Origin of the sequence: Streptomyces sp. NPDC006551, assembly GCF_040611675.1 — a bacterium.
Taxonomy (GTDB): domain Bacteria; phylum Actinomycetota; class Actinomycetes; order Streptomycetales; family Streptomycetaceae; genus Streptomyces.
In genome coordinates, this window is record NZ_JBEXOT010000021.1 from 57,672 (window position 1) to 114,240 (window position 56,569).

Sequence of the window (56,569 nt, forward strand, 5' to 3'; positions counted from 1 at the left end):
CACCTGGACCCGGGCGCGCAGCGCGGCGGCCGTCCGGGCGTCGAAGCCGGGCAGGAAGGCCGTCGCGATGATGTCGGCGACCTCGGTGAACTCCTCGGCCCCGAAGCCGCGGGCGGCCAGTGCGGGGGTGCCGATGCGGACACCGGAGCTGACCATCGGCGGGCGCGGGTCGAAGGGGACGGCATTGCGGTTGACGGTGATGCCGATCTGGTGCAACCGGTCCTCTGCCTGCCGGCCGTCGAGTTCGGAGTGGCGCAGGTCCACCAGGACCAGGTGCGTGTCCGTGCCTCCGGTCAGCACGCTGACTCCGGCGGCCTCGGTGTCCTCGGCGAGGAGACGCCGGGCGAGGATCGCGGCGCCTTCCAGGGTGCGGCGCTGACGGTCGGCGAACTCCGGCTGGGCCGCCATCCTGAAGGCCACGGCCTTCGCCGCGATGACGTGTTCGAGCGGGCCGCCCTGCTGGCCGGGGAAGACCGCGGAGTTGATCTTCTTGGCGAGTTCGGCGGTGGACAGGATCACACCGCCGCGGGGGCCGCCGAGCGTCTTGTGGGTCGTGGTGGTCACCACGTGCGCGTGGGGTACGGGCGAGGGGTGCAGACCGGCGGCGACCAGGCCCGCGAAGTGGGCCATGTCGACCATCAGGTACGCGCCGACCTCGTCCGCGACGCGGCGGAAGGCGGCGAAGTCCAGCCGGCGGGGGTAGGCCGACCAGCCGGCCACGATCAGCTTCGGCCGGTGCTCCTGGGCGAGTTTGCGGACCTGCTCCATGTCGATGCGGTGGTCGACTTCACTGACCTGGTAGGCCGCCACCTTGTACAGGCGCCCGGAGAAGTTGATCCGCATGCCGTGGGTGAGGTGGCCGCCGTGAGCCAGGTCGAGGCCCAGGATCGGGTCGCCGGGCTGCAGCAGGGCGGCCATGACGGCCGCGTTGGCCTGGGCGCCGGAGTGGGGCTGCACGTTGGCGGCTTCGGCTCCGAACAGCGCCTTGACGCGGTCGATGGCGAGCTGCTCGATCACGTCGACGTGCTCGCAGCCGCCGTAGTAGCGGCGTCCGGGGTAGCCCTCGGCGTACTTGTTGGTCAGCACCGAGCCCTGGGCCTGCATGACGGCGAGCGGTGCGAAGTTCTCGCTCGCGATCATCTCCAGGGTGCCGCGCTGCCGGGCCAGTTCCGCCTCGATCGCCGTGGCGATCTCGGGATCGAAGTCGTCGAGCTGAGCGCCGAGGACCGCGGAGCGGGCCGCTCGCTGGTCGGGGGTGTGGGCGGTCATGAGAACTCCCTCGGGAGCGACTAAAAGACGACTGATATATCAACTTCGGCTTGTGAGACACTAGGAGCGCGGATCGGGCGCGTCAAGGGAGGGTGCGGAGTGACTTCTTCGACCGTGGCCGGTGACGGCCGGGAGACGCTGGCCGACCAGGCCTACCGCTCCATCTCCGACCGTCTCGTGACCCTCCGGATCCGCCCCGGAGAGCCGATCAACGACGAGCGGATCGCCGCCGAACTCGGTTTCGGGCGCACTCCGGTCCGCGAAGCCCTCAAGCGCCTGGAGCACGAGCGCCTGATCGTCGCCTACCCGCGGCGCGGCACCTTCGCCACCGAGGTCCAGATCGCCGATCTCGGACACATCTCGGAGGTCCGCCAGCGACTCGAGCCACTCGCCGCCGCCCTGGCCGCCCGACGCGCCACCGAGAGCGATCGCGAGGGACTCGACCGGTTGCTGGCGCGGCTGGCGGACACGTCCGGCGGCGGCACGGACCTGATCCGGGTCGACATGACCCTGCACCGCGCCATCTACGCCGCGACCGGCAACCCGTACCTCGAGGACACCTTGGTCAGGTACGACAACCTGGCCACGCGGATCTGGTGTCTGTTCATCGACCGGCTGCCGGGCCTGGCGGGCCACGTCCACGAGCACGGGCCGCTGCTGCGCGCCATCATCGACCGCGACGCGGAGAAGGCGGCAGCCCTCGCCGCGGGCCACGTGGAAGGGTTCGAGGCGGCGATCCGCGGCGTCATCTGAGGGGCCGCGGCACCCGCGCTTGCACGTCGGCGTACCCGCCGCCGGCCTCCCCACGGCCGCGCGCCCGCTTCAGCGCAGGCTGGCGCCCTGTGAGCGGAGTACCCGCTGGACCTCGCTCGGCGGAACGTCCCGGGGCCGTTTGCCCTGGGCCGAGGCGAGGGCCGCGCAGACGCCGGCGGCCTGGCCGGTGGCCATCGAGATCGGCATGACGCGGTAGGAGGAGTGGGCCACGTGGTCACCGGAGATACAGCGTCCGGCGACCAGGACGCGGTCCACGTCGCGGGGGAAGAGACAGCGCAGGGGGATGTCGTAGGACTCCCCGCGCGGAAGCCGTTTGAGCGTGGTGCCGCGGCCGCTCGGGTTGTGGATGTCCACGGGGTAGGCGCCGCGGGCGATGGCGTCGTCGAAGGTGCGGGCGGTCAGCACGTCCTCGCCCGTGAGCTGGTACTCGCCCACGATCCGGCGCGTCTCCCGCACGCCGACCTGGACACCGCTCTGCACGACGTACGAGTCGGCGAAGCCCGGCACGCGGCCGCGCAGGAAGCGGGCGATCTGCGCCATCTGGCGGTGCGCGGTGAATTCGGCGCGGGTGAGGTCCCAGACGCTGGTGCCGACGACCTCGGTGACGCGGGTGGAGTTCACCGCCACCTCCCCCGTGTTCGGGGTGGCGAAGAAGAGCATGTCCTCACGGGGAAGGTCCAGTTCTCCGGCGTCGGTGGCGGCGCGGACGAGGTCCCACAGCCCGTGCACACCCTTCCACTGGTCCGGGTTGGCCCGGGCGTACGCGGCGAACTCCTCCTGGTCGAAGCGGACCATGCGGAACATCAGGGTCATGGGCTGCGTCCAGCCGTCCTCGGGCCGGCCGATCTCGTACGCGGCTCCGGCCGCGGCGGCGATGTCGCCGTCCCCCGTGCAGTCGACGATCACGTCCGCGTCGATGACGAGCGGCCCCGACTTGGTCTCGAACACCGCCCGTGCGCGGTCGGGCAGGGGGACGACCCCGGAGGCGAAGGCGTGCAGCAGCGTGCGGACCTCGTGCGTCTCCAGCAGCTCGTACACCACCAGTTTGAAGAGCTCCGCGTCGAACGGCACCGTGTAGCCGGTCTCGACCGACGGGCGGATCGCCGCTCCCGCGCGCACCAGCTGGTCGAGCAGAACCCACAGCACGCCGCCGACGACCGGTTCGCCCTCGCCGTGATCGGGCGGCAGCAGCCGGGCGGCATCGCCGGTGACGGCCTGCTTGACCTCGTTGTGGAAGCTCATCAACGGCATCACGAGCGCGGCGGTGGCATTGCCGCCGAGGAATCCGTACCGCTCCACGAGGGTGACCTGGGCGCCCGCGTTCGCGGCGCCGAGCGCCGCGCCGATCCCGGCCGGGCCGCCGCCGACGACGAGCACCTGGGTGGAGCCGGCGTGCAGAGCCTGGCGCGGCGGCAGCTCCACGCTCCGGGGGACGCGGGGCGGCATCAGGTAGGACACGGTCTCTCCCTCGGGGCCGGTGGCCGGCGGGTTCAGCCGGCCGGGGACGCGGACGTCGGCGCGGTGCGGAGTGCCAGGGGTCGGGGGGCGATGCGGTCCAGGTAGGCGAGGAGCAGGTCGGCGGTCTCGGCGGACCGCAGCCTCATCGACGCCGTGCGAGCGGCGGTGTGTGCCGCGCGGGCGGGCCGCTCGTCCCACAGGCGGTCCACTTCGGCCAGGAGCAGTCCCGCGTTCTCCCGGACCACACCGCGCAGGGCGGGCGCGCCGATCTGCTGGGCGAAGTCGAAGACCTTTCCGGCGTAGGGCAGGGGCAGCAGGGGGATATGTGCGAGCGCGGCGAAGATCAGGAAGTGCAGTCTCATGCCGATGGCCAGGTCCAACCGCTGGACGATGTCGATGACCTGCTGTGGGCGGTAGGTGCCGTGCAGGACCGTGCAGCGTCCGGCGTCGGCCATGTGGGACGCGACGGCGTGCGCGTGCCGGATGTCGTCGCGTTCCATGGGGACGAAGACGACATGGGCGTCCAGGCGGTTGACGAGGAAGTCGCCCACGTTGGCGAGGAGTTGGTGGTAGCCCTCCTCGTCGAGGTGTTCCGCCGCGCGGCCGGGCTCCCGCACGCTCATCCCGACGAGCCGCACTCCGCTCGGTACGGCCTCCGCCCGGAGCAGTTCGCCCCCGCCGTCGCCGGGCTGGAGGAGCAGCGCCGGGTCGGCGGTGACCGTGATGGGACGGTTCAGCCCGGCCTCTTCCAGGACCAGCTTCGACTCCTCGTCGCGGACCGTCACCTCGGCCGCCTCGGAGAGCGTCGTACGGACCCAGGTGCAGTCGACCTCGTCGGTGAGGGGGCCGGCGCCGACGGCATAGGTGAAGACGGGTACGCCGTGGTCCTGAGCGGTGCGCGCCAGTCGGAGGTACCGGCGCGCCTCGGTGTTGTAGAGAATTCCGCCTCCGCCGAGCACGAGCACGGTGAGGTCTCGCAGGTGCTCGCTGATCCGCTCCCTGTTCACGCCTTCCCACGCCACCACGTCGATGCCCGGATGGGCGACGCGGCTGTGGTCGGGATCGCGGGAGAACAGCACCACGCGGGCGTCCGGACGCCCTGCCCTGATGCGGTCCAGCATGGCGGTGAGGATCGCCTCGTCGCCCACGTTCCGCCCGCCGTAGGAACCCAGCACTCCTACGGTGACGCCGTTTCCGTCGCCCATGATCGGCCCCTCGTGTACCTGTTCGCGCACTCCCCCACCAGTTCACCCCATCGGGAGATTTACGCATCTCGAGATACGGCGCGGCCCGAAGCCTGACGAACGGAGTAACGCGTGGTGACCCCCACGCCGGGCCTGTCGTTCAGCCTCGAGCGGATCCGGAACGACGAAAGGTCATCCTGTGGACGGCGCGGAACGAAGGAACGAGGCGGACCGGAGCACGGGCCGGTGGGCGTACATCGGCTCGTTCACCTCGGGGGGCGGCAAGGGCATCACGGTCGCGGCAGTGGACGAGGCCAGCGGTGCGCTGACCCCGCGTACGACCGTCGGCACCGTGCCGAACCCCGCGTGTCTCGCGCTCGCGCCGGAGACCGGGGTCCTCTACGCGGTGAGCGACACGGAGGAGGGCGGAGTCGCTGCCTTGCGGCCGGAAGCCGGTGGGCTCACCGCTCTGGGCCCGGCGGTGGGGGTCGGCGGGGCCGGGACCACCCATCTCAGTGTGGTGGGGCGCCGGCTGCTGACCGCCAACTACGCCTCCGGCAGCGTCAGCAGCCTCCCGTTGGGTCCCGACGGCGGTGTCTCCGGTCCCCCCGTCGTTCTGGCGCACCGGGGCTCCGGTCCCGACCCGGAGAGGCAGCAGGGGCCTCACGCCCACCAGGTGCTCCCCGACCCCGGCGGTCGATGGGTGGTGAGCGTGGACCTGGGGAGCGACTCGGTGCGGGTCTGCGCGCTCGACCGGACCACCGGAGTGCTCAGGGCGCACACCGAGACGGTGCTCCGTGCCGGGTCGGGGCCGCGTCACCTCGCCTTCCATCCGGACGGCGAGGTGGTGTACGTGCTCCACGAGCTGGAGCCGCAGTTGACGGTCTGCCGTTGGGAGGCGGAGTCCGGGCGCCTGGAACCGCTGTCGGAGGTCGCCATCGACTCCGACGGTGTCCCCGAAGGGGAACGGGCCTACCCTTCCGTCGTCTCCGTCTCGCCCGACGGACGCTTCGCCCGGGCGGCGGTGCGGGGCAGCAACAGGATCCTGACGTTCTCCGTCGCCGAGAACGCCGAGAAACCACAGCTCGTGGACGGCGTCGACTGTGGTGGCAGCTGGCCGCGCGATCTGGTGACCGACCCGTCGGGGCGCCGGGTGTACGTCGCCAACGAGTGGTCCGGCGACATCACCTGGTTCGACGCGGACCCGCGGACCGGGCGACTTCGCCGTGCCGGCGCGGTGGAGGTACCGGCCGCCGCGTGCGTGGTCTTCTCCTGAGCCGCGTGGTGCACCGGTCCACGCTCCGGACCTGCTCGCCGGTCATGTACTCGTTCGGACGACGAACGAGATCCAGGTGTCGGGCGGCAGGTCCGGGCGGCCCGGTACCGCCCTGCGCTCCTCGGTCCACGTGTCACCGGCGATCTCGGTGGCGACGCGACGCCAGAAGTGGACCGCGGCGACGTTGACCTCCTGGAAGGCGACCTCCCACGGCCCCGGATGGCGGGCCACGACCGCCTGAGCGGCACGCAGGCCGATCCCCGTCCTGCGCGCGCCCCGCACCACGAAGAAGCTGTTCAGCACGCGGGTCGGTCCGGTCAGGCCGCGCACGAACGCGAGACCGGCCGGGCGCCCACCACTCCTGAGGAGATAGGGCGCCCAGCCGGGCTCCGTGAGGGCGGCGTGCAGCCGATCAGCGCGGAACGCTCCGTGGGGATCGGGCAGCACACCGTCGAACTCCGACATGTCGTGGCGGAACATCAGCCAGAGGCGCTCCAGCGTGGGGCGGTCGGAAGCGTCGGCGAGACGCGCGGTGACGTCGGGCATGGGTCTCCTTCGTGGTCGGCGGCCGGGGACGGGTTCCGGGGCATGAAAAAAGCCTCCCCGGCGGAGGCGATGCCCGGCCGGGAAGGCGTGACTGCTGCTCGACAAACTAGCAGGCTCCCGCGACCGGCCGTCCGCGTGCCAGCCCGGGGCGAGCGGGGGACCCTGGAGACATGCCACGAGCCAACGACCAGGTCGAGGCGCTGCTCCAGGAGTACGCCGACCTCATCGCGATCAGGGGTGGGGAGGCTTTCAAGGCGCGCGCCTACGAGAAGGCCGCCCGCGCCGTCGGGGGCCACCCGGAGGACGTGTCGAAGCTCGACGCCAAGGCGCTGCGCGAGATCCCGAACGTCGGCAGGTCGGTCGCCGACAAGGTCCTGGAGTATCTGCGCACCGGCCGCATGACCGTCGTCGAGGAGGCCAGGGCGTCCGTACCGGCCGGAGTGCGCGAGCTGATCGCGATTCCCGGGCTCGGGCCCCGTAAGGCCATGGTCCTGTACGAGGAGTTGGGCGTCAGCTCCGTCGACCAGCTGCTCGACGCCATCCACCGGGAACGGCTGCGCGATCTGAAGGGCTTCGGCGAGCGGACCGAGGACAACATCCTGCACGGCATCTCCGTACTGCAGAACGCCGGCAAGGGCCGGATCCTGGTCAACGCCGCCATGGACGTCGCCGAGCAGCTCGTGGCCGAGCTGTCGGACATCCGTGGCTGTGAGCGGTGCGCGTACGCGGGGTCATTGCGCCGTATGAGGGAGACCATCGGCGATGTGGACATCCTGGTGGCGGCGGACCGGTCGGGCCCGTTCATGGACGCCCTCACGGCGCTCCCGCACACGGCCGAGGTCATCGCGCACGGGCAGAAGAAGACCTCCGTCCGGACCACCACGGGCCTCCAGGTTGATCTGCGGGTCCTTCCCCCCGCCTCCTGGGGCGCGGGGCTGCAGTACTTCACCGGCTCCAAGGCGCACAACATCCGTACGCGCGAACTCGCCGTACGGCATGGTCTCAAGCTGTCCGAGTACGGGCTCTTCGACGTGGAGAGCGGCGAGAGCGTCACCTCCGAGACGGAGGAGGCGATCTACGCGAGGCTCGGACTGCCCTGGATACCCCCGACCCTGCGCGAGGACCGGGGCGAGATCGCGGCCGGGCTGCGAGGCGAACTCCCCGACCTGCTCACCGAGAAGGACATCCGCGGCGATCTGCACACCCACACCGACCTCACCGACGGGCTGGCCCCGCTGGAGGACATGATCGCGGCCGCCGCGGACCGGGGCTACGCGTACTACGCGGTGACCGATCACGCCCCGAACCTGTACATGCAGCGTATGACCAGCGAGAAGATCCTCGCCCAGCGCGAGCGGGTACGTGCCCTGGACGGCGCCCACCGCAGGATGCGGCTGCTGCACGGCACGGAACTCAACATCGGGCCGGACGGCGCCCTGGACTGGCCCGACGAGTTCCTCGCGGAGTTCGACATCTGCGTGGCCTCGGTCCACTCCCACTTCAACCAGAGCAGGCAGGAGCTCACCCGCCGTCTCGTCCGCGCCTGCGAGAACCCGCACGTCGCGGTCATCGGCCATCCCACCACGCGCCGGATCGGCAAACGCCCGGGCATCGACGCCGATTTCGACGCGGTCTTCGCCGCGTGTGCCCGGGCGGGCACCGCTCTGGAGATCAACGCGCATCCCGAGCGTCTCGACCTGTGTGACGAGGACATCCTGCGTGCGAAACGGTACGGGGTGAAGTTCGCCGTGAACTCCGACGCGCACACGACCACGCATCTGCCCTACATGCGGTACGGGGTGGCGACGGCGCAGCGCGGCTGGCTGACGACGGACGACGTCATCAACACCTGGCCGCTCGCGAAGCTGCGCCGGTTCCTGGCCAAGAAGGGCGGCTGAGGCGGCCGCCGCCCGGGCTGGGCGGTCGGCTCGGCGGCGCCCAGTCGCCCCGGAGAGACGGTGCGCGGGAACCGGAGCCACCGCGCCGGGAGAGGCGCCGCCCGGGGCCGGAGCCGCCGCGCGTGTGGCGGCGGGCGGGCCGAGTATCTCGTGCCTCGCTGGGTAGGCGCCGACCGGCTTCTCGTGGAGCGACAGGGAGGTGTTCCCATGACCACACCGAGCAACCCGGACCCGGATCCGCGTGCCACCCCAGGACTCGACGCAGGCGGCGGCGTCCCGCCCGGGGAGACCCCTCCGGCCGAATCCGGTACGGGCACCGGTACCGGCCCCTACCGGCCGCCGCGGCGCGGCTGGGGCCGAGGACCCCTGCTCATCGTGTGGGTCCTCGCCGCCGTGTGCGCGCTGTTCTTCCTCGCGTACGCGATCGTGCTGGCGACTCGGTGACCGACCGGCCACTGTCGCCGCGGCGGACTCCCGCCGCTCTTCCGACCGAGGCACGCGGAGCGCGCGCCGAAGGAGGTGGTTCACGATGACCCCGAGCACCGCACCCGCGCCAGTGCCGTCCGGCCGGCGCAGAGCGCGTCACGCCGTGCCCGGCGCCCTTCTCGCGGCGGCCGCGGGGCTGTTCGCCCTCGCCGGATGCGGGGGCGACGGTGACGGTTCGGGCGGCGACGGCAACCCCACTCAGGCGGTCTGCGCGGATCTGGCCGATCTCAAGTCGCAGACGGGCGAGATGGCCACCATGGAGCCCTCCGGGACCGTGACGGATCTGCAGGACATGCGGGCCGACCTGTCCGAGGACCTGGGTGACGTGGAGGACACGGCCGAGGGGACGGCCGTGAGGACCGACGGCCTGCGTGCGGCGTTCGACAGGCTGGACACGTCCATGGACCGCCTCGACAGGAACATGACCGGCACGGCGGCCGTGGACCAGATCAAGCCCGATCTGGACGCGCTGACGAAGGCCATCACCGACGCGGAGCGCTCGGCCGGGTGTGCAGGGGGCTGACCCGCCTCCCAGGCCTCATGGAACGGCGCCTCCGGACATTCCGGAGGCGCCGTTCCATGACACAGAACGACCACCTCCTCCGCAGGCTCCGCACCCGGAGCAAAAGGGGCAAGCAGGGGTGAAAGTGTGATTGCGGGGAGCAGCGCCGCTCGATGCGGGTAGCGGCGGGTCCGGACGCCGGGCCCACGCCCGAATCCGTTCGACGCCGCCTCGGCGGCATTTCACCCGGTCAGGCGGTTTCGCGTGGCGGAGCCGATCCGTGTGAAGCACGCTGGAGGCTCCGTAGAAGCTCCCCCGGACAGTGCCCCATCCCCGTCGGGCACGCGGGGGCGCCGCCGACTTTCGGCCGCTCGGGAGCTGCGGCTCGTCTCCCCTCACATCCGCCGGAGGAGATCACCATGGCAAGTTCATTCGCGTCCCGCTGGGAGCACGCGGTCGTCACGGGCGGCGCCGGCTTCGTCGGCTCGCACCTGTGCGCCGCACTGCTCGACGCGGGAACGGCGGTGACCTGTGTCGACGACTTCAGCACCGGGCGGCGGTCGAACATCTCCTCACTGCTCGACCGCCCGGACTTCACCCTGCTGGAGGCGAACGTCTCCGAGCCCTTCCAGCCCGACCGGCCGCCCGACCTCGTGCTCCACTTCGCTTCGCCCGCCTCCCCGGCGGACTATCTGCGCCTCCCCCTGCACACCCTGGAGGTCGGCAGCCTGGGTACGCGCAACGCCCTGGCCCTCGCCCGCGCCTCCGGTGCGCGGTTCGTCCTCGCCTCCACGTCGGAGGTGTACGGCGATCCGCAGGAGCATCCGCAGAGCGAGCGGTACTGGGGCAATGTGAACCCCGTCGGACCGCGCAGCGTGTACGACGAGGCCAAGCGTTTCGGCGAGGCGCTCACCACGGCCGAGGCGTCGGCGCACGGCACCGACACCGCCATCGTGCGGCTCTTCAACACCTACGGACCCCGGATGCGCGGATACGACGGACGCGCCGTGCCGACGTTCGTACGGCAGGCGCTGGCCGGCGCGCCCCTGACGGTCACCGGTGACGGGCTCCAGACCCGGTCGCTGTGCTACGTCGACGACACCGTCCGGGGCATCCTCGCGGCGGCCGCCCACGGGATGCGCGGCCCCGTCAACCTCGGCAACCCGGCCGAGATCACCATGCTGGACCTGGCCCGCTGGATCGTGGAACTCACGGGCTCCCGCTCTGAGATCCGGTTCATCGAGCGGCCCACCGACGATCCCGCCGTCCGCTGCCCGGACATCACGCTGGCCAGGGACAAGCTCCAGTGGGAGCCCACCGTCCAGGCGGAAGACGGGCTGCGCCGCACCATCGCCTGGTTCCGCGCCCATCAGGACGACTGAGGACCACCGACCAGCCCGCGTACCGCGCCGCCCTCTTCGAGCGGCCGTGTCCCCGCAGCGGAAAGGCCCCCGCCATCATGCGTGTTCTCGGAATCAACGCCCTCTTCCACGACCCCGCCGCCGCGCTCGTCATCGACGGGAGGACGGTCGCCGCCGCGGAGGAGGAACGCTTCTCACGGCGCAAACACGGCAAGCGCCCGGTGCCGTTCTCCGCCTGGGAGCTGCCCGAGCAGGCGGCCCGGTGGTGCCTGAAGCGCGCCGGACTGCGACCGCAGGACCTCGACGCCGTCGCGTACTCCTACGATCCCGCACTGGCCCTGCCGGCCGACGCCATGGGCCTCGACGACCCCTGGGACCACCTCCGGCAGACCTACGCGCGCGAGGTCCCCGGATTCCTGAAGACCTCGCTCCCCGGGCTCGACCCCGGCATCGTCCGCTTCGTGGGCCACCACATGGCACACGCCGCGTCGAGCGCCTTCGCAGCGGAGGACGCCGAGACCTCCTCGGTCCTCGTCCTCGACGGGCGGGGAGAGCGCAGCTCGCACCTGGCGGCGCGGCGGACCGGCGACCGCATCGAGCCGCTGTACGCGCAGGGTCTCCCGGAGTCCCTCGGTCTGGTGTACGAGGAGCTCACCGCGCATCTCGGATTCCTGCGCTCCTCCGACGAGTTCAAGGTGATGGCGCTCGCCTCGCACGGCTCTCCGCGCATGCTGGGCGAACTGCGCCGGTACGTCCATCCGACGGGCGACGGCGGTTTCCGCGCCGGCAGCGTGCCCTGGGACGACTTCTGTCCGCCCCGTGGGCCCGACGAGCCGTGGACCCAGGCCCACGCCGATGTCGCGGCGAGCGCGCAGGCCGTTCTGGAGGAGACGATGCTGGACCTGGTGCGCTGGCTGCACGGGCGCACGCACGACCGGGTCCTGACGCTGGCCGGCGGCGTCGCCCTCAACTGCGTGGCCAACTCGCGGATCGCGCGCGAGGGCCCGTTCGCACGGGTGTGGGTGCAGCCGGCCGCCGGCGACGCCGGAACGGCGCTCGGCGCCGCCCTGCTGCTGTCGGCGGAGGCCGGGGACGGCCCGGAGCCGATGCCCGGAGCGGCCCTGGGCCGGGACTGGTCGGACGCGGAACTCGGCGGCTGGCTGAAGACCGCGGCGGTGCCGTTCGAGCGTCCCCCGGACATCGCGGCCACCGTGGCCGAGGCGCTGGCCGAGAACGCCATCGTGGCCTGGTTCCAGGGGCGTTCGGAGTACGGTCCCCGGGCGCTCGGCCATCGCTCGCTGCTCGCCCATCCCGGTCACGCGGGCAATCTGGAGCGCCTCAACGACGTGAAGGGCCGCGAACAGTTCAGGCCGGTCGCGCCGATGGTGCTCGCCGACCGGGCCGCCGAGATCTTCGACGGGCCCCTGCCCAGCCCGTACATGCTCTTCGTCCACGACGTCGCGCCGGAGTGGCGGGAGCGTATCCCGGCGGTGGTGCACGTGGACGGCACGGCACGCATCCAGACCGTGGACCCCGGCCTGGAGCCGCTGGTGGCGCGCATGCTGGGCGAGTTCGAACGGCGGACCGGACTTCCGGTGGTCGTCAACACCAGCCTCAACACGGCGGGACGGCCCATGGTGGACGACCCGCGTGACGCGCTGGAGTGCTTCGGCTCCTCGCCGGTGGACCTGCTGGCCATCGGGCCGTACGCGGTCCGGCGCGGCGAGATGTTCCGGCCCGGGGCGAACGGGTGGTCGCGGTGAACGGCCCCCGCCCCGTGCCGTCGTACGCGGTCGTCGTACCGACCCTCGGCCGGCCGAGCCTCAACCGATGTCTGGCCGCGCTGGCCGCCTCCCCGGGGCCGGGGCCGGCGCGGGTGGTGATCGTCCACGACCGTCCCGGCGAGGACGGCACGGTGCCCGGTCTGGAGATCCCGGAGGTCCTGCGGCCGGTGACCGTCGTGGTGCCAGGGCGGGCGCGCGGTCCGGCGGCGGCCCGGAACACCGGTGCCGCGGCGGCCGGTCCGGTGCCGTGGATCGTCTTCCTCGACGACGACGTGGTGCCCTCGTCCACGTGGGGCGAGGACCTGGCCCGGGATCTCGCCACGGCGTCGTTCGACACGGGGGCCGTCACGGCCCGCATCGACGTACCCCTGCCGGTGGACCGCCGCCCCACCGACTGGGAACGCAATACGGCGGGTCTGGCAACCGCCCGCTGGATCACCGCGGACATGGCCTTCCGCCGGGAGGCGCTGGACGCGTCGGGAGGCTTCGACGAACGCTTCCGCCGCGCGTTCCGGGAGGACGCGGACCTGGCGCTGCGGCTGCTGGCCGGCGGCTGGATCCTGGCGGCGGGAACCCGCCGGACCACGCATCCGGTACGGCCGGCGGATCGCTGGATCTCGGTACGTCAGCAGGCCGGCAACGCCGACGACGTGCTGATGCGCCGGTTGCACGGGCCGGACTGGTGGTCCCGGGCGCATGCCCCGCGCGGCCGGATTCCCCGCCACCTCGCGGTGACCGCCGCGGGGGCCGGGGCCCTGTGCTGCGCCGCGTTCGGCAGGCGGACGGCCGCGGCCGTGTGCGCGGCGGCCTGGCTGGCCGGCACGGCCGAGTTCGCCTTCGCCCGCATCGCCCCCGGTCCCCGCACCCGGGAGGAGATCACCCGCATGATCCTGACGAGCGCGGTCATCCCGGCCGCCGCCACCTGGCACCGGCTGCGCGGTCATGTCGTCCACCGTGGCGCCCACCCCCTCGGCCCGGCCCGCCGGCCCTCCCTGAACCCGGCGCTGCCGGACGAGCCGCTGCGCGAGGAGGTCGGGTCATGAGCGCCCCCTCGCCGGCGCGGGCCCGCCCCGCCGACGCGAGCCGGCTCCAGGCCCGCTCCCGCGAGGACGTGCGCATGGCCGGCGCCGTCGACGGGGACGGCAGCGACGGCGGCCCGTGGGTGCTCGGTGGCGACGTGGCCGGCGCGCCGCTTCCGCCGAGGCCGGCGTGGGCCCGGGGACCGTACGCCCGGTTGCCGGAGGCGGTCCTGTTCGACCGTGACGGCACCCTGGTCGTCGACGTGCCGTACAACGGGGATCCGGACCGGGTGACGCTCATGCCGGGGGCGGCGGAAGCCGTCGCCGCCGTCCGCAGCCTCGGCATCCCGGTCGGCGTGGTGAGCAACCAGTCGGGCGTCGCCCGTGGCCTGATCACCCGTCAGGACGTCGAGGCGGTACGGCGCCGCGTGGACGAGCGCCTCGGTCCCTTCGCCGTCTGGGCGGTCTGCCCGCACGGCCCGGGTGACGGCTGCCCGTGCCGCAAGCCCGCGCCGGGTCTGGTCCTGGCCGCCTGCGCGCGGCTGGGGGTGCGGCCGTCCCGCACGGTGGTGATCGGCGACATCGGGGCCGACGTCGAGGCGGCGCGTGCCGCGGGCGCCCGGGGCATTCTCGTACCGACGGCCGTGACCCTGCCCGGCGAGATCGAGGCGGCCGCCGAGACGGCCGCCGACCTCCCGGCCACCGTCCGAATGATCCTGCTGGGCACCGGCTCCGCCGCCGGCGCGCGGCCGCGGGGCGGTGTCCGATGACCGCGCCCCGCACCCTCGTCGTACGCCTGGACAGTGCCGGAGACGTCCTGCTCGCGGGCCCGGCCGTCCGGGCGGTCGCGGCGGGCTCCTCGCGGACCGCGGTGCTGTGCGGCCCGCTGGGCGCCCCCGCCGCCGAGGTACTGCCCGGGGTGGACGACGTCCTCGTCCATGACGCGCCCTGGGTCGGTCTGGAGCCGCCTGCGGTGTCGCGCCAAGACTGCGCGGCGCTGATCGACACGGTCTCCGCCGGCCGGTTCGACCGCGCGCTGATCCTCGTCTCGTACCACCAGAGCCCCCTTCCGGCGGCGCTCCTGCTGAGGCTCGCCGGGGTGCAGTGGATCGCCGCGGACAGCGAGGACTATCCCGGCTCCCTGCTCGATCTGCGGCACCGCCGGCTGCCCGGCCGGCACGAGGCGGAGGCCGCGCTGGACCTGGCCCACGCGTGCGGCTTCGGGCTTCCGCCGGGCGACGACGGGGCGCTGCGCGTCACCGAGCGGCCCGACACCACGGAGCTCACCGGTCCGGAGCCGTACGTCGTGCTGCATCCGGGCGCGGCGGTGCCGGCTCGCGCGTGGAGCCCGGCACGGGCGGAGCGGGCCGCCGCCGCCCTGCACGAGGCGGGCCACCGGGTGGTGGTGACCGGCAGCCGCGCCGAGAAGGCGCTGACGGCACGGGTCGCGGGCCGGCACGGACTCGACCTCGGCGGGGCGACCCCCGGTCTGCGCACCCTCGCCGGAGTCCTCGGACGCGCGCGGTGCGTGGTGGCGGGCAACAGCGGTCCCGCGCATCTGGCGGCGGCCGTGGGCACGCCCGTGGTCTGTCTGTTCGCGCCGGTGGTCCCCGCCGAGCGCTGGCGCCCCTTCCGGGTGCCGCAGGTGCTGCTCGGCGACCAGAACGCCCCCTGCGCGCTCAGCAGGGCGCGAACGTGCCCGGTCGAGGGACATCCCTGCCTCGACGCGGTGAGCGATGCCGAGGTGATCGCGGCGGTGGCCGCGCTCCTCGGCCGACCGGCTCCCGGTGCTCCGGTCCGACCGGAGGACGCGTACGGGACGGAGCGAGGAGCGACCGTATGAACATCCTCCTGTGGCATGTGCACGGTTCCTGGACGACCGCGTTCGTCCAGGGCCCCCACACCTATCTGGTTCCGGTCACGCCGGACCGGGGAGCCGACGGGCGGGGCCGGGCCGAGACCTTCGCCTGGCCGTCGACCGTGCGCGAGGTCTCTCCGGAGCAGCTCGCGAACACGCCGGTGGATCTGGTCGTGCTCCAGCGGCCCCACGAGGAGGAACTGGCCACGCGATGGCTCGGCGGCCGTCGCCCCGGGAAGGACGTTCCGACGGTGTACCTGGAGCACAACGCCCCACGCGGCGACGTGCCCGACAGCCGCCATCCGATGGCCGACCGCGAGGACCTGACGCTGGTTCACGTCACCCACTTCAACCGACTGTTCTGGGACAACGGCTCCACCCGCACCGCCGTGATCGAGCACGGCATCGTCGACCCCGGCCACCGGTACACCGGCCGTCTGCCGAGGGCCGCGGTGGTCGTCAACGAGCCGGTCAGGCGCCGCCGTTACGTGGGTACGGACCTGCTGCCGCTGCTTGCCGAGGCGGCGCCGCTCGACGTCTTCGGCATGCGGACCGAGGGGCTCGCCGCTCATCTCGGACTGACCTCCGACCGGTGCCGCACGGCCGATCTCCCCCAGGAGCGCCTGCACGGCGCCATGGCCGAACGCCGTCTGTATCTGCACCCGGTGCGCTGGACCTCCCTCGGGCTCTCCCTCCTGGAGGCCATGCATCTGGGGATGCCGGTGGTGGCGCTCGCCACCACGGAGGCCGTCGAGGCCGTCCCCGCCGGCGCCGGGACGCTCTCCACCCGCCCGGAGATCCTCGCGCGGGCGGCCCGGCACTACCTCGCCGAACCGGAGGCGGCCGCCCAGGACGGTGCCCGCGCCCGGCAGGCGGCCCTCGAACGGTACGGCCTCAAACGCTTCCTGGACGACTGGGAGCGCCTCATCGCGGAGGTACGGTCATGACATCCTTCTCCTCGCTCGACGGCCGCCCCCTGGCCCTCGCTCTCGTCTCGGAGCACGCCAGCCCGCTCGCGACCCTCGGCGGAGTCGACGCCGGCGGGCAGAACGTGCACGTGGCCCATCTCGCCGGGGCGCTCGCCGACCGCGGCCACCATGTGACGGTGTACACCCGGCGCGACGATCCGGACCTGCCGGACCGTACGCCGCTGCGCCCGGGCGTCGAGGTGCACCATGTCCCCGCCGGGCCTCCGGAACAGATACCGAAGGACGAACTCCTTCCGTACATGCGCGAGTTCGCCCGTCATCTGGCCGGCCAGTGGCGGGCTCGCGCACCCGACGCGGTGCACTCGCACTTCTGGATGTCGGGTCTCGCCGCGCTGTGGGCGACGCGGGAGACCCGGATCCCGGTTGTGCACACGTACCACGCCCTCGGCACGGTCAAGCGGCGGAATCAGGGGCGTGCGGACACCAGCCCGCCCGCCCGCGTCGCCTGCGAGGCGGACGTCGGTACGGGGTGCGACCGGGTGATCGCCACCTGCCGGGACGAGGTCGACGAACTGGCCGCCATGGGCGTTCCGCGCGGCAAGGTCGACATCGTCCCCTGCGGCGTCGATCCCGAGGTGTTCCGCCCGGACGGTCCGGTCGCGCCGCGCGGCGCCTATCCGCACCGGCTCCTGCAGTTGGGGCGGCTCGTGCCGCGCAAGGGAGCCGCCGTGTCGATCGCGGCCCTGGCCCGGCTGCGGACGGCGGAGCTCCTGGTCGTCGGCGGCCCGCCCCCCGACCGGCTCGACGGCGACCCGGAGGTGCGACGGCTGCGCGCCCTCGCGGGGGAAGCGGGAGTGGCGGACCGGGTCCGCTTCCTGGGCGGAGTGCCGACCGCCGAGGTGCCCGCCCTGATGCGCAGCGCGGACGTGGTGCTCTGCCCGGCGGACTACGAACCGTTCGGCATCGTGCCGTTGGAGGCCATGGCCTGCGGGCGGCCGGTCGTCGCCAGCGCCGTGGGCGGCCAGCTGGACACCGTCGCCGACGGGGTCAACGGGCTGCTCGTGCCGCCGAAGGACCCCACGGCGCTCGCCGCCGCGGTGACCGTGATGCTCGCCGATCCCGCCCTGCGCACCGCCTACGGGAACGCCGGCCGTCGGCGCGTCCTCGACCGGTTCTCCTGGGCGCGGGTGGCGGCCGCCACGGAGGGGTCGTACCGCACGGCGCTCGCCGCGCGCGTCCCCGTCGCGGGAGCGCTCTGACCGCCCACGGCGGCCACCCGGCCTGGCGGCCGGACCGCCGTCGGAGTCACCAAGCCGGAAGGAGGTGCGGCAGGCGCTCGGCGAAGCGCCCGGCCGGCACACCATGAGCGAATCACACACGTACGAGACCGCCCAGCGCCACTGCCGGTCGCTCCAGGCCGCTGTGGAACGCCTGCGCCGCCAGGACCTCGGGCGTCTCGCGCGGTGGGGCGACCGTCTCGCCGAGACACTCCCTGCGGGCGGCCGACTGCTCGCGGCGGGCAACGGCGGCAGCGCCGCCCAGGCTCAGCACCTCACGGCCGAACTGGTCGGGCGCTACCGGGAGGAGCGGCCCGCCTACTCGGCGATCTCGCTGCACGCGGAGACGTCGAGTGTCACGGCCATCGGCAACGACTACGGATTCGAGCACGTCTTCGCCCGCCAGGTCGCCGCGCACGGCCGTACCGGTGACGTCCTGATGCTGCTGTCGACCTCCGGCCGCAGCGCGAACCTGCTCTCGGCCGCCATGACCGCCCGCTCGACCGGACTCCCCGTCTGGGCCCTCACCGGGCCGGCTCCCAACCCCCTGGCCGAGGTGGCCGACGAGGCGCTGTGCGTCGACGGGGCCACGACGGCGACCGTCCAGGAGGCGCATCTGGTGGCCGTCCATCTGCTCTGCGAGTTCTTCGACGCCGCGGTCGCGGCGGCGCGGGCGGCGGAGTCTCCCCGGGGCGAGTGGACGCCTCCCCCGGCCGCCGGGCCGTCGTCCCAGGCCGCCGGACCGTCCTCCCGGGTCGCCCACAACGGTGTGCCGCACGATCCCGGCGCGCCCACGGTCCCGATCCTCCGGAGGTCGCCGTGAACACGTCCGGACCCCTCGTCGTCGTCGGCGACCTCCTGCTCGACCAGGACATCGAGGGAGAGGCCACCCGGCTCGCCCCCGACGCCCCCGTGCCCGTCGTCGACGTCGCCGGGGAACGGTCCCGGCCCGGTGGTGCCGGGCTCGCCGCCGTGCTCGCGTCGCGGTACCGCGACGAAGTCGTCCTGATCGCGGCGCTCGGCCGGGACCCGGCCAGTGACACCGCGCGCCGCGCGCTGCGCGGCCGCGTCGCACTGGCGCGGATCCCGCTGGAGGGCACGTTGCCCGTGAAGACACGCGTCCTGGCCGGCGGCCGCCCCCTGGTCCGGATCGACCGCGGCGGCGGTACACCGGGCCGGCCGGGTGAGCGGGCGCTCGCCGCCCTCGCCTCCGCCCGCGCGATCCTGGTCGCGGACTACGGCCGCGGCACCGCGGACGTCCTCCGTACGGCGCTGGCCGCGGCGGCCCCGCGCGTCCCTCTGGTGTGGGATCCGCATCCCCGGGGCGGCCCGCCCGTGCCGGGGGCCCGTCTGGTCACCCCCAACGCGGCCGAGGCGGGCACGCTCAGCGCCCTGGCCGGCGCCTCCCTGCGCGCCCATGCCGACCGGGGCGCCGATCTCGCCGAGCGGTGGGCCGCGGGCTCCGTGGCCGTCACGCTCGGCGCGCGGGGAGCGCTCCTCGCCCGGCCCGGTGCGGCACCGGTGCTCGTTCCGGCGCCGTACCGCGCCGAGGGCGACCCGTGCGGAGCGGGCGACTGCTTCGCCGCGGCGGCCGCGGCCGCCCTGGCCGACGGCGCCCTGCCCGAGGAGGCGGTCGCCCGCGCGGTCGCCGAGGCGGCGGCGTTCGTGAACGCGGGCGGCGCGGGTGGTCGGGGGCTGTGGGAGCCGGCGTCCGCCCCCGAGGCCGAACGGCCGTTGCCCCGCGACGCGTTCGAGCTGGCCCGCCAGGTCCACGCGCGCGGCGGCACGGTCGTGGCCACCGGCGGGTGCTTCGACCTCCTGCACGCCGGGCACGTGGGGCTGCTCGAGAACGCGGCACGGATCGGGGACTGCCTGATCGTCTGCGTGAACTCGGACGCGTCGGTGGCCCGGCTCAAGGGCCCGGGGCGGCCGCTGAACCCGCTCGCCGACCGCGTCCGCGTGCTGAGCGCCCTGGGCAGCGTCGACGCGGTCGTCGCCTTCGAGGAGGACACGCCCGTACGGCTGCTGGAGTCACTGCGTCCCGAGGTGTGGGTCAAGGGCGGCGACTACGCGGCCGACGACCTTCCGGAGGCCGAGGTCCTGCGGAAATGGGACGGCCAGGCGGTCGTGCTGCCGTACCTCGACGGCCGCTCCACGACGTCCCTCGCCGACCGGGCCGCCCGGGCGGCGGCCGCCCCGCCGCCGGCCGCGCGATGACGGCCCGGGAGGAAGCGATGCCCCTCGACGGAACCGCCCGGCGCGCCGGCGCCCCGTACGAGGACGGCCCGTACGAGGACGGCGGCGCACCCCCGTACGAGCCCGACGGGCACCGGCCGGCGCTGCTGGTGCTGCGGGCGCTCGGTCTCGGCGACCTGCTGACCGCCGTGCCCGCGCTGCGGGCGCTGCGCCGGGGGTTCCCCCGGCACGAGATCGTCCTGGCCGCCCCGGGACGGCTCGCGGAGGTCGCACGGGCCACCGGCGCGGTGGACCGGCTGCTGCCGACGGACGCCCCGGGGCGCGAGGTCCCGGCCGCCCTGGCGTGGCAGGGCCCACCACCCGACGTGGCGGTCGATCTGCACGGCTGCGGCCCGCTCAGCCACCGGCTCCTCCAGCGGCTCGGCCCGGACAGGCTCTGGGCGTTCGGCCACGCGGAGCTGCCGGGCCTCGCGGGGCCGCGGTGGCGCCCGGACGAGCACGAACGGGAGCGCTGGTGCCGGCTGCTGCGCTGGTACGGCCTCGACGCCGACCCGGGCGAGCTGCGGATCCCGCCGCCGCCCGTCCCCTCGCCCGCGCCGGGCGCCGTGGTGATCCATCCGGGGGCGGACGCCCCGGCCCGCCGCTGGCCCGTCGACCGGTTCGCCGCCGTGGCGGCGAGTGCGCGGGAAGCGGGGCACCCGGTGGTGGTGACGGCGGGCCGGGGCGAGGGAGCGCAGGCCCGGGCCGTGGCGGAACGGGCCGGGCTGCCCGCCGCGTCGGTCATCGGGGGGCGGGACGACGTGCCCTTCCCGGAGCTGTGCGCGCTGGTCGCGCGGGCGCGGTGCGTGGTGGTGGGCGACACGGGCCTGGCCCATCTCGCCTCGGCGCTGTGCACCCCGTCCGTGGTGCTGTTCGGCCCGGTGGCGCCCCTGCTGTGGGGGCCACCGCCGGACGGCCCCCACCGGGCGCTGTGGCGTCCCTCCCCCGGCGACGACCCGCTGCGGCCGGGCGACGCGAACGGTCTCCTGCCGGACGCGCGACTGCTGCGCATCACGGTCGACGAGGTACGGGAGGCGGTACGGGACCTGACCGCCGACACCGGTCCCGAGGCCCGCGGGGCGCCCGCGAGGGCGCTGCCATGAGCGTCCGTACCGGACCCGGGACCGCCGCCCGCGGCCCCCGCTCGGCCGGCGGGGCCGCGAAGGGGCTCGTCGGTCCCGGTGCGGGAGTGCGCGGCGTGGCGCTGCCCGGGCCCCGGGCGGCCGCCCCGTCCCGTACGCGGGGACGGGCGGCGCGGCGTGCGTCAGACTGCTGTGCTCACCTCGGGGCGCGTGGTGGGCGCGTGGGACTTCGCCGTCAGGACCTCGGCGATCGGGGCGTCCACGACCGGGGCGATCCGCACAGGGGCGGTGCGGCGGCGCCGGGTGAGCAGAGCGGTGCCGACCGTGGCCGCGACGACCAGGCCGCCGGCCACGAGGGCTCCCCGTACCCCGAGCAGCTCCATCAGGAGCCCCAGGGTGGGGGGCGCCGCGAGACCCCAGAGCGTACGGATGCTGTTCCAGGCGCCGAGCACCCGGCCGCGCATGTGGGGCGGGGGGTCGGTCTGCAGGACGGTGTTCTGCGCGGTGTCCGCGACGGACTCGGCCACGGCCATGGGCAGGACGAGGACGAGCAGCACGGCCACCGACGGCGCCACGCCCGCGAAGATCTGGAGCAGCGCCCCGGCGAGCGTCAGGAGGGCGACGAGCCGCACTCCGGGCCGGTGCAGCCGGGCGCCGAGGACCGCGCCGACGATGCCGCCGACGGCCAGCACGGTGGCGACCGTGCTGAAGGTGCCGGCGTCCCCCGCGAGGGGGCCGGTGACGAGGACCACCAGGGTGAGCGAGTAGTTGCGGCCGAAGAGCGCGCTGACGGCGTTGAGCCCCGCGAGAGCGACCAGACGCGGGCGGCGGGCGAAGAAGGCCAGGCCCTCGCGCACACCCCCGGCGGGGGCGGAAGCGGGCGCGGTCAGAGTGGTGGCGGCCTTCTCGACCACTGCCGGCTCGTCGCGCCGTACGGGCTTGAGGAAGGGGATCACGCAGGCGACGAAAAGAAACGACAGCCCGTTGGCGACATAGGCGGCGGCCGTGCCGAGGACCCCGACCGTCACACCGGCGAGCGCGGCTCCGACGAGCCGCCCCCCGCTGTGGGCGAGCGAGCCGACCCCGATGGCCGAGGGCACGTCCTCGGTACGGACGAGGTCGTTGCCGAGCAGCGAACAGGCGGGCCCGTCGACGGTGGCGATGAGACCGGTGAGCGCCGCCAGGCCCAGGAGCACGGGCAGGTTCAGCTGGTCGAGCGCCACGAGCACGGCGGTGAGGGCGGCGACGGCGGCGAGCAGCGCCTGGCCGACCGCGGCCGTGAGCTTCCTGGGCCAGCGGTCGACGACGGCCCCGCCCAGCGGCCCGAGGAGCAGGCCGGGAGCGGCCTGGACGGACATGGAGAGCCCGGTCGCGGCGGCGGATCCGGTGATCTGGAGCACCAGCAGGTTCTGGACGGTGAGCTGCATCCAGGTACCGGCGTTGGAGACGAAGTTCGCGACGGCCCACCAGCGCATGCTGCGCCCGCGCAGCGAACGCCACGGCGAACGGTCGTTCTGAGCGTCTCGGGGCGCGGCGGCGGGAGAGGAGGCGGGGAGGGCGGCGGGAGCGACGCCGGGCGAGGGCGGCGTGACGGACGAGGGCGGCGTGGAGGAAGACACAGGAGTACCAGGGAGGCGCGCGGCGGCGCGGACGGGGGAGGCGGGAGGGACCCACCGTGCCTCCCCGTGTGCCGGAGCGACGTTCCGCGAGCGCTCGGCTCTGAGCGGCGGGGCGGTCCCGGCGACCATCGTGGCAGACGGTTCCCGAGAAGCGATCGGCCGATCGCGCGGGGCCGCGCCGCAGGAACCCCTGACAGCCCCAATGGGCCTGCGCCACAAGGGTTTCGGCGCTTCTGGTGGGCTTGCTCACACCGGCCGGAAACGGCTGTTCCCGACAGCCCGGCGAGACGCGCGAGACAGGCACCCGGGCCCCGTCCGGGGAACGGTGCCCGACGGCGGCGGTTGGGCCCGGCGGCGTAATCCGGCGCGCTCGGAAGCGCCCCACGTACGCAGAGTGAAGGAAGGCGAGAGCCGGTGACCCACCGGACACCGGCCGCGGAGAGCACACCGGAGGGAACGCGATGAACAGCGGGGTACAGGTCGAGCTGGACGGCAGGCAGGCACTCGTCACCGGCGGCGCACGGGGACTCGGTGCCGCGATCGTGCGGCGGCTCGCGCAGGCCGGGGCGTCGGTCCTGGTCGCGGACGTACGTCAGGATCTCGCGAAGGAGCTGTGCGAGAGCCTGATCGCCGAGGGGTGCCAGGCACGGCCGGTCATCCTGGACGTCCGGGACGCGGAGGCGGTGGCCGAGGTCTTCCGGGATCTGGACGACGCCGGCGAGGCGGTCGACATCCTGGTCAACAACGCCGCCGTCGACGTCACGAAGTCCGTGGAACAGCTGACGGCCGAGGAGATGACCCGGGTCATCACCACCAATCTGCTCGGCCCGATGTATCTGTGCCGGGAGGCTTACGGGCGCATGGTGGCGCGGGGCGGCGGACACATCGTCAACATCCTCTCGACGGCGGCGATCCGCACGTGGACCGAGGCGGGTCCGTACGCCGCAGGCAAGACCGGGCTGCGCACCTTCACGCACACCCTGTTCAAGGAGGCGCAGCGCGACTGCCCCGGCATCGGCATCACGGGGGTCGTCGCCGGCGGCATGGAGACCGCGTTCATCCTGGACCGCTTCCCGGACGCGGACGTGTCCCTGCTGCAGAGTCCCGAGATCGTGGCGGACACCGTGATGTACGCCCTGTCGGTGCCACCGGGGAGCGCGGTCGCCGAGGTCGTGGTCGTGCCGCGCCGCGAGCCCTCCTGGCCCTGACGTTCCGACCGTCCGACCGCTCCACACCCGACCCGCCCGATCGACGGAATCTCTCCTGGAGGAGGCGCCCTTCATGGCCGACACACTCGGATTCAGCCCGAGGACAGCGATCGTGACCGGTTCCGACTCCGGCATCGGCCGTGCCGTGGCGGTGCGGCTGGCCGAAGCCGGTATGGACATCGGGATCACCTGGCACACCGACGAGGCGGGCGCGGCGGCCACGGCCGACGAGGTGCGCGCGCAGGGGCGGCGGGCCGTGACCGCGCACCTGGACCTGGGGCGGCTGCCGGAGGCGGCCGACGTGGTCGACCTGCTGGCGGAGGAGCTCGGCGGGATCGACGTCCTGGTCAACAACGCCGGAACCGGTACGGCGACGCCCTTCCTCGATCTCGATCTCCCCACGGTCCGGCACGTCCTGGACGTGGATCTCGTCGGGCCTCTGCTCTGCGCGCAGCGCGCGGCGCGACGCATGATCGACCAGGGGGGAGGCGGCCGGATCGTCAACGTCACGTCCGTCCACGAACACCAGCCCCGGGTGGGCGCGGGCCCGTACTGCGCGGCCAAGGGCGGGCTCGGCCTGCTCACCCAGGTCATGGCGCTGGAGCTGGCGGAGCACGGCATCACGGTCAACTCGGTCGCTCCGGGCGAGATCGCCACACCGATGACCGGTCAGGAGGACGAGAACGTTCTCGCCGCGTCCCGGCCGGGCATCCCGCTCGGCCGGCCGGGGGACGCCCGCGAGGTCGCGGCCGTGGTGGCGCTGCTGGCGGGCCGGGAGTCCTCGTACGTGACGGGGGCGTCGTGGACGGTGGACGGCGGGATGCTGCGGATGGGGCCGATGGCCGGCTCGCACCTGGACAGCGACGACTGGCGCAGGCCCTGACACGCCTCGGTGTTCCGCCCCGCGCGAGACGGGGCGGAACACCGGGCTGGGACGGCGTCAGTCCGCCGCTTCCTTGTTGACCTCCGCCGGGGAGTCGTACTTCTTGTCCGGCAGCCTTTCGAGCGCGTCCTTGACCTCCCGATCGGCGTGGTTGCGGGCCGCCCTGTCGACGATGTCCTTCTTCGAGGCCGGGTAGTTCATCCCGGACAGGGCCTTCTGCATGGCGATGGGGTTCACGTTCATACCGGGCAGGTACCCATCGAGGGTCGGACAAACATGGATATCCTGGGCGACCTGCGAGGTTCTCGCCGCGCTCGACGAGGAGCCGGGAGACGTGCGGGGAGACGGCCGGCCGCCGGCACACAGCGGCGCTCAGTCCAGGGGACGGCCGTCGGCGTCGAGGTAACGGAAGCCGCAGCCTGGCGTACGTGCCGCCACCCCGGCCGGCCGGGATCGCTCGTCCTCAGTCGCGCCTCTCCACTGTGCCCGCTCTCGCCCCGTTCAGGCGCTTTCCGGCGCGGCGCCGGTCCCACGTCCGTCAGCAGGCGCGGGCCGACTCCAGCAGGTGGTCGCGTACGAGGGCGACATGGGGGTTGTCCCAGGAGCCGGGGCGTTGCGCGAGGAAGCTGGTGTTGATGGGCGGGTCGGCCGGGTCGTGGAGCAGCACCAGGTCGCCGGAGGCGAGTTCGTCGGCGCAGAGGTAGCGCGGCAGGACGCTGAAACCGCTGCCACCGACGACCGCCGCCTTGACGGCGCGCAGGTCGGGGACGGTGACGGCGGCGTGGGCGGACAGCCGGCGGCCGAAGACGTGCCGCCAGTAGCGGCGGACGATGGGGAGGTCCTCGGCGTACGAGATGAGCGGAACGCCGGACAGTGCCGCGGGGCCGTCGGCGGCGACCCGGGCCGGGCCGCCGATGCGCCGCGCCCAGGCGTCGGCGGCGACCAGGACGAACTCCTCGTCCGTGAGGGGGGTCGAGTCCAGGGAGCGGCCCCGGGGCCGGACGGTGGAGACCACCAGGTCGTGCCGGCCCGCACGCAGCTCCTCCAGCAGGTCGTCGGTCAGCCCGAAGGCGATCCGCACCTGGACCCCTCGCTCCGTCAGGGGCGCCAGTCGGGGGAGGACGCAGTACGAGAGGAACTCGGCGGGGCCCGCCAGGTGGACGGGTGCGACGGTCCGGCCACCGCCCGGCCCGCCGTCGCCCAGCGCCGCGCCGAGGGCGTCCATCGGCTCCGCGATCCGGGAGACCAGTTCGTCCGCGGTGGGCAGGGGCCGGACCCCGCGCGGCCGACGTTCGAAGAGCTCCCGGTTCAGCTGCCGTTCCAGGGCGCGGATCTGGGTCGTCACGGTGGGCTGGGAGAGACCGAGCAGCGGGGCGGCCGCGGTGAAGGACCCCGACCGGTACACCGCGAGGAAGGTACGCAGCAGATCGAGGTCGGGGGGCGCCGCACCGCCGGGCGGCGGCGTCCTCCCCCGCCCCTCGTCCTCGCTCGTCCTACGGCTCACCCCAGGAGCCTATCGGGGCGCCTGCCGGGGTGCCGATCGCGTCAGGCCAGCCGCTTGACCACCTCGGCCGCGAGGGGGGCGGAGGAGGCCGGGTTCTGGCCGGTGACGAGGTTGCGGTCGACGACCACGTGCGGGGCCCAGGGCTCGCCCACCTGGACGTCGACGCCGGCCTCGGTGAGGCGGGTCTCCAGCAGCCACTCGGCCCGGTCGGCGAGGCCGCCCTGCGTCTCCTCGTCATTGGTGAACGCGGCGGCCTTGTAGCCGGCGAAGGCGTTGGCCCCGTCCTCCGTGGTGGCGGCGAGGAACGCGGCGGAGCCGTGGCAGACGACGGCGAGCGGCTTGCCGGAGGCGAGGGCGTCGGTCAGGATCCGGCCGGAGGTCCGGTCGACGGCGAGGTCCTCCATGGGGCCGTGGCCGCCGGGGTAGAACACGGCCGCGTACTCGTCGAGGTTCACGTCCTCGAGGGCGATCGGCTCCTGCAGCTCGGTGATCGAGGCGAGCGCGCGGGCGACCCTGTCGGCGCCCTCCTGGCCGCCGTTGACCTCGGCCGCCAGGCTGCCCTTGTCCACGGTCGGGACGACGCCGCCGGGGGTGGCGACGACGATCCGGTGTCCGGCGGCCTTGAACGTCTCGTAGGGGGTGACGGCCTCTTCGGCCCAGAATCCGGTGGGGTGCTTGGTGCCGTCGGCGAGCGTCCAGTGGTCGGCGCCGGTCATCACGAAAAGGATCTTCGACATGAGGGGTTCTCCGAGAGTGGGGCGGGCCCGGTGGGGCCCGCGGGCGGAAGTCCGGATCGTCAGCGCTGCGATGCTCTCGACACTAGGACGCGCGGAGGCCGGATTCCAATGAAGAACCCGATGCCTGCCATGGGAAGGTCAATGGCTCCCTGGGGAGGAAGACGGGACGCCGCCGTCGTGGTCGTGGGGCGGCGGATCACGGCTGCTCGTCTGCGTCCGCCTCCGGCGCCGGTTCCTGCAGGGCGGACTGGGTCTGGACACGGCGGCCGACGACGGCCGCCGCTGCGAGGGCGCTGCCGATGAAGGCGGTGGCGACGACCCAGGGCCGGTCGAGAACGTGTCCGCTGGCGTGGTCGAGGGAGTAGCGGCCGGCGCCGGCGATGCCGATCGCGGCGGCGGTGAAGCCGAGGAACGCCGGGTATTCGTAGCCGCCGCCCTGGGCGAAGAAGCCCGCCGGGGCGTGGACGGAGACCGCGCCGGCCATGGCGCCCGCCGCGGCGGCGCCCGCGGCCGGGGTGGCGAGGCCGAGGGCGAGCAGGGCACCGCCGCCCGCCTCGCCGAGGCCCGCGGCGATCGCGCTCTCGCGTCCCGGCGAGAAGCCCATCGCCTCCATCGCCTGGGTGGTTCCTTCGATGCCGCCTCCGCCGAACCAGCCGAGGAGCTTCTGGGTGCCGTGGGCGGCGAGCACGGCGCCGGTGCCGACCCGCAGGACGAGCAGGCCGAGGTCGCGCCGGTTGAGGCTGGTCATAGGGGTCTCCCGGTCGTGAGTTCGAGGGCGCGCGGGGTGTACGACGTGCCCTCCGTCCTCCACTGTCGCCGCCCTGGGGGCCGGGGCCTCAGCGTTACTGCGCCACACGGGTCATGCTCCGCGGCGGTTGTCCGGTCACGCTCGGGTGAGAGGGCTTCTGCCGCCCGGGCATCCGATCGCCGTCACCGTCCCCACTCCATCGCCATCGCCGTCGCCGTCGCCGTCGCCGTCGCCATCACCGTCACCGTCACCGTCACCGTCGCCGTCGCCAGGAGGCTTCCGGCCGCCCGGCCGGGGCCCGTGAGCCATGCGCTACATTTTGCCGGTCCACGCCCCACGATCATTCGCGATCACTTCTGTTCGGAGCCGGCATCCCATGATCGACATCGTCAACGGCCTTGGCCGGGCCACCGCCTACGGCGCCCTCGGTGTCGTGCTGCTGATCCTCGGCATCGTCCTCGTGGACGTGCTGACGCCGGGGAAGCTCGGCCGGCAGATCTGGCAGGAGCGCAACCGCAACGCCGCGATCCTGCTGAGCTCGGCGCTGCTCGGCATCGGCGGGATCGTGTTCACCTCGATCTGGACGACCTACGACCACTTCGGCAAGGGTCTCGCCTCCACGGCGGCGTTCGGTCTGCTCGGCCTGGTGATGATGGCCGTGGCGTTCCTGGTGGTGGACCTGGTCACGCCCGGCAAGCTGGGCGCCACCCTGATCGACCCCGAACCGCACCCGGCGGTCTGGGTGACGGCCTCGTGCAACCTGGCGGTCTCCGCCATCGTCTCCGCCTCCATCGCCTGAGCCGTACGCCGCCCGCGCCGGGCCCGCCGGCCCCGGCGCGGGTGGCCCCGGCCCGGCGCGGGCGGGCTCGACTCCCCCGCTCCCCCTCCCCCGAGGCCGAGCGCCGGCCGCCCCAACGCCGGCAGGAGAACCGTCGTTTCAGCGCTCGGCCGGCTCGACCTCCAGGAACCGCCTGCCGCGCGGCCCCCGGTAGAGCAGCGCCTCCCAGCCGAGCCGTTCCAGAACGGGCACGAGCCCGGCGAGCGCGGCATCCTGTTCCCGGACCGCTCCGCTGCCCGGCGGCCCCAGCCACTCCACGACGACAACGCCGGGCCGCTCACCGGCCCCGACGCGATAGCCGGTCGCCACACGCGCGCCGGAGGCGTCGACGGCCGAGGGAGGGGTCTTCGCCGCCTCCAGGGCGAGCGCGATCGCCCGGACCGGCTGTCTTCGCTCCCACTCGGCCGGCGGCGTAGGCGGGTCGCCGCCGTGGCCGTGGGTCAGCCGCCTGATCTGGAGCAACCCCTCCCAGGCCGCTCGTACGTCCCGTGTACGCTGTTCGGCCTCCCCCGCCGGCGGCGGAGGGCCGTCCCCCGTCGCCGCCTCGAACGTCCCTCCGTTCACAGCAGCCGCCTGATGTCGCCGCGGACCCGGTAGAAGCCGCCCGAGGCGGCGTGCAGGGCGTCGACCACATACCGGGCCCCCGCCTCCCGGATCGCCCGCGGGAACTGCACGTTCCAGGACGGTTCGTAGCCCGCGGAGACCACGTGCACCCGGGTCCGGCCGCCCTCCTGGACGCACTCCACGATCACCGATCCGGCCGGCGCGGCGCTCACCGACGCCACGGCCGTCACCGTCGTCGCCGGCTCGTACGTCGGGAGGGCCGCGGCGAGCTTGATGTCCTTGGCGACCGGCACCGTGCCCTGCTGGGCCGCGGCGATCGCCGTCTCGCTCGCGTCCACGCACACCAGCGAGCCGTCCGTCGTCACCAGGTAGAGCCGCTCGTCGCGGTACTGCATGGAGAGCGCCGAACCCCCGCCCGTGCCCAGCTTCCAGAGCCGGGTGCCGTCCTCGGCGAAGCAGTACACCGAGGAGGCCGAGTCGGCGGCGAAGACGAACCGGCCCCCGGGGGAGGTCGCGCACGAGTACACCGGGCTGTCACAGGCGTACACGGCCTCCACCCGGCCGTCCTTCTTGGCGAGCCGCTGCACCTTCCGGTGCGTCGTGCCCGCGTACACGGCGGCGTCCTCCTGCCAGCCGAAGAGCACCCCGCCGGCCGTGGCCGTGTGCCACAGCTCGCCGCCGCCGTCCGGGGCGTAGGCCGTGACGCCCTTGCTGTGCCCGTGGTAGACGCCGTCGCCGTCCGCGCGGACCATCCAGGCGTGATCGCCCCGGCTGCCGCGGGACCACTGGTGCTCGTCCTCGTGATCGATGACGGTCAGCCGCCCCGCCCGGTCGGCGACGTTCAGCACGCCCTCGTGGATGTCCAGCCAGAAGATGTCCACATCGGCGGCGATGTCGTAGGCGGCGAAGGGCAGTTTCGACGACAGGTCGTACACCCGGCCGTCGTCACAGCCGGCGTAGATCCAGAAGTCGTCGGCGACCAGGCACTTGACCCCGTCCGGGAGGTTGAACCGGGCCAGGACCTCGCCCCCCTGGCTCAGCCTGTACACATCGCCGGACTGGTTGCCGACGTACACGTCGTCGTCGCCCACATGGATGCCGAAGGCCGCGGAGCCAGTCCGGAACCGCCACAGGACCGGGGCGACCGCGCGCGCCGTGGAGGGCGCGGAGACGACCTCGCGGCGGGTGACCGCGCGGGCCGCGCGCTGTCCCGGCACCGCCGGGGCGTACCCCTTGCGGACCTTCTCGCCTATCTTCTTCGCCGCCGCGGCGCGCGCCTTCTCGGCGGTGGGGAACGTCGAGGTCTGCGTCTGCCCGGCCGCGCCGATGCGTCCGTAACGGACCGACACCACCAGGCCGTCGACCGTCACTTCGTAGAACTTGTGCGCGCCGCCGCCGTCCTGCGACAGCTCCAGATAGGTCTTCGTCGTCATGTCGAGAACGGTAGGGTCAGCCACTGACAACGGCCCTCGACCCGGCTCAGCGCTGGCTGCGGCCGCTGGTCACCGCGTAGTACTGCAGGTCCTGCCGGTCGACCGGGCGGCGCACCGGGTAACGGCTCGCCACCGATGTCGTGGACCGCCCCTCCCGCACCACGGTGGCCTCGCTGTGTCCGGTGCGCAGCGGCAGGAGTCGCGCGTGCACGCCTGCCGGTGCCCGGTGGGCGCCTCGCGTATCCCCGACGACGGTATCCACCCGCGCCGGGGCCGTGAGGAAGCTCAGTACCTCCACCGTGTCCCGGGGCGTGGCCGTGCCCTCGCGCGGCTCTGTCACCTTCGGCTGGACGGAGGTGGACGGCGCGTCGGCCACGAACTGGACGCGGGAGGTCAGGTAGAGCGTGTCGCGGACGATCTTCGGCCACGTGCCGGTCTTGAAGCGGGTCAGGTAGTAGGAGGAGAGGTCGAGGTAGGCGTAACCGTTGTGGAGCGAGGGCGCGAAATGGGTCCCCTCGGAGTAGTCGTTCCAGGTGGTCAGCTGAACCCAGTCGGCCCCTGACGCGATGGCCGCGTCCCAGCTCGCCCGCAGTGTCTCGGTGTTGCCGGCCTCGTCGTAGACGCCCTGGTTGGGCCGGGCGTCCTGGACGGAGACCGGCTGCATCCAGATCTTGCCGAGCCGGTGGGCGCGCTGGGTGTCGGCGGTGGCGCCGGACTGCCGGTGGTGGGTGCGGCTGCCCCATTCGGAGAAGCCGTGGCTGATCGCGGCGTACTGCTCGCGTTCCGGTGTGAAGTCGAGGAAGAGCGGGACGAGTGCGGTACGGATGCCGTGCCGGGACCTCAGCTCGTTCATCGTCCGCTGCCACCAGGCGGGTTCCTTCTCCTCCGCCTTGAACGGGGAGACGACGAGCCGGCCGTCGGCGAGACGGTGGGCCGCCGGGTGGCGGGCGAGTCGCGCGAGCGAATCGGCGAGGGCGGCCGGGGTGGTGGACAGCGAGGTCATGTCCGGCATGAGCTGGACACGGAAGCCGGGGTCCTCCTCGGCGGCCGCGCGCATCAGCAGCTCGACGCGCTCCCAGTTGCGTCCGCTCTGGGCCAGGATGTCGACGGTGAAGCCGTCGAGCCCGGCGTCGCGCGCGGTACGGATCTCCTGGCGCAGATGGGCCAGTTCCCACTCCCCGGTCTCCGGCCGGACGGGGAGCGGGCGGTCGCGCAGCAGTCCTCCGTAGGCGCGGTGCTTGCCCTGCTCGCCGTCGGCGGTGAGGTAGTGGCGGGCGTAGTAGTCGTTCCGGGGCGGCTGGTTGTCCAGCGAAAGGGGGTACGGCGTGAAGTAGTGGGCGAAGACCAGCTTGCCGGAGGCGCGCAGTTCGCGGGGGTCGGGCAGGTCGAACGGGAGCGCCGTGCTGTACTGCTCCGGCGGCGCGGCGGCCTGCTCCGCCGGGGCGCCGAAGCGCAGCGCGTCCGCGGCGCCGATGCCGGCCAGGGAACCGACGAGCAGGACGCCCAGCGCGAGCCCCGGGAGGAGCCGCCGCCGGCCCGGTGCGCGGTGGGGCCGGGACGGCCGGCGCCTTCGGCCCGGGTGGGCGGGTGCTTCGGGAGTGGACGCCATGGCAGTCCTTCCGGCGGATCGGAGCGGCCGCGGTCCCGCGGACTGGCAGTAGTACAACGGATCCGGCACCCGGGGACAACAACCGTCGGAGCGTGGTGAACGGCCCTGGCCGACCCGGCCGGTACCGCTTACGCGTCCGTCGTGAGGCGTGACCGGTGACATGTCTCGCCTGGGGACGTTCCGCATCCCGTCCCCGCTCCGCCGGATTCTTTTCGCCTGGAAAGCGACTCCCCCCACTTCCCGCGTTCGGCTGCGAGGACGTGGTGCTTTTCGCCACAGTGGAGAGTGCCGCACTCTCCGCGCCCCCTTCCGGCCCGGCAAGGTGCGGCTGCCGCCGCGCCCTTCCTTTCGTGACGTCACCTGGGCCGACAGCCCTGCGGGGCGCTCCGGGCGGTCACCCCGCGCGGACGCGGGACGTCATGTCACGAGTTGAACGAGCCATCACCTTCTGAGGTCTTTCGCGTGAACAGCAGCGGACGTGCGCGTGTTTGTCGTACTGTTCCGCGTTGCGACACCTGTTTCATCGGTCAGGGGCCCGATGAACGGTGTGGTGAACGTCGACACGTGCCTGGGGGGGTACATGTGGCATGCCCGCACGACCGAGACCAATTCCGCACGTACGAAGGCGAGTTCACGACCGGCTCATTTGCACTCACGCGCCAAGGCGCGCTGGTATCCGGCCGCCGCGCTGGCGGTGGACGTCCTGGGGGCGGGACTGCCCACCGCGCTGATCCTGCGTGTCGAGCGGCAGCCGTACGCCTCCGCCGGCGCCGTCGTCGCCGCCCTCGCCTGGACCGGGTTACGCGCCCTGCGGCGCCGGTACGCGGCGCGTGAACTGGGTGAGTCCCGAGGAAGCCTGCCCGTCCTGCACGACTGGCTGATCCTCCTCGGTGTGCTCGCCGTCGTGCGCGCCGCCGCCGATCTGCACCACCCGCCGCTGCTCTGCCTCGCGGCCCTGCTCCCGTCGCCCGTACTCACCCTGATCTGCACCAAACTGACCTGGCATCACCTCGTCGCGGCGCGCCGCGAAGCACAGGTGGTCACCCGGGTCCTGGTCCTGGGCGAGCCCCACGCGGCCGATGACGTGGCCGAGCACCTGGCGGGCCGCACCGACCATCCGTACGTCGTGGTCGGTGTCGTCGCGATCGGGGACGGCCCGGTCCGTACGGGTGCCCCAGTGGCCGCCCGGCTCGGCGCGCTGATGCCGGAGGCCGCCGACGGGGACACCACTCCCGTGCTCGCCGCCGCCCGGCGTCTGGAGGCGGACGTCGTGCTGGTCGCGGCCGGCGCGCGCATGGCGGGCGAACGGCTGCGCCGGCTCTCCTGGGGGCTGCACGACGCGGGCACCGAACTCGCCCTCGCTCCCGGCCTGGTGGAGTGCGCGGTCAAGCGTCTGGAGACGACATCGGCGGCCGGGATGGCACTGCTCAGGGTGGCGCCTCCGGTGCGCGGCGGTGTGCAGCAGGTGCTGAAGTCCGTGATGGACCGGGCGGGCGCGGCCCTGGGTCTGCTCGTCCTGTCACCGCTCTTCCTCACGATCGGCGCGGCGGTCCGGCTGACCTCTCCCGGGCCCGTGTTCTACCGGCAGATACGGATCGGTCAGGGCCGGTCCCCGTTCGTGATGTGGAAGTTCCGCACCATGTACGTGGACGCCGACGCCCGCAAGGCGGCGCTGTCGCACGCCAATGAGCACGACGGTCTGATGTTCAAGATGCGCCGGGACCCTCGGGTGACCCGGGTGGGGCGGCTGCTGCGCCGCACCTCGCTGGACGAACTCCCGCAGCTGATCAACGTGTTGCTGGGTTCGATGTCGCTCGTGGGGCCGCGTCCGCCACTGCCGGAGGAGGTGGCGCGGTACGGCGACGTGGAGCTGCGCCGGCTCACCGTGCGGCCGGGGATGACCGGCCTGTGGCAGATCAGCGGCCGCTCGGACCTGTCCTGGGACGAGACGATCGAGCTGGACCTGCACTATGTCGACAACTGGTCGTTCACCAGCGACGTCGACGTCATGGCCCGTACGTTCCGCGCCGTCGTCGACGGTCGCGGAGCGTACTGACGGGCCGGCCTCATGGGTTCAGCTCTGGGCCCGCCACCAGGCGTAGGTGGAGGCGATGCCGTCCCGGAGGGCGATCTGCGGCTTCCAGCCGAGACCGGTCAGCCGGGACACGTCGAGCAGCTTGCGCGGGGTGCCGTCGGGCTTGGTCGTGTCCCAGGCCAGTCGGCCCCGGAATCCGGTCACCTCGGCGACGGTCTCGGCCAGTTCGCGGATGGTGAGGTCCTGGCCGCAGCCGATGTTGACCGGATCGTCGCCGTCGTACGTCCGCAGCAGGACGGCGCAGGCGGCGGCGAGGTCGTCGACGTGCAGGAACTCACGCCGGGGGGTGCCGGAGCCCCAGAGCGTGATCTCCTCGCGCCCGCTCTCGCGGGCCTCGTGGAAACGGCGGATCAGCGCCGGGAGGACGTGCGAGGTCTCCAGGTCGAAGTTGTCCCCGGGGCCGTAGAGGTTGGTCGGCATCGCGGAGATGTAGGCGGCGCCGTACTGCTTGCGGTACGACTGCACCTGCACGATGCCGGCGATCTTGGCGAGGGCGTAGGCCTCGTTGGTGGGTTCGAGCGGGCCGGTGAGCAGCGCGTCCTCGGAGATGGGCTGGGGCGCCAGCTTGGGGTAGATGCAGGACGAGCCGAGGAAGAGCAGCCGCTCGACCCCGGCGGCGTGCGCCCCGGCGACGACGCTCAGCTGGATCTGGAGGTTCTCCTCCAGGAACTGCACCGGCCGAGTGCTGTTCGCCAGGATCCCGCCGACCTTGGCTGCCGCGAGCACCACGGCGTCGGGACGCGTCGTGGTGAGGAACTCGGCGGTCCGTGCCGCGTCGCGCAGATCGAGTTCGGCGCGGGTCCGGGTGATCACCTCGTGCCCGTCCGCGGTGAGCCGGCGGGCCACGGCGGAGCCGACGAGGCCGCGGTGTCCGGCGACGAACACACGGGCGCGCTCGGGCAGATACGACGGTGCTCCCGTCGGATCGGCCTTCGGGGCGGTCGTCGGGACGGTCGTCGATTCAGTCATGGCCCGGATCATGCCAGGCCGCGGGGGCGACAACACACCAGATCAGGATCTTTTCAGCGTTCCATCACAGACCCGGATGTCATCAGACATCCGTTATGCGCGGACCGGCCGGGGGCCGGTCCGTCGGGGAGGGGCACCACGTATGAGCAAGACCGCACTCATCACGGGCGTGACCGGCCAGGACGGCTCGTACCTGACCGAACTGCTGCTGTCCAAGGGCTATACGGTGCACGGCCTCGTCCGCCGTTCGTCCAGCTTCAACACGGAGCGGATCGATCACGTCTACCAGGATCCGCAGCAGGCGAACCGCTCGTTCGTGCTGCACCACGCGGACCTCTCGGACGGGGTCGCGCTGGTGAACCTGCTCCGCGACATCCGCCCCGACGAGGTCTACAACCTCGGCGCGCAGTCCCATGTGCGGGTCTCCTTCGACGCCCCGCTGTACACGGGCGACGTCACGGGCCTCGGCTCGCTGCGGCTGCTGGAGGCGATCCGGGCGAGCGGCATCGACACCCGGATCTACCAGGCGTCGTCCTCGGAGATGTTCGGAGCGACGCCGCCGCCGCAGAACGAGCGGACCCCCTTCCATCCGCGCAGCCCGTACGGCGCCGCCAAGGTCTTCGCGTACTGGTCGACGGTCAACTACCGCGAGGCGTACGGCATGTTCGCCGTCAACGGGATCCTCTTCAACCACGAGTCCCCGCGCCGCGGCGAGACCTTCGTGACCCGCAAGGTGACCCGGGCCGTGGCGCGGATCAAGGCCGGGCTGCAGGACCGGCTGTATCTCGGCAATCTCGACGCGGTACGTGACTGGGGGTACGCCCCCGAGTACGTCGAGGCGATGTGGCGGATGCTGCAGCAGGACGAGCCGGACGACTACGTCGTGGCGACCGGGGTTCCGGCGACGGTACGGCAGTTCGTGGAGACGTCCTTCTCCCACGCCGGCCTCGACTGGGCGGAGTTCGTACGCTTCGACCCCAAGTACGAGCGGCCCAGCGAGGTGGACGCGCTGATCGGGGACGCGAGCAAGGCGCACGACGTGCTCGGCTGGAAGCCCGCCGTCCTGGTGGAGGAGCTGGCACGGATCATGGTCGACGCCGACGTCCGGCTCGTCGAGGACCAGTTGGCCGGCGTGACGGTCCGCATCGACCGCTGAGCCGCTCCTTTCCGCGCCCGGCGTACCGGATCGGCCAACTCCACCGCACTGGTGGCCAATTCATCATACAGTGCGCAATCATCACAGGGCATGGCACGACTTCGCGCCACATCGACTGGGCTATCACGCCTGGGGGGAACATGCGTAGATCCTGGGGGCTCACCGCTGCCCTCGCACTCACCGTCGCGGCCGGAGCCGGGGGCTCTCTGGCCCCGACGGCCACGGCGCTGACGCCACCGGTCGCCTTCACCGCGGACGATCTGCCGACCTGGCAGACCAACGGCATCGTCTGGGCACTCGCCGAGGCGAACGACACCGTCTTCGTCGGCGGCACCTTCTCCGAAGTGCGTCCGCCCGAGGGCGGCACCGGCACTCCGCGGAGCGCCGTCAACTTCGCCGCGATGAACGCGGCGACGGGCGCGCCCACCGGCTGCTCCCTCTCCTTCACCGTCGGCAGCGGCACCGCGACCGTGCGGGCCCTGGCGGTCTCGCCGGACGAGAAGACGCTGTACGCCGGCGGTTACTTCGGCGCCGTCAACGGCACGCCGGTCTCCAGCCTCGCCGCGATCGACATCGCCACCTGCGCGCCGAAGGCGGCGTTCCACCCGAGCTTCCCCGCCACCGTGCGCGCACTCGCCGTCACCGACACCACCGTCTACGCGGCCGGCGACTTCGGCACGGTGGAGGGCCAGACCCGCCAGCGGTTCGCCGCCGTCACCACAGCGGGCGCGCTGCTGCCGTTCAAGGCCGACGCTGACGAACCGGGCCGGGCCATCGAGGTGACGCCGGACGGACAGCATGTGCTGCTCGGCGGTGACTTCTTCACCGTCAACGGAGCGAACTCCCACGCGCTCGCCGTGGTGAACTCCACGACCGGCGCCGTGACCAAGGCGTATCCCAACGGCTGGATCCCGCAGAACTCCGTCGTGAAGGACATCGAGACCGACGCCACCGGCTTCTACACTGGCAACGAGGGAACCGGCGGCGGCGTCTTCGACGGGCGGATCGCCCTGAACCTCTCGGACTTCGAGCAGCGCTGGCGGGACACCTGCCTGGGCGCCACGCAGGCGGTCCGCTCGTACGAGGGGGTGCTGTACAGCGCCTCCCACGCGCACGACTGTGCCAGCGTGGGCGAGTTCCCGGACGGGCGCCGCTACCACCTGCTCGCCCAGCCGACCACGTCGACCGGCAAGCTCGGCTGGTTCCCGGACACCAACGACGGCATCGGCGAGGGCATCGGCCCGCGCGCCTTCGCCGTCTCCGGCACCGGTGCCACCAAGTACCTCTGGGTGGGCGGGGAGTTCACCACCACGAACGGTGCCCCGGCGCAGGGTCTGACCCGCTTCGCCTCCGGCCCCGACACCGGCGCTCCGACCGTTCCCGTGGCCAGTGCCGCGGCCGTCGGGCCCGGCGCCGTGCAGGTCCGCTGGCGCTCCAGCCTCGACCTGGACGACTCCGAGCTGACGTACAAGGTCTACCGCAACGGCGCGGCCACCCCGGTCGCCACCGTCGTCGGCGACTCCCTGCACTGGTCGCGCCCGCAGGTCTCCTTCAAGGACACCGACGTGACCCCGGGCCAGACCTACTCGTACCGCGTGACGGCCAGTGACGCGGCCGGTAACACCAGCGGCCTGTCCGCGACCTCCACGGTGACCGTGCCGGTCTCGCCGGAGCCGTACGCCTCCCAGGTGATCGCCGACGGTGCCGGTCTGTACTGGCGCTTCGACGAGTCGACGACGCCGTACGCCGCCGACTCCTCGGACGGGAACAACAGCGGTCTGTACGTCAACGCCCCGGCGCTGCGCCAGACCCCGGCCGCCGTCACCGGAGCCTCCACGGCCGTGGCGCTCAACGGCACGGACGAGCAGATCCACACCGACAAGCGCCAGAACGTCACCGGCTCCTTCACCGTCGAGACGTGGTTCAAGACGACCACGAACCGCGGTGGCAAACTGATCGGCTTCGGCAACAACACCACCCGCAACAGCGGCAGCTACGACAAGCACCTGTACATGACGAACACCGGCAACGTGGTGTTCGGCGTCTACACCGGCACCACCCGTACCCTCACCTCGTGGGGCTCGTACAACAACGGCGCCTGGCACCACGCGGTCGGCACCCAGGGCCCGGACGGGATGCGGCTGTACATCGACGGCCAGCTGGCCGGCTCGAACAACGTCACCACCAACCAGCAGTACGCGGGCTACTGGCACGTCGGAGCCGACAACCTCTCCGGCTGGCCGCTGCGTCCGACGAGCAGCTTCTTCGCCGGCCAGCTCGACGAGGCCGCCGTCTACCCGTCGGCGCTCACCGCGGCGCAGGTCGCCAAGCACCACAGCCTGGCCACGGCACCGGCCGACTCGGTCAGCACCGTGACCGCGACGGAGGACACCTACGTCAACGCCGGGGCGCCGGGTACCAATTACGGCACGTCCAGCTCGCTGGCGGTGCGCGGCACCTCGGCGTACGCGTCGTACCTGCGGTTCACGCTGCCGTCCGCCCCGGCGGGCACCGTCCTCAAGAGCGCCCGGCTCGCGGTGAAGACGAGCACCATGACCGGCGCGGGTTCGGCGGACAGCCAGTCCGTGGTGCCGGTCACCGGCGCGTGGACGGAGACGGGGCTGACGTACAACAACCGTCCGGCGCTCGGCTCCGGGGCGATCGGCACCCTGAGCGGTGCCACGGACGACTCGGCGGTCTACTCGGCGGCGCTGGACACCTCGGCGCTCTCGGCGGCCCTCGGCGGCTCCTACAGCGTCGCGCTGACCAGCACGGGGACCGACCCGCTGTGGCTCTGGTCGTCCGAGGCGACGGCCGCGGAGGGCACTCCGCAGCTGGTGCTGACCTTCGGCGCCCCGTAAGCACCGACCCGTCGATGACAGGACGCGGGGCCCGGCGGGTCCGGGCCCCGCGTCCGACGTACCACAGGAGCTCCTCATGCGTCGTCCTCCTCACCGGCGCCCGGCGGCAGCCGCCCTCGTGCTGGCCGCCGTGCTCGCCCTCTCCGCCTGCTCGTCCTCCGACGATGCCGGCGGCGGCAGGGCCGGCGGGCCGTCGAAGGCCGCGGGACCGTCCCGTTCGGCGGCCGTGCCCGACCGGCAGGCCGAGGCGGAGCCGCCCGGCCCCACCCCCTCCATCTCCCGGGGCCCTGTCGTGCCGGACGCCGAACTCAAGCCGGTCACCGGCTCGTTCACCCAGGACCAGAAGGCATATCTGAGCGGACGGGTACCGAAGGACACGGACCCCGCCGCTGTGCTGCAGACCGGCCAGGAGTCCTGCCAGCGCCTCGAGCGCACCGCCAAGCGGGACAAGGACGCGGCCGTCGGAGCGATCATCGCCGGCGACATCCGGGACGCCGAGGCGGCGATCACCCATCTGTGCACCGCCCAGAAGCCCCTGCTCGCCACGGCGAAAACGGGTTTTCCCGACGGCACCACCAAGACGCCCCGGGCCGGGACGTACCGCGCGCTCACCACCGACCCCGCGTGCGCCTGGCGCGCGCTCGACGCCGACGGCAAGGTCCTCGCCTCCGGGCCGTCGCCCGGCGACGACGGCCCGGTGAAGGCGGGGATCCCCGCGAGGACGGCGGAGTTCGTCTCCAGCTCGTGCTACGCCTGGCTGCCCGCCTGACCCTTGCGGACGGACTCGTAGACGCCGAGCAGGGTGTCGAGGACGGCCTCCATCGAGAACGACTTCCCGGCCAGCTCGTGGGCCGCCGCGGAGGCGGCGGCGTTCGCACCGGGATCAAGGAGGGCGCGGACGGCCGGTGCCAGGCCGGCGGCGTCGGTCACGACGCGGCCGGCGCCCGCCTTCTCGATGTCCCGGGCCAGGCCGTTGGAGGTGGTGACGACGGCCGGTGTCCCGACCGACAGCGCCTCCAGCACGGACATGGGGAAGGGTTCGTCGACCGACGGCAGGACGTAGAGGTGCGCCCGGCGCAGCTCCTCCAGCATCCGCTCGGCCGACAGCGGGCCCGGCAGGCTCACCCGGTCCCGCAGCCCCAGCTCGGCGACGAGCGCGTCCACGGCCGCCCGCTCGCCCTCGTCGGGACCGGCGAGCACGAACGAGGCGTCGGGGTGGTGGCGCAGGATCTCGGGCACGGCGGCGACGAAGTCGGTGGGCCGCTTGCGGGCCTGGAGCCGGGCGGCGTAGAGGACGCGGGGCGGCCCGGCCGGGTCCGGCCGCGGCTCCTGGGCGGGGACGCCGTTGACGAGCCGTACGGAACGCTCCAGGGGGCCGCCCGCGACGGCGTCCAGGTCCCTGCGCTCGCGCCCGGTGAGATGCAGGACGGCGGAGGCTCCCCGCAGGACACGGCGGACGGCCACCGCGTCCAGGATCCTGGCGAGGGTCCTGTCGCTCGGGTCGACCATGCCGTGCGTCTGGAGCACGAGCGGGCGCCCGGCCCGCAGCGCGGCGAGCGCGACGGGCAGGGTCACCAGGTCCCGCGCGAGGTGGACATGGACGATGTCGGCGTTCCGCACGAGCGCGCCGGCGCCCGCGAGCAGCGCGGGCGAGGTGATGCCGCTGAAGCCGAGCGGCAGGATCGAACGGGCCTGGTAGAGGCGCGCGGGTACGCCCTCCACTTCCGTGGGCAGCGCGCCTCCCTCGGCGTCGAAGCCGTCGCCGAGCCCGGTCAGGCGCACCCGGTGCCCGCGCGAGGCGAGGCCCCGGCAGAGGTTGAGCGCCACCCGCACCGGTCCGCCGAAGGCGTGGGTGGGGCTGTGCAGGGTCACGGCGTGCAGAACACGCAGGCCGCCGCTCATGCCGGCATCGGGAGGGGTCGGCGGCCCTCGGCCGTGTGGAGGGTGAGCTCCGGCAGGTCCTTGTGGAGGGTGGTGCCCGCGGCGACGACGGCGTGGCGCCCGACGGTGACGCCGGCGAGGACGGTGGCGCGGGCCGCGACCCAGGCGCCGTCCTCGACGGTGATCGGGGCGTTGCGGTAGCGGAAGTCGGCGGCCCGGTGGTCGTGGCCGCCGGTGCACAGCAGCGCCTCCTGGGAGACGCAGACGTGGGCCCCGAGGGTGACGGGCTCCAGGTTGAGCAGCCAGGCGCCCTCGCCGATCCAGGTGTGGTCGCCGACGGTCAGCTTCCACGGCCACAGGACCCTGACCCGGTGCCGTATCAGCACCCCGTCGCCGATGGTGGCGCCGAAGGCGCGGAGCAGCGCGACACGCAGCCGGGCGGGACAGAACCACGCCATGAAGACCGTGTTCATCACCGCGAACCAGAGGGCCTGCACGAGTCTGCCGCGGCCCTTGTCGTAGCCGGCCAGCGTGAAGGCCGGGAGATTCCGCATGAGTTACCCCCCAACGGCGCCTCCCCTGGCACCGAGAAGGTCAGACTAACGGTTGACGCGAGGCGACAGGGGGGCGTCGGTAGACTGCCGCGCGGTGGCGTTCGGGGGCGGGTGCGGAAACGCGTCGGCGCCGGGACGCGCGGGGAATCCAGGGGGCGGGATGACGACCGACGTACGCGGTGCGAAGACGGCCACGCGGGCGCGCCCCGGCCCGGCCGCCCCCGCCCCGCTGCTGCTCGCTCCTCCCGTCTCGCCGCGCACGCTGCTGTCCCGCGCGCTGTCGATCCCGCTGGTGCTCGGGTTCTCCGTCTTCCTGCCGCTGCTGGTGGCGGTCCAGCCCGGCGCGGGTGCGCGTGATGCCGCGTACTACCTCCAGATCGCTCTGACGATGTACGCCGGGGCCCGGCTCTCGGCGATGATCCTGACCAGCCGGCGCAAGCTGCTGCAGGGGTCGTTCTGGCTCTTCGTCTACATGGCGATGGGAGTGGCGCCGCTGGCGCAGGCCGTGCTCGGCCGGGTGCCGACCCCGGTGGTCGGCCCCCGCTCGGACCTGACCGCGGCGGTCGCGCTGGTCCTCGTCGGCTGCGCCGCCTTCGACCTGGGATCGCTGCTGGCCCGCGGGCGGCCCGGCGGTTCGAGGCGGTCCGAGGAACGCCCGGCGCTGGTGCACCGGCGCCGGCTGTATCTCCTGGTGCTGTTCGCCTTCGCGTGCAGCGGACTGTTCGTCGTCAAACTGGGCGGTCCCGCGGTCTTCTTCTCCAGCCGTCAGGAGATCATCGCGGGGATCGAGGAGGCAGGGGTCTCGCAGGCCGACTCGCAGGCCGGGCAGGCGTTCCTGCGCGGCTTCGGCACGGTCCCGGCGCTCTTCGCCCTCCTGGCGTACAGCCGTTGGCTGGTCACGTCGCGGCGGGCCCGGCGCCGCCCTATGGTGATCGCCGTCTTCCTCGCCCTCGTGATCCTGAACTGCGTGGTGAACAACCCGGTCTCCAACCCGCGTTACTGGTTCCTGACGGTGATGTTCTCCCTGCTCTTCACCGTCTTCCCGGTGAGCGCGGCGATGTACCGGTCGGCGCTCAGCCTGGGGGTGGTGATGGCGCTGATCGTCTTCCCGTTCTCCGACCGGTTCCGTTACGACGAGAAGAACTACCGCCCGGTCGAGACGACGTCGGTCCTGGAGCCGCTGGCGCTGAAGGACTACGACCAGGTCGGCATGTTCGCCAACACCATCACGCTCGTGAACTCGGGGAGCCGGCACCGCTACGGCCGGCAGCTGGCGGGCTCCGTGCTCTTCGCGGTGCCGCGCTCGGTGTGGCCCGGCAAGCCCCGGGACACGGGGGTGATGGTGGGCCAGTGGATGGGGACGGTGAACACGAATCTGTCCTCGCCGGTCTGGGCCGAGCTGTGGATCGACTTCGGGGCCGTCGGCATGGGCGCCGGGATGCTCGGGCTCGGCTACGCCGCCGCGCGCGTGGACGGGCGGTTCGCCCGCCGGGGTACGCGCAGGGCGCCGCCGGGCAGTCTGCTCTCGCTGGTGGTGCCGCTGGTCGCGGGCTACTCCTTCATCCTGCTGCGCGGCCCGTTGCTCCAGGCCTCGGGCCGGGTGGCGATCGCCCTGATCTGTATCGCGCTGGTCACCACGTGGCGTCAGGACAAGGGCGCCGCGCTGCGCTGACCCTCGGCCTGCGGGTCGTGGCGTTCGGGGCGCCTGCGGGCGACGCGTGCCCAGGCCGCGGCGGCCTTGAGGGCGGAGCCGGCCGCGAGTCCCCAGGCGGCTCCGGCGGCGCCGCCGAGGAGGTAACCGCCGAGCATCAGGGCGACGGCGAGCAGGGAGAAGACGACCTGGACGGAGAGGGTGGCGCGGGGGCTGAGGACGCGCAGGGAGACCAGGGCGCAGGTGCCCGCCGCCATCACCGCGTACTGGCTTCCGGTGGCGGGCAGCAGCGATGCGGCGGACTGCCAGGTGTCCCCCAGGAGTTGGCGGCCCACGCGATCGGGCAGTGCGTACAGGACGGCGGCCCAGCCGGCCGCGAGGACGGCGAGGACGCCGCCGAGTGCGGCGGCGGCGCGGACGGTGGCGCGGCGGGAGCCGGCCCGGCCGAGCAGCGGCGGCCCGAAGGCGTTGACCGAGGTGAACAGGACGTTGAGCGGGCCGAAGAGCGTGGAGGCGCCGCGCAGCGCGCCGACCGCGAGCGGGGCGGCGAAGAGCCCGAGGCCGAGGACGGCGAGCTGGCTGGCGGCGTTGCCGACGGCGAACTCGACGACGAAGCGCCGGCCGAGGTGGCCCTTGCGCAGATGGCGGCGCGGGTCGCCGGGGCGGTTGCGTACGGAGGGGCGGAGCAGGGCGAGCCCGAGGAGCACGGCGGGCAGCGCCGACAGCCCCCAGACGAGGACGAGACTGCCCGGTGAGGTGCCGTACGGCTGGAGCAGCAGGGCCGGGACGGCACAGGCGAGGCGCAGGGTGTCGGCGGCGAGGGCCCGGTCGGGCCGGCGGAGCGCGGAGAAGGCGTACCGCAGGCCGTCCTGGACGAGGACGACGGGCAGCACCAGGCCGAGCGCGAGGAACGCCCGGCCGGTGGTGCCTCCGGTGAGCGCCCCGCCGGAGATCAGCAGGAGCCCGCCTGCGGCGGAGGCCAGGGCGGTGAAGGTGACGGCGGAGCGGGCGGCGGCGCCGACCGCGTCGTCCTCGCCCTTCTCCAGGACGACGCTCTGGCCGACGAAGGCCATGTTGAGGCCGAGGAGCACGGTGAAGGTGATGTAGACCATCGAGAAGGCGGCGAAGCCGTCCGCGCTGGACGCCCTCGCCGCGATCACCAGGACGGCTATGTTGGTGAGGCTGGACGCCGCCTGGTCCAGGACCGAGGCGGCGACGGTGACGGCACGTCTCACCGATCGCCCGCGTGGATGTCGCCGGGGCGCGGGTCCTGGGCGCGCAGTTGGCGCAGGGCGACGGTGTCGGAACCGTCGCCGAGGATGATCTGCTCGGGTTCGGCGGCGAACTCCTCGGTGTCCGCGGGGCCCTGGGCGGTTCGGCGGCCGCGGTCGCCGGCGCCCCGACGGCCGGTGGACCGCTGGGCGCCGCTGCGCCGGCCCCGGGTGTGGACGACGGCGCCGAGGACGGTGCCGCCGGCGCCCGCGATGAGTTCACGGATGCGCTGGAGGTCGGCACGGTGCACACTGCGCGGGTCGCAGACGATCAGGACGCCGTCGACCCGGTCGACGAGGGCGAGGGCGTCGGCGTAGTTGAGGACCGGCGGAGCGAGCACCACGACGGTGGAGTTGGGCGAGTCGGCCTCGGAGATCAGCCGGGAGACCCTGGGCGCGGTCAGGGCGCGGGCCACGTTGCGTACCCGTTCCCCCGGCACGAGGCGGAAGGAGCCTGACTCACCCGCGTCGACGGTGAGTTGACGGCGGGAGGGCCAGCCGCTCTCCTCGCTGCCCTTGACGTCCGTCGGAGTGCTCCAGCGGGGGGCGCTCGCGGCGTGGGCGCGCAGGCGGCCGGCGAGCGTGGGGGTGCGCAGGTCGGCCTCGATGAGCAGGACGTCCTTGCCGGTCTCGGCGAAGGAGGCGGCCAGGTGGGAGGCGACGGCAACGGCGGCGTCGTTGTCGCCGCGCGGGGCGACGACGAGCAGGCGGCGACGGTCGGCGAACCGCTGGTCGTAGGCGAGACGGAAGGCGACGGAACGGTACTCCTCCGCGACCCGGGCGTCGGTGTGGTCGTCCGCCAGCAGGACATCGGTGGCGCCGCGCGGGAGCGTGCCGAGGACGGGGGCGCGCACGGCGCGGGCGACGTCGCCGGCGGAGCGCGGGGAGGGGTCGAAGACGAGCCGGACCCAGGCGGCGAGCAGGCCGAGGGCCACGCCGACCAGGGCGCCGAGGCCGAGGCTCATGGGAAGTCCGGGGCCGTCGGAGTAGCCCGGGGCGCTGGCGGTGCGGATGACGGTGCCGGGTGACATGTCGAGCGACTTGAGCTGGCTGATTCGTGCGTCGAGCTCGTTGATCCGGTTGAGCAGGTTGGTCTTGACGCCGTACTCGGCGTCACGGGCGGCCCCGTCCGGCATCCGGTCGAGTTCCTTGGTCTTCTGGTCGTGCTTCTTGGCGACCTCGTCGAGCTGTTTCTGCTGGCCCTCCAGCATGGTGGCCCGCACGTCGGTCCACTGCTTCTCGCGCAGCTCCAGATAGGCCCGGGTGACCGCGTTGGCCCGGTCCGCGGCGGCCTGTGGCGTGTCGGCGGTGTAGGTGAACTGGAGGACCTGGCTCTGCGGCGGGTTGGTGACCTGCAGGTCCTTCTGGAGTTTGCCGATGGTGCCGGTCCAGCCGAGCTTCCTGGCGGCCTGCTCGGCGACGCTGCTGCTGAGCGCGGTCTGCCGCTCGGACCCCATGTTGAGGGTCTTGTCCTGCGAGATGCTGGGGTTGAAGGGGTCGTTGACGGGTGCGCGGAGCACGACCTGGCTGGTGGCGACGTAGGTGTCGGCGTTGGACAGGCCGAACCAGACGCCGCCGAGGAGGCCGATGCCGACACCGGCGCCGATGACCGTGCGGTAGCGCAGGAGCTGGCGGAACTGGTCGCGCAGCAGCTCCGGTTCGTCGTCCTCCACGGCGGAGACGTGCGTGTGCGTCACGTGCGCGGACCCCCCAGAGCCTCGTCGATCAGTGCGTCGATCCGGGCGAGTCCGGCCGCCCGGGTCAGATGGGCCTCGACATGTCGGGGCCCCTGGGCGCCGAGCGCGTCGGCGGCCGCCGGATCGTCGCCGAGTCTACGGACCTCGGCGAGGAGGGCGTCGGGATCTTCCGGCGGAACGAGGACCCCGGCGCCCGAGCGCAGCACTTCGAGCGCTGTTCCGCCCTCGGCGGCGACGGAGGCCACGACGGGCCGGCCGGCGGCGAAGTAGGAGGTCAGCTTGGAGGGGACGCTCATGTCGAGGACGGAGGCGCGCTGGGTGACGGCGAGGACGTCGGCCGCGGCGAGGACGTCGGGGAACTCGTCGTCGCCGACGGGCTCCATGAAGTCGAGGTTGGCGAGGCCGGCCGCGAGCGTCCGGAGGTGAGCCCGCTGGTTGCCGTCGCCGAGAAGGACGAACCTGGTCTTGGGGTCGCGCCGGGCGGCCTCGACCAGAACGTCGAGTCCCTGCTTGAGGCCCATGTTTCCGGAGTGCAGCACGACGGTCTCGCCGTCGCGCCAGCCGAGCCGGGCCCTGGTCTCGTCCCGGGGAGCCGAAGGGCGGGCGACGTGCGACCAGTTGGGCACGAGGCGTATGCGACGGCGGTCGACGCCGAGGGCGGCGACCTTGTCGACGAAGGTCTCGTGGATGACGCCGACCAGGGTGGCTCCGCGCAGGGCGTGGCGCTCGGCCCCGGCGGCGAGGGCGGCGGCGCGGTCGCCGCCGCGGATGCCGCTCTGCGCGGCCGCGGCCCCCATCAGGTCCTGGACGACGGGTACGTACGGTACGCGCCAGCGGGCGGCGAGGCGGGCGCCGATGATCCCGCCCGCGAGGCTGGGCATCTGGGACAGGACGGCGTCGGGCCGGGCCATGGACGGCGGGGCGAGCAGACCGTGGAAGAGCACGGTGGCCTCGAAGGCGGCCCGCCGTAATGCGGTCTGCCGGGGTGGGACCGTGTGGCGTCTGCGGTGGACGACGACTCCGGCTCGCTCCTCCGTGCGGCGCCAGACTCCGGCGTAGGCCGGGTCGAGGGACCAGGAGGGGTAGTGGGGCATGCCCGCGAGGACATGGGTCTCGTGGCCGAGGCGCGCCCAGTGCTCGGCGATCTGGGTGGCGTAGGGACCGATCCCGGCGTGCTCCGGTGCGTAGTTCGTGGACACCAGCAGAAGTCGCCGCCGTCCGGCCGGCGTACCCTCCCCGTTCGGCCGACCGGCCGCTGTCTCCCCCATGCCGCCGCCCCTCTCCCCCGGTTCGCGGACTGGGTTCACCCTAGTCGTTCACCCCTTCTCGACGGAACGTGCACGCTATCGTCGGAAAGTCCTTCGCGCTGGGGAGCGCGAACGCACTTGGGGGGGTTCCCACATGACCGCAGGCAGGCCGTACCGGGTCGGATACGCGCCGGGGGCGTACGACCTCTTTCACATCGGACATCTGAACATCCTTCGCCACGCGCGCAGTCAGTGCGACTACCTGGTGGCCGGGGTGGTCTCGGACGAGATGGCGGAGCTGGCCAAGGGCCGCCGTCCGATGATTCCGCTGGTGGAGCGTCTGGAGATCGTGCGCAGCGTGAGATACGTGGACGCGGCCTTCGTGGAGACCGTGCCGGACAAGCTGGAGACCTGGTCGCAGGTCCGGTTCGACGTGCTGTTCAAGGGCGACGACTGGCGGGGCACGCCCAAGGGCGAGAAGCTGGAACGGGACTTCGCGGGGGTGGGGGTGGAGATCGTCTACTTCCCGTACACGGTCCACACCTCCAGCACTCAACTCCGTCGCTCGCTCGACCTCCTGACACAGGAGGCCGGGCACGCGTCCATGGTCAGCGACGCACAGCGCTGAGTTCGCGGAACCACTTCGCCAGGAAGGCGACGAGGAACAGTGCGCTGAAGACGCCCAGCACGGTGTAGGTCCAGCGGAACGCCGGGCCCGCACCGAGGAGGAGGAAGACCAGGCAGAAGACGCCGTGGTCGACGGGGAGCAGTGCCACCGCGCGCAGGGTGGAGGGCGCCTGCGCCGGGGTCCCGGGCGCGGGGCGCGGTGTGAGCTTCTCGGTCAGCAGTCCACCGAAGAAGGTGACCACGGCGGCGAGTTGGAAGCCGAGGGGGACGAGCAGCCAGGCGTCGTCGGCCGTTCCGTAGTGTCCGGGGTGACGGTAGAAGGTGATCAGGACGGCGAGGTGCAGGGCGGTGATCTTCGCGCTGTCCACGACGTGGTCGAGCCACTCCCCCGCCGCGCTGCCGCCACCGCGCAGACGGGCGAGCTGCCCGTCGGCGGAGTCGAAGGCGAACCCGACGGCGAGGCCGAGCCAGATGAGTAGGCCCAGCGTCAAGGACGGCGTCCCGAGAGCCGCGCCGGCGACGGCGGCGAAGCTGAACGCCGCGCTGATCAAGGTGACTTGATTGGGCGTCAGACCCGCTGCGTATGCCCCGGCGGCGAGGTACCTCCCGACCGGGCGGTTGACGAAGCGCGAGTAGAGGGAAACCCCCTTCGCCGACTTCTGGGCGGATCTCAGCTCGGTCAGCGCGGTCCCGATCGTTCCCACGAACCCCCCCGGGTCATGATGCGTACGGTCACACGTCGTATGTGATGGTGCACATCATGACAGCACCGAAGGGCGGCCCCCAGAGGCCGCCCCCGGACAGGCCCTAGGCGTCGAGCGCCTCCGCGGGGCGGTTCTCCTTGAGGGTGATCCGGCCCCTGCGGATGATCGCCAGGCGCGGGGCGCGGCGGGCGACGGCGCTGTCGTGGGTGACCATCACGAAGGTCAGACCGTGCTCCTTCCACAGTCCTTCGAGCACGTCCACGATCTCGTCGCGCGTCGACTCGTCGAGGTTGCCCGTCGGCTCGTCGGCGAGCAGCACCTTGGGGCGCTTCACCAGGGCCCGGGCGATCGCGACGCGCTGCTGCTGGCCGCCGGACAGTTCCGACGGCAGGTGCCGGAGGCGCTCGCCGAGGCCGACGGACTCCAGCGCCTCGGCCGCGCGGGCGCGCCGCTCACCGCTCTTGACGCCGAGCGGCACGAGGGCGGTCTCCACGTTCTCCTGCGCGGTGAGGGTGGGGATGAGGTTGAAGCTCTGGAAGACGAAGCCGATGTTCTTGCCGCGTACGGTCGTCAGCCTGCTCTCCGAGAGCTTCGCGAGGTCGACGCCGTCGAGCAGGACACTGCCCGCGGTGGGCCGGTCGAGACCGCCCAGCATCTGCAGCAGCGTGGACTTGCCGCCACCGGTGGGGCCCTGGATGACCAGTCGGTCGCCCTCGCGGATGGTGAGGTCGACGCCGGCGAGCGCGTCGATTCTCTCCTGGCCCCTGCGGTACTGCTTGGTGACGCCTGTGAGTTCGTACATGAGTGCAACTCCTGCGGTACGGGAAGGGGTTCGGGCTACTCGACGCGGCGCAGCGCGTCCGCGGGGCGCAGGCGCGAGGCGCGCCAGGCGCCGAAGCCGCCCGCGACGAGCCCGCCGCCGACGGCGAGGATCACGGCGAGGCCGACGGTGGTCACGCCGACCGGCGCGGTCAGGGCGATGTCGAGGGTGCTCGCGGCCCCGCCGCCCGGGCCGGTCGTGGTCGCCATGGGACCGCCGAGGACCCGGCCGCCGCCGACGCCGCCGGGCCGGCCCGTCAGCGCGCCGGAGCCGAGTTCGGCGGTGAGCGTCGGGCTGACGGCGGTCACGACGTATGCTCCCCCGAGGCCGACGGCGATGCCGAGCGCGCCGCCGATGAGGCCGTTGACGAGCGCCTCACCCATGACCTGACGCGTGACCCGGCCGCTCTTCCAGCCGAGCGCCTTGAGGGTGCCGAACTCGCGCACCCGGCGGCCGACCGCCGCGGAGGTGAGCAGTCCGGCGACCAGGACGGCCGCGACCAGCACCGCGTAGGAGAGCCACTTGCCCACATTGGTGGCGAGGTCGGCGGCCGTGTCGAGCGAGCCGGAGACGGTCTCGGCCAGATCGGCGGAGGTGGTGACGGTGGTGCCGGTGACGTTCTTCTGGATGGCGCTCTCGACGCTGTCGATCCGGGTGGAATCGACGGCCTTCACATAGACGGTGGTGATCTCGTCCTTGGAGTCGGAGAGCGTCTGAGCCTGCTTCAGGGGGAGATAGACCTGGGCGGCGGCCGGGCCGCTGTCGGCGGTGGCGATGCCGATGACCGTGAACTTCACGTCCTTGACCGTCAGGGTCTCCCCCACCGTGAGCCCTTCCTGCCGGGCGTGGGCACTGTCGATGACGGCGACCCGGGCGTCGGTCTCGGTGGTCTTGAAGGTGCGGCCGGTGGAGATGGTCGAGGTGGTGAGGGGGCCGAGATCCGGGGCGGTGACGTCGGTGCCGTAGATCGAGAAGGAGTCGACGTCGAAGGCGGCGCCTCCGCCGGTGACGGTGTCGCTCTTGCCGGAACCGGAGCCCGGGCCGCCGGGCGCGGCGGGTTGGCCGGGCTCGGCTCGCTGGATCTCGCCGCGCTTGAACTCGCCGTTGACCTTGAGGTTGGTGAGGCTGAGACCGCCGACCGCCTGCGCGACACCGTCCTGCCCGGCGACGGTGGCGACGGTCGAGGCGGGGAGGGTCTGGAAGCCCTGGACCATCAGCCGGTCGCTGCTCTGCTCCTCACCGTCTTGCCTGCCCTTGAACTCGAACCGGGGCCGCTGGGCCTGATCGCCCGCCTTGGGCTGCTCCCGGGCCTTGGTGACCGTGAGGTCCGTGCCGAGGCCGTAGAGGGACTCCAGGACCTGGGTCTGGGCCTGCTTCATGCCGGAGGAGACGGAGTTGACGACGATGACCAGCGCGATCCCGAGCGCGAGCCCGGAGGCGACGACGAGCGCCGCCTTTCTGCGGCGGCGCAACTCGCGCCGGAGGTAGGTGAAGAACATGGGCGCGAAGTTAGGGACGGGGGGTGATGGCCGGATAAGGCCCGCGTGAGAGGGGGATGAGAGTCCGCACCGGGACGCGAAGGGGGACGGGCGGCTGGGCGGGCGGGCCGGGTGCGGGCGCCTGGGCGGGCGGGCCGGGTGCGGGCGCCTGGGCGGGCGGGCCGGGTGCGGGCGCCTGGGCGGGCGGGCCGGGTGCGGGCGCCTGGGCGTCAGCCGGTGTACGCCAGGGGGTCGGCGAGGACTTCCCGGATGACGACCGCGGCGGCGCCCCGGGCCGCGTCGGCGGAGGTGGATGCGGCGCGCAGACGGCCCGCGGAGGGGGTCCACAGACCGGAGACGACACGGCGCCCCAGCTCGGCGTCGACGGCGGGGCCCAGCCGGGCCATCAGGCGCGGGTAGATGCCGCCGAGGACGACCGCCTCCGGGTCGAGGAGGTTCACCGCGCCGGACAGGGCGAGCCCGAGCATCCGCCCGGCCTCCTCGACGGCGGCCACGGCACGGGGCTCCCCGGCATCGACCCGCCGGACCAACTCGTCGACGGCGGAAGCGCCGGAGGCAGGGGCATCGCCGGAGGAGGACGCGCGCGAAGCAGGCGCGTCGGCAGCGGCGGAGGCGGAAGCGGGCGCACCGGCGGACGCGTCGGCGGCGCGGGCCTCGGCAACGGCGGACGCGGAGGCGGCAGCGGCGGCGGCGGAGACGGGAGCGTCGGCGGACGCGTCGGGGACGGGAGCGTCGGCGGACGCGTCGGGGACGGGAGCGTCGGCGGACGCGTCGGAGACGGGAGCGCCCGTCGTCGGCAGGCCCGGGAGGCCGGCCGCTCGGAGGAGGGCGGACTGGCCCGCGTACTGCTCCAGACAGCCGTGGGAGCCGCAGCGGCACAGGGGACCGTTCGCGTCGACGGGCAGGTGGCCGATCTCCCCGGCGAACCCGTGCGCGCCGCGCAGCAGTTCACCGTTGACCACGATCGCGCCGCCGACACCGATCTCTCCGGTGAGGTGCAGGAAGCTGCGCACCGCGCCCAAGGCGCCGAACCACAGCTCCGCCAGCGCCGCCGCGTTCGCCTCGTTGTCCGAGGCGACCGGCAGCTCCGGCCCCCCGGGACGCAGCGCGGCGAGCGCCCCGGCGAAGAGCCGGTCGGCCTCCACCCGGTTCCAGCCGAGGTTGGGCGCCTGCTGGACGGTCCCGGCGGAGACGAGACCGGGCAGGGCGAGCCGTACACCCACCGGGTGCAACCGCTGTTCCGCCGCGGCCTCCAGAGCACGCGCGGCGATCCGCGCGGCCCGCTCGAGGACCTCGACGGGGCCGGCCGTGCGGTTGTCGAGGGGTTCGGTGATCCGGATCCGGTCGGCGCCCGCAAGGTCGACGACGCACACCGAGACGTAGTCCACGTTGATCTCGGCACCGAGGCCGGCCGGACCGGTGTCCGCCGCCTTGAGCACCGTCCCGGGCCGCCCCGCCTGGCCGCTGAAGGTCTTGCCCGACTCGACCAGGAGGCCGTGCTCCAGGAGCTGCTCGACCAGCGAGGAGACGGCGGCCCTGGTCAGCCCGACGCGTGCCGCGACCGCCGCGCGGGTCGTCTCGCCCGCCTCGTGAACCGTACGCAGGACGAGGCTGAGGTTGTGCCGACGCACGCTCGCCTTGTCGGCCTTGGGTTCCACCGGGCGCGCGCTCCCGGTCGCCGGAGTCTTCTTCATCGTGCGCCGAGCCTAGCCCCCTCGCTCCCGCCCCCTCAAAAGAGTTCAATCACCGAACTCTTTCCGCTACTGTCCACCGCATGCCCCTGCCACGCGACTACAGCGGCCAGACCTGTGCCCTCGCCCGCTCGATGGAGATCATCGGCGAGCGGTGGACGCTGCTGATCGTGCGGGACGCCTTCTACGGGGTGCGCCGTTTCGGGGAGTTCGCCGCGCATCTGCGTCTCCCTCGGGCGGTGCTCACCGACCGGCTGACCACCCTCACCGACGCGGAGGTGCTGCGGCGCCTCCCGGACACGGGGCGCCGCGAGGTCTACGCGCTGACCCCCAAGGGTGTCGCGCTCTGGCCCGCCGTCCGCGCGCTCACCGATTGGGGCGACGCGTTCTACGCGGCGGACGGCGGCCCCCGCCGGATCTTCCGCCACGCGGACGACGACGCCCCGGTCGCCGCCGACGGGCGCTGTACCGGCTGCGGCGTACCGGTCGCGGTCGAGGACCTGTTGGTCACCCCGGGCCCCGGGCTCGCCCCGGCGGCCGAGGACGACGATCCGGTGACGCGGGCCCTCGCCCGTCCGCACCGGCTGCTCCAGCCCTTGCCGCACACCCCGCTCACTCCACGCTCCAAGAGAGGTTCGCACTCATGAAGATCCTGGTCGTCGGCGCAGGAGCCACCGGAGGCTACTTCGGGGCCATGCTGGCCCGTGCCGGACAGGACGTCACGTTCCTGGTCCGGCCGCACCGCGCCACCGTCCTGCGCGAGCGCGGGCTGCGGGTCACCGGGCGGGACGAGGAGTGGCGGCTGGAGCCCCGGCTCGTCACCGCCGACGCGCTGGCCACCCCCTACGACCTCGTCCTGCTCTCCGTGAAGTCCACCGCCCTGGAGCAGGCGATCGAGGACATCGCCCCGGCCGTCGGCCCGCACACGGCGATCGTGCCGTTGCTCAACGGCCTGGCGCACATCGACGCCCTCAACGCCCGCTTCGGCACCGCGCCGGTCCTCGGCGGCGTCGCCAAGGTGATCACCACCCTGAACGACGAGGGCGACATCCTCCGCCTCGCGCCCCTGGCCCATCTGACGATCGGCGAACAGGACGGCTCGCCCTCGCCCCGCGTGGAGAAGATACGAGCCGTGCTCGACGAGGCGGGCATCGACGCCCTGGTTCCCGAGGACGTGATGGCGTCGATGTGGCACAAGTGGGTCTTCATCACCACGTTCGGGGCGGTCACCAGCCTGATGCGCGGGACGGTCGGCGAGGTCAACGCCGTAGCGGGAGGACCGGAACTCGGCGCGGCTGTCCTCGCGGAGGCCGCGGCGGTATCGGCGGCGGCGGGCCATCCCGTACCGGAGCGGGAACTGACCGCGACCCTCGACATCGTGACGGCGACCGGGTCCCCGATGGTCCCCTCCCTCTACCGCGACCTGACAGCCGGACGCCCCACCGAGGTCGAGCACCTCTTCGGCGACCTGGTGGACCGGGCCCGCGCCCTGTCGGTGGCCACACCCCTGCTGGACCTGGCCACCCTCCACCTCCGCGTCCACCAGCGCCGCGCCACCTCCCCTGCCGCCTAGGGGTTGTCGTTCAGACCCCGGCGAGCGCCGGGGCTGGTAGAGCCGTGGCAGCGGCAGTTGCGTCGCGCGGTCCGGGGAGGTCTGCAGTCAGAGGCGTGTGTCAGAGCCAGCTCGGCAAGCCGTTCACCCGCTGGGCTATCCGCAAGCTCGTCGATCACTTGCGACGCGACATCTCCCGGCCGGTCCGGATCGGCCGGGAGACCCTGCGCTGCTTACCGGCCCGCCGCGGGATCTCCTTCCAGCGCACGAAGACCTGGAAGGAATCCCCGGACCCTGACTTCGAAGCCAAGCTCGACCGAATCGAGTACGCGATCAACGTGCGCCCGCACCGCACGTTCGGTTCGATGAGTTCGGCCCCCTGGGCATCCGGCCGACCGCGGGCTCCTGCTGGGCCGCACAACGACGCGAACGAGCCCGCGTCCGCAGCGAGAAAGCCATCCGCCGGGGCGGCAGAGCGGTCCAGGCCACGACCTGACCGCCGGACCTTTCCCGGTCACAGCACTGGATCGCCCGGCAAATTGATCGTCTTGTACTCCAGGAACGAGCTGAGGCCCTCGGGCCCGAACTCGCGGCCGATCCCGGATTCCTTGTATCCGCCGAACGGGGCGGCGAACTCGATCCGGTACCCGTTCAGCGTCAAGGTCCCCGTGCGCACCTGGCGAGCGATGCGCATGGCCCGCTCCAGGTCGTTGGTCCAGACGCTTCCCGACAGACCGTACTTCGAGTCGTTCGCGATACGGACCGCGTCGTTGTCGTCGTCGAACGGGATCACGACGAGCACAGGGCCAAAGATCTCCTCCTGCGCGATGCGCATGGAGCTATCGACGTCTGCGAAGATCGTCGGTTCGACGTACCAGCCCTTCGGCCGGCTCGCGGGCCGGCCGCCGCCGACCGTGATCGTCGCGCCGTCCTTCCGCCCGCCGGCGATGTAGTCCTCGACCCGCCGCCGCTGGCGCTCGGCCACCAGGGGGCCGACCTCGGTCGAGGGGTCATCCGGATCGCCGACCCTCAGCGCAGCAGCCGATTGCGAGATCGCATCCACAACCTGCCGGTAGCGGCTGCGATGAGCGAGGATCCGGGTCTGCGCCAGGCAGTGCTGGCCGGACATCATGATCGCGTACGGCATGAGGGCGGGCACCGCGCTGTCGATGTCGGCGTCCTCGAGGATGATGGCGGGCGACTTCCCGCCGCACTCGAGGGTGACGCGCTTGAACTGCTCGCCGCACAGCGCGCCGACCCGCCGCCCTACGGCGGAACTGCCCGTGAAGCTGATCTTGTCAACCAGCGGGTGCCGCACGAGCGCCTCACTGTTTTCCCGGTCGGCAGGCACGATGTTGAGGACGCCTGGAGGCAGACCGGCCTCCATGGCAGCGTCGGCGAGCAGGTACGCGTCCAGCGGGGTCTCCGGGGCGGGCTTCAGCACGACGGTGCAGCCGGCGATCAGGGCGGGAGCAAGATTCACCATCGTCAGGATGAGCGGCGCGTTCCACGGCACGATCTGCCCTACGACGCCCACCGGCTCCCGAAGGATCCGCGCGGGACCGCTGAGACCTGCTCGATCCTGCTCGAAGGGGAACGTCGCGGCAAGTTCCCTGAAGTAGTCCAGGACCATCACAGGAACCGGTGCCTGGAGTTGGTTTGAGAAGCTGATCGGTGAGCCCATCTCCGTGGTGATGAGCTGTGCGATCTCGGGGACACGTGCGCGCAGGTACTCGGCGAACGGACCCAGCGCGTCCGCGCGCTCCTGTGGAGACATGCGGGGCCAGGGGCCATCGTCGAAGGCCGCGCGCGCCGCGCGTACCGCTCGGTCGATATCGGCAGGCGTCGATGAGGGAGCGGTACCGACCCGCTCCTCCGTGACCGGAGAGATGACCTCGATCACGTCTTCCGAGGCAGGCGTGACCATGTCCCCGCCGATGAACAGCCGATCCCGCACTGTGTGGCTGGTCATGTCCGCTCCTTTCGCCGTGCCAGGACGCACCCACCTGGATGGCCGGCGGTGAGCGAGGCCAAGCCGTCACCACGTGATGCTGCCCCTCAGCCGACCACGTCCGGGCCTCGGCCGCGCGCGGGCTTCCACCAGACGGAGGACCGATGCCGTGGCGACCCGCGAGCGGCAACCCGGCGAACCTTCCCGGTCACGGCACGAGGGAACGACCGCCAAAGATCACGCCCACATGAGGAGACGGCGG

Annotated in this window: 49 protein-coding genes and 1 pseudogene (1 of these 50 running past the window's edge); 27 read left to right on the forward strand and 23 right to left on the reverse strand. The window is 73.1% G+C overall.

Features of this window, described 5'->3' with window-relative positions:
• Positions 1-1,269, reverse strand: the 5' portion of a protein-coding gene (gene glyA / locus ABZY12_RS19980) for a serine hydroxymethyltransferase (protein WP_356892040.1). Its footprint begins 66 nt before the window's first position; the window shows 1,269 of its 1,335 coding nt (coding positions 1-1,269); it begins with the start codon at positions 1,267-1,269; its stop codon lies beyond the left edge, outside the window.
• Between the two features lie 99 nt (positions 1,270-1,368).
• On the opposite strand from glyA, the gene ABZY12_RS19985 reads away from it, so the two are divergent.
• Positions 1,369-2,022 carry a GntR family transcriptional regulator gene (locus ABZY12_RS19985; protein WP_356892042.1) on the forward strand — a complete coding sequence of 218 codons (654 nt, stop codon included), beginning with the start codon at positions 1,369-1,371 and terminating at the stop codon, positions 2,020-2,022.
• 69 nt (positions 2,023-2,091) lie between these two features.
• Here ABZY12_RS19985 and ABZY12_RS19990 read toward each other — a convergent pair whose 3' ends face one another.
• Complete coding sequence (locus ABZY12_RS19990) at positions 2,092-3,489, reverse strand: FAD-dependent oxidoreductase (protein WP_356892141.1); 1,398 nt, start codon at positions 3,487-3,489, stop codon at positions 2,092-2,094.
• 44 nt (positions 3,490-3,533) lie between these two features.
• Positions 3,534-4,706, reverse strand: a complete 1,173-nt coding sequence (locus ABZY12_RS19995) for a polysaccharide pyruvyl transferase family protein (RefSeq protein ID WP_356892044.1) — start codon at positions 4,704-4,706, stop codon at positions 3,534-3,536.
• 178 nt (positions 4,707-4,884) lie between these two features.
• Here ABZY12_RS19995 and ABZY12_RS20000 point away from each other — a divergent pair, with 178 nt between their 5' ends.
• Positions 4,885-5,961, forward strand: a complete 1,077-nt coding sequence (locus tag ABZY12_RS20000; RefSeq protein ID WP_356892046.1) for a lactonase family protein — start codon at positions 4,885-4,887, stop codon at positions 5,959-5,961.
• Positions 5,962-6,003: 42 nt separating this feature from the next.
• Here ABZY12_RS20000 and ABZY12_RS20005 read toward each other — a convergent pair whose 3' ends face one another.
• Positions 6,004-6,507 (reverse strand): GNAT family N-acetyltransferase, encoded by a 504-nt coding sequence (locus tag ABZY12_RS20005; RefSeq protein ID WP_356892048.1) that lies wholly within the window; start codon positions 6,505-6,507, stop codon positions 6,004-6,006.
• 170 nt (positions 6,508-6,677) lie between these two features.
• On the opposite strand from ABZY12_RS20005, the gene polX reads away from it, so the two are divergent.
• From polX to ABZY12_RS20070, 13 genes are all read left to right on the forward strand, one after another.
• Positions 6,678-8,405 carry a DNA polymerase/3'-5' exonuclease PolX gene (polX, locus tag ABZY12_RS20010; RefSeq protein WP_356892050.1) on the forward strand — a complete coding sequence of 576 codons (1,728 nt, stop codon included), beginning with the start codon at positions 6,678-6,680 and terminating at the stop codon, positions 8,403-8,405.
• 207 nt (positions 8,406-8,612) lie between these two features.
• Positions 8,613-8,849, forward strand: coding sequence for a DUF6480 family protein (locus tag ABZY12_RS20015; RefSeq protein WP_356892052.1), 237 nt, complete (start codon positions 8,613-8,615; stop codon positions 8,847-8,849).
• A gap of 85 nt (positions 8,850-8,934) precedes the next feature.
• Positions 8,935-9,414: a hypothetical protein gene (locus ABZY12_RS20020; RefSeq protein WP_356892054.1), complete on the forward strand. Its 480-nt coding sequence runs from the start codon at positions 8,935-8,937 to the stop codon at positions 9,412-9,414.
• 398 nt (positions 9,415-9,812) lie between these two features.
• A complete protein-coding gene (locus tag ABZY12_RS20025) occupies positions 9,813-10,775 on the forward strand; it encodes an NAD-dependent epimerase/dehydratase family protein (protein WP_356892056.1) in 963 nt (320 codons plus the stop codon).
• 77 nt (positions 10,776-10,852) lie between these two features.
• Positions 10,853-12,517, forward strand: coding sequence for a carbamoyltransferase C-terminal domain-containing protein (locus ABZY12_RS20030; RefSeq protein ID WP_356892058.1), 1,665 nt, complete (start codon positions 10,853-10,855; stop codon positions 12,515-12,517).
• The gene (locus ABZY12_RS20035; protein ID WP_356892060.1) at positions 12,514-13,581 is read left to right on the forward strand and encodes a glycosyltransferase; all 1,068 of its coding nucleotides are present in this window, start codon (positions 12,514-12,516) and stop codon (positions 13,579-13,581) included. Before ABZY12_RS20030 ends, ABZY12_RS20035 begins: the two co-directional genes overlap by 4 nt.
• Positions 13,578-14,327, forward strand: a complete 750-nt coding sequence (locus tag ABZY12_RS20040; protein WP_356892062.1) for an HAD-IIIA family hydrolase — start codon at positions 13,578-13,580, stop codon at positions 14,325-14,327. The genes ABZY12_RS20035 and ABZY12_RS20040 overlap by 4 nt, the downstream gene beginning before the upstream one ends.
• Positions 14,324-15,400 carry a glycosyltransferase family 9 protein gene (locus ABZY12_RS20045; protein WP_356892064.1) on the forward strand — a complete coding sequence of 359 codons (1,077 nt, stop codon included), beginning with the start codon at positions 14,324-14,326 and terminating at the stop codon, positions 15,398-15,400. The genes ABZY12_RS20040 and ABZY12_RS20045 overlap by 4 nt, the downstream gene beginning before the upstream one ends.
• Positions 15,397-16,362 (forward strand): glycosyltransferase, encoded by a 966-nt coding sequence (locus ABZY12_RS20050; protein ID WP_356892066.1) that lies wholly within the window; start codon positions 15,397-15,399, stop codon positions 16,360-16,362. Before ABZY12_RS20045 ends, ABZY12_RS20050 begins: the two co-directional genes overlap by 4 nt.
• Positions 16,359-17,603 carry a glycosyltransferase gene (locus ABZY12_RS20055; RefSeq protein WP_356892068.1) on the forward strand — a complete coding sequence of 415 codons (1,245 nt, stop codon included), beginning with the start codon at positions 16,359-16,361 and terminating at the stop codon, positions 17,601-17,603. Before ABZY12_RS20050 ends, ABZY12_RS20055 begins: the two co-directional genes overlap by 4 nt.
• Before the next feature lie 103 nt (positions 17,604-17,706).
• Positions 17,707-18,444, forward strand: coding sequence for an SIS domain-containing protein (locus ABZY12_RS20060; protein WP_356892070.1), 738 nt, complete (start codon positions 17,707-17,709; stop codon positions 18,442-18,444).
• Positions 18,441-19,838 carry a D-glycero-beta-D-manno-heptose 1-phosphate adenylyltransferase gene (gene rfaE2, locus ABZY12_RS20065; protein WP_356892072.1) on the forward strand — a complete coding sequence of 466 codons (1,398 nt, stop codon included), beginning with the start codon at positions 18,441-18,443 and terminating at the stop codon, positions 19,836-19,838. The genes ABZY12_RS20060 and rfaE2 overlap by 4 nt, the downstream gene beginning before the upstream one ends.
• Positions 19,839-19,855: 17 nt before the next feature.
• Positions 19,856-20,959, forward strand: coding sequence for a glycosyltransferase family 9 protein (locus ABZY12_RS20070; RefSeq protein WP_356892075.1), 1,104 nt, complete (start codon positions 19,856-19,858; stop codon positions 20,957-20,959).
• A 161-nt stretch (positions 20,960-21,120) separates the two neighbouring features.
• On the opposite strand, the gene ABZY12_RS20075 is transcribed toward ABZY12_RS20070, so the two are convergent.
• Complete coding sequence (locus tag ABZY12_RS20075; protein ID WP_356892077.1) at positions 21,121-22,557, reverse strand: MFS transporter; 1,437 nt, start codon at positions 22,555-22,557, stop codon at positions 21,121-21,123.
• Positions 22,558-23,018: 461 nt separating this feature from the next.
• Between ABZY12_RS20075 and ABZY12_RS20080 the strand changes: the two genes are divergently transcribed.
• Both ABZY12_RS20080 and ABZY12_RS20085 read left to right on the forward strand, forming a co-directional pair.
• Positions 23,019-23,765, forward strand: a complete 747-nt coding sequence (locus ABZY12_RS20080; RefSeq protein WP_356892079.1) for an SDR family oxidoreductase — start codon at positions 23,019-23,021, stop codon at positions 23,763-23,765.
• Positions 23,766-23,838: 73 nt separating this feature from the next.
• Positions 23,839-24,648 carry an SDR family oxidoreductase gene (locus tag ABZY12_RS20085; protein ID WP_356892081.1) on the forward strand — a complete coding sequence of 270 codons (810 nt, stop codon included), beginning with the start codon at positions 23,839-23,841 and terminating at the stop codon, positions 24,646-24,648.
• 57 nt (positions 24,649-24,705) lie between these two features.
• Here ABZY12_RS20085 and ABZY12_RS20090 read toward each other — a convergent pair whose 3' ends face one another.
• From ABZY12_RS20090 to ABZY12_RS20105, 4 genes are all read right to left on the reverse strand, one after another.
• Complete coding sequence (locus ABZY12_RS20090; RefSeq protein WP_356892083.1) at positions 24,706-24,891, reverse strand: DUF2795 domain-containing protein; 186 nt, start codon at positions 24,889-24,891, stop codon at positions 24,706-24,708.
• Between the two features lie 295 nt (positions 24,892-25,186).
• Positions 25,187-26,152 (reverse strand): LysR family transcriptional regulator, encoded by a 966-nt coding sequence (locus tag ABZY12_RS20095; protein WP_356892085.1) that lies wholly within the window; start codon positions 26,150-26,152, stop codon positions 25,187-25,189.
• A 41-nt stretch (positions 26,153-26,193) separates the two neighbouring features.
• Positions 26,194-26,889, reverse strand: a complete 696-nt coding sequence (locus ABZY12_RS20100) for a type 1 glutamine amidotransferase domain-containing protein (protein ID WP_356892087.1) — start codon at positions 26,887-26,889, stop codon at positions 26,194-26,196.
• Between the two features lie 196 nt (positions 26,890-27,085).
• The gene (locus ABZY12_RS20105; protein ID WP_356892089.1) at positions 27,086-27,637 is read right to left on the reverse strand and encodes a DoxX family membrane protein; all 552 of its coding nucleotides are present in this window, start codon (positions 27,635-27,637) and stop codon (positions 27,086-27,088) included.
• A 376-nt stretch (positions 27,638-28,013) separates the two neighbouring features.
• Here ABZY12_RS20105 and ABZY12_RS20110 point away from each other — a divergent pair, with 376 nt between their 5' ends.
• Positions 28,014-28,436 (forward strand): DUF350 domain-containing protein, encoded by a 423-nt coding sequence (locus tag ABZY12_RS20110; RefSeq protein WP_356892091.1) that lies wholly within the window; start codon positions 28,014-28,016, stop codon positions 28,434-28,436.
• A gap of 138 nt (positions 28,437-28,574) precedes the next feature.
• Here ABZY12_RS20110 and ABZY12_RS20115 read toward each other — a convergent pair whose 3' ends face one another.
• From ABZY12_RS20115 to ABZY12_RS20125, 3 genes are read right to left on the reverse strand one after another with little or no spacing between them, the layout of a single operon-like run.
• Positions 28,575-29,039 carry a hypothetical protein gene (locus ABZY12_RS20115; RefSeq protein ID WP_356892093.1) on the reverse strand — a complete coding sequence of 155 codons (465 nt, stop codon included), beginning with the start codon at positions 29,037-29,039 and terminating at the stop codon, positions 28,575-28,577.
• Positions 29,036-30,472: a WGR domain-containing protein gene (locus tag ABZY12_RS20120; RefSeq protein ID WP_356892095.1), complete on the reverse strand. Its 1,437-nt coding sequence runs from the start codon at positions 30,470-30,472 to the stop codon at positions 29,036-29,038. The genes ABZY12_RS20115 and ABZY12_RS20120 overlap by 4 nt, the downstream gene beginning before the upstream one ends.
• Before the next feature lie 46 nt (positions 30,473-30,518).
• Positions 30,519-32,081, reverse strand: coding sequence for a glycoside hydrolase family 71 protein (locus ABZY12_RS20125; protein ID WP_356892097.1), 1,563 nt, complete (start codon positions 32,079-32,081; stop codon positions 30,519-30,521).
• Positions 32,082-32,619: 538 nt separating this feature from the next.
• Between ABZY12_RS20125 and ABZY12_RS20130 the strand changes: the two genes are divergently transcribed.
• On the forward strand, positions 32,620-34,137 hold the full coding sequence (locus tag ABZY12_RS20130) for a sugar transferase (RefSeq protein ID WP_356892099.1): 1,518 nt from the start codon (positions 32,620-32,622) through the stop codon (positions 34,135-34,137).
• 18 nt (positions 34,138-34,155) lie between these two features.
• On the opposite strand, the gene ABZY12_RS20135 is transcribed toward ABZY12_RS20130, so the two are convergent.
• Positions 34,156-35,145: a GDP-L-fucose synthase gene (locus tag ABZY12_RS20135; protein WP_356892101.1), complete on the reverse strand. Its 990-nt coding sequence runs from the start codon at positions 35,143-35,145 to the stop codon at positions 34,156-34,158.
• A 142-nt stretch (positions 35,146-35,287) separates the two neighbouring features.
• On the opposite strand from ABZY12_RS20135, the gene gmd reads away from it, so the two are divergent.
• From gmd to ABZY12_RS20150, 3 genes are all read left to right on the forward strand, one after another.
• Entirely contained in the window at positions 35,288-36,301 is a 1,014-nt protein-coding gene (gmd, locus tag ABZY12_RS20140; RefSeq protein ID WP_356892103.1) for a GDP-mannose 4,6-dehydratase, read from the forward strand.
• Positions 36,302-36,441: 140 nt separating this feature from the next.
• Positions 36,442-39,162, forward strand: a complete 2,721-nt coding sequence (locus ABZY12_RS20145) for a DNRLRE domain-containing protein (RefSeq protein ID WP_356892105.1) — start codon at positions 36,442-36,444, stop codon at positions 39,160-39,162.
• A 76-nt stretch (positions 39,163-39,238) separates the two neighbouring features.
• Positions 39,239-39,931, forward strand: coding sequence for a hypothetical protein (locus ABZY12_RS20150; protein WP_356892107.1), 693 nt, complete (start codon positions 39,239-39,241; stop codon positions 39,929-39,931).
• On the opposite strand, the gene ABZY12_RS20155 is transcribed toward ABZY12_RS20150, so the two are convergent.
• Together ABZY12_RS20155 and ABZY12_RS20160 are read right to left on the reverse strand one after the other, a co-directional pair.
• Positions 39,910-41,052, reverse strand: a complete 1,143-nt coding sequence (locus tag ABZY12_RS20155) for a glycosyltransferase (protein WP_356892143.1) — start codon at positions 41,050-41,052, stop codon at positions 39,910-39,912. The two genes, ABZY12_RS20150 and ABZY12_RS20155, sit on opposite strands and share 22 nt — an antisense overlap.
• An 8-nt stretch (positions 41,053-41,060) precedes the next feature.
• Entirely contained in the window at positions 41,061-41,597 is a 537-nt protein-coding gene (locus ABZY12_RS20160) for a WcaF family extracellular polysaccharide biosynthesis acetyltransferase (RefSeq protein WP_356892109.1), read from the reverse strand.
• A 160-nt stretch (positions 41,598-41,757) separates the two neighbouring features.
• On the opposite strand from ABZY12_RS20160, the gene ABZY12_RS20165 reads away from it, so the two are divergent.
• Positions 41,758-43,269 carry a hypothetical protein gene (locus ABZY12_RS20165; protein ID WP_356892111.1) on the forward strand — a complete coding sequence of 504 codons (1,512 nt, stop codon included), beginning with the start codon at positions 41,758-41,760 and terminating at the stop codon, positions 43,267-43,269.
• Here ABZY12_RS20165 and ABZY12_RS20170 read toward each other — a convergent pair.
• The 3 genes from ABZY12_RS20170 to ABZY12_RS20180 are packed head-to-tail and all read right to left on the reverse strand — an operon-like array spanning position 43,242 to position 47,418.
• Positions 43,242-44,483, reverse strand: coding sequence for a hypothetical protein (locus tag ABZY12_RS20170; RefSeq protein ID WP_356892113.1), 1,242 nt, complete (start codon positions 44,481-44,483; stop codon positions 43,242-43,244). The genes ABZY12_RS20165 and ABZY12_RS20170 overlap by 28 nt on opposite strands.
• Complete coding sequence (locus ABZY12_RS20175; RefSeq protein ID WP_356892115.1) at positions 44,480-46,216, reverse strand: lipopolysaccharide biosynthesis protein; 1,737 nt, start codon at positions 46,214-46,216, stop codon at positions 44,480-44,482. The genes ABZY12_RS20170 and ABZY12_RS20175 overlap by 4 nt, the downstream gene beginning before the upstream one ends.
• Positions 46,213-47,418, reverse strand: a complete 1,206-nt coding sequence (locus ABZY12_RS20180; protein ID WP_356892145.1) for a glycosyltransferase family 4 protein — start codon at positions 47,416-47,418, stop codon at positions 46,213-46,215. The genes ABZY12_RS20175 and ABZY12_RS20180 overlap by 4 nt, the downstream gene beginning before the upstream one ends.
• 199 nt (positions 47,419-47,617) lie before the next feature.
• Between ABZY12_RS20180 and ABZY12_RS20185 the strand changes: the two genes are divergently transcribed.
• Entirely contained in the window at positions 47,618-48,091 is a 474-nt protein-coding gene (locus ABZY12_RS20185) for an adenylyltransferase/cytidyltransferase family protein (RefSeq protein ID WP_356892117.1), read from the forward strand.
• Here the strand turns inward: ABZY12_RS20185 and ABZY12_RS20190 are convergent.
• The 4 genes from ABZY12_RS20190 to ABZY12_RS20205 form a co-directional block, all read right to left on the reverse strand.
• Positions 48,072-48,794: a CDP-alcohol phosphatidyltransferase family protein gene (locus tag ABZY12_RS20190; protein WP_356892119.1), complete on the reverse strand. Its 723-nt coding sequence runs from the start codon at positions 48,792-48,794 to the stop codon at positions 48,072-48,074. The two genes, ABZY12_RS20185 and ABZY12_RS20190, sit on opposite strands and share 20 nt — an antisense overlap.
• Before the next feature lie 103 nt (positions 48,795-48,897).
• Entirely contained in the window at positions 48,898-49,596 is a 699-nt protein-coding gene (locus ABZY12_RS20195) for an ABC transporter ATP-binding protein (RefSeq protein WP_356892121.1), read from the reverse strand.
• Between the two features lie 35 nt (positions 49,597-49,631).
• The gene (locus ABZY12_RS20200) at positions 49,632-51,113 is read right to left on the reverse strand and encodes an ABC transporter permease (RefSeq protein WP_356892123.1); all 1,482 of its coding nucleotides are present in this window, start codon (positions 51,111-51,113) and stop codon (positions 49,632-49,634) included.
• A 209-nt stretch (positions 51,114-51,322) separates the two neighbouring features.
• Positions 51,323-52,807 carry an ROK family transcriptional regulator gene (locus ABZY12_RS20205; protein WP_356892125.1) on the reverse strand — a complete coding sequence of 495 codons (1,485 nt, stop codon included), beginning with the start codon at positions 52,805-52,807 and terminating at the stop codon, positions 51,323-51,325.
• An 80-nt stretch (positions 52,808-52,887) separates the two neighbouring features.
• On the opposite strand from ABZY12_RS20205, the gene ABZY12_RS20210 reads away from it, so the two are divergent.
• From ABZY12_RS20210 to ABZY12_RS20220, 3 genes and pseudogenes are all read left to right on the forward strand, one after another.
• On the forward strand, positions 52,888-53,451 hold the full coding sequence (locus ABZY12_RS20210) for a helix-turn-helix domain-containing protein (protein ID WP_356892127.1): 564 nt from the start codon (positions 52,888-52,890) through the stop codon (positions 53,449-53,451).
• Positions 53,448-54,377 (forward strand): ketopantoate reductase family protein, encoded by a 930-nt coding sequence (locus tag ABZY12_RS20215; RefSeq protein WP_356892129.1) that lies wholly within the window; start codon positions 53,448-53,450, stop codon positions 54,375-54,377. Before ABZY12_RS20210 ends, ABZY12_RS20215 begins: the two co-directional genes overlap by 4 nt.
• A 95-nt stretch (positions 54,378-54,472) precedes the next feature.
• Positions 54,473-54,771, forward strand: a pseudogene (locus ABZY12_RS20220) (IS630 family transposase); the annotation flags it as partial.
• Between the two features lie 99 nt (positions 54,772-54,870).
• On the opposite strand, the gene ABZY12_RS20225 reads toward ABZY12_RS20220, so the two are convergent.
• Positions 54,871-56,328, reverse strand: coding sequence for an aldehyde dehydrogenase (locus ABZY12_RS20225; protein ID WP_356892131.1), 1,458 nt, complete (start codon positions 56,326-56,328; stop codon positions 54,871-54,873).
• Between the last annotated feature and the right edge of the window lie 241 nt (positions 56,329-56,569).

Coding starts and splice junctions, on each gene's coding strand:
- ABZY12_RS19990 (WP_356892141.1), bottom strand. CDS start 3,489: ATGCCGCCCCGCGTCCCCCGGAGCGTGGAGCTGCCGCCGCGCCAGGCT.
- ABZY12_RS19995 (WP_356892044.1), bottom strand. CDS start 4,706: ATGGGCGACGGAAACGGCGTCACCGTAGGAGTGCTGGGTTCCTACGGC.
- ABZY12_RS20005 (WP_356892048.1), bottom strand. CDS start 6,507: ATGCCCGACGTCACCGCGCGTCTCGCCGACGCTTCCGACCGCCCCACG.
- polX (WP_356892050.1), top strand. CDS start 6,678: ATGCCACGAGCCAACGACCAGGTCGAGGCGCTGCTCCAGGAGTACGCC.
- ABZY12_RS20015 (WP_356892052.1), top strand. CDS start 8,613: ATGACCACACCGAGCAACCCGGACCCGGATCCGCGTGCCACCCCAGGA.
- ABZY12_RS20020 (WP_356892054.1), top strand. CDS start 8,935: ATGACCCCGAGCACCGCACCCGCGCCAGTGCCGTCCGGCCGGCGCAGA.
- ABZY12_RS20025 (WP_356892056.1), top strand. CDS start 9,813: ATGGCAAGTTCATTCGCGTCCCGCTGGGAGCACGCGGTCGTCACGGGC.
- ABZY12_RS20030 (WP_356892058.1), top strand. CDS start 10,853: ATGCGTGTTCTCGGAATCAACGCCCTCTTCCACGACCCCGCCGCCGCG.
- ABZY12_RS20040 (WP_356892062.1), top strand. CDS start 13,578: ATGAGCGCCCCCTCGCCGGCGCGGGCCCGCCCCGCCGACGCGAGCCGG.
- ABZY12_RS20045 (WP_356892064.1), top strand. CDS start 14,324: ATGACCGCGCCCCGCACCCTCGTCGTACGCCTGGACAGTGCCGGAGAC.
- ABZY12_RS20050 (WP_356892066.1), top strand. CDS start 15,397: ATGAACATCCTCCTGTGGCATGTGCACGGTTCCTGGACGACCGCGTTC.
- ABZY12_RS20055 (WP_356892068.1), top strand. CDS start 16,359: ATGACATCCTTCTCCTCGCTCGACGGCCGCCCCCTGGCCCTCGCTCTC.
- ABZY12_RS20060 (WP_356892070.1), top strand. CDS start 17,707: ATGAGCGAATCACACACGTACGAGACCGCCCAGCGCCACTGCCGGTCG.
- ABZY12_RS20070 (WP_356892075.1), top strand. CDS start 19,856: ATGCCCCTCGACGGAACCGCCCGGCGCGCCGGCGCCCCGTACGAGGAC.
- ABZY12_RS20080 (WP_356892079.1), top strand. CDS start 23,019: ATGAACAGCGGGGTACAGGTCGAGCTGGACGGCAGGCAGGCACTCGTC.
- ABZY12_RS20085 (WP_356892081.1), top strand. CDS start 23,839: ATGGCCGACACACTCGGATTCAGCCCGAGGACAGCGATCGTGACCGGT.
- ABZY12_RS20090 (WP_356892083.1), bottom strand. CDS start 24,891: ATGAACGTGAACCCCATCGCCATGCAGAAGGCCCTGTCCGGGATGAAC.
- ABZY12_RS20100 (WP_356892087.1), bottom strand. CDS start 26,889: ATGTCGAAGATCCTTTTCGTGATGACCGGCGCCGACCACTGGACGCTC.
- ABZY12_RS20105 (WP_356892089.1), bottom strand. CDS start 27,637: ATGACCAGCCTCAACCGGCGCGACCTCGGCCTGCTCGTCCTGCGGGTC.
- ABZY12_RS20110 (WP_356892091.1), top strand. CDS start 28,014: ATGATCGACATCGTCAACGGCCTTGGCCGGGCCACCGCCTACGGCGCC.
- ABZY12_RS20120 (WP_356892095.1), bottom strand. CDS start 30,472: ATGACGACGAAGACCTATCTGGAGCTGTCGCAGGACGGCGGCGGCGCG.
- ABZY12_RS20125 (WP_356892097.1), bottom strand. CDS start 32,081: ATGGCGTCCACTCCCGAAGCACCCGCCCACCCGGGCCGAAGGCGCCGG.
- ABZY12_RS20130 (WP_356892099.1), top strand. CDS start 32,620: ATGAACGGTGTGGTGAACGTCGACACGTGCCTGGGGGGGTACATGTGG.
- ABZY12_RS20135 (WP_356892101.1), bottom strand. CDS start 35,145: ATGACTGAATCGACGACCGTCCCGACGACCGCCCCGAAGGCCGATCCG.
- gmd (WP_356892103.1), top strand. CDS start 35,288: ATGAGCAAGACCGCACTCATCACGGGCGTGACCGGCCAGGACGGCTCG.
- ABZY12_RS20145 (WP_356892105.1), top strand. CDS start 36,442: ATGCGTAGATCCTGGGGGCTCACCGCTGCCCTCGCACTCACCGTCGCG.
- ABZY12_RS20150 (WP_356892107.1), top strand. CDS start 39,239: ATGCGTCGTCCTCCTCACCGGCGCCCGGCGGCAGCCGCCCTCGTGCTG.
- ABZY12_RS20160 (WP_356892109.1), bottom strand. CDS start 41,597: ATGCGGAATCTCCCGGCCTTCACGCTGGCCGGCTACGACAAGGGCCGC.
- ABZY12_RS20165 (WP_356892111.1), top strand. CDS start 41,758: ATGACGACCGACGTACGCGGTGCGAAGACGGCCACGCGGGCGCGCCCC.
- ABZY12_RS20185 (WP_356892117.1), top strand. CDS start 47,618: ATGACCGCAGGCAGGCCGTACCGGGTCGGATACGCGCCGGGGGCGTAC.
- ABZY12_RS20195 (WP_356892121.1), bottom strand. CDS start 49,596: ATGTACGAACTCACAGGCGTCACCAAGCAGTACCGCAGGGGCCAGGAG.
- ABZY12_RS20200 (WP_356892123.1), bottom strand. CDS start 51,113: ATGTTCTTCACCTACCTCCGGCGCGAGTTGCGCCGCCGCAGAAAGGCG.
- ABZY12_RS20205 (WP_356892125.1), bottom strand. CDS start 52,807: ATGAAGAAGACTCCGGCGACCGGGAGCGCGCGCCCGGTGGAACCCAAG.
- ABZY12_RS20210 (WP_356892127.1), top strand. CDS start 52,888: ATGCCCCTGCCACGCGACTACAGCGGCCAGACCTGTGCCCTCGCCCGC.
- ABZY12_RS20215 (WP_356892129.1), top strand. CDS start 53,448: ATGAAGATCCTGGTCGTCGGCGCAGGAGCCACCGGAGGCTACTTCGGG.
- ABZY12_RS20225 (WP_356892131.1), bottom strand. CDS start 56,328: ATGACCAGCCACACAGTGCGGGATCGGCTGTTCATCGGCGGGGACATG.